This is a genomic window from Tateyamaria sp. ANG-S1 (assembly GCF_000814025.1).
Lineage (GTDB): Bacteria > Pseudomonadota > Alphaproteobacteria > Rhodobacterales > Rhodobacteraceae > Tateyamaria.
Genome location: NZ_JWLL01000003.1, coordinates 619549 through 676630, shown reverse-complemented (window position 1 = coordinate 676630; position 57082 = coordinate 619549). Strand labels below are relative to the sequence as shown.

Genomic DNA, 57082 nt, shown 5'->3' with positions numbered 1-57082 from the left:
GGTTGGCGTGATCATCGGGTCGCGCAGGAATTCCCAGGTGTTTTGGGTCACGGTTGCGGCGGGTTTGATCATTTTGAATACTCTTGACGTTAAAAGGTCATAGGCCGCGCCTTGGCCAGCGCGTCGAATTGCATGAGCGTGTCGATGAGGGCTGGCATCTGGTCGAGGTAAATCATGTTGGGCCCGTCCGACGGTGCGGTGTCGGGATCGGGATGCGTTTCGATGAAGACCGCGCCGACGCCGATGGCGACAGCGGCCCGCGCCATCACAGGTGCGAATTCGCGCTGCCCGCCCGATGATCCGCCCTTGCCCCCCGGTTGCTGGACCGAGTGCGTCGCGTCCATCACGACCGGATAGCCCGTCTGGGCCATCTGCGGCAGTGACCGCATGTCGGCCACAAGCGTGTTGTAGCCAAAGGATGTGCCCCGTTCGGTCAAAAGGATGCGGGTGTTGCCGGTGCTTTCCACCTTGGTCACGATGTTGGGCATTTCCCAGGGGGCGAGGAATTGCCCCTTTTTGATATTTACGACCGCGCCGGTGTTGCCCGCGGCCAGCAGCATGTCGGTCTGGCGGCAGAGAAAGGCGGGGATTTGCAAGATGTCGGCCACCTCGGCCACGGGGGCACATTGGGCTTCGGTGTGCACATCCGTCAGGACCGGAACGCCGATGGCGTCCTTGACCGACTGCAGGGCCTTGAGCCCTTCGTCGAGGCCAAGCCCGCGTCCGCCGGTGAGCGAGGTGCGGTTTGCTTTGTCGTAGCTTGCCTTGAAGATGTATTGCGCGCCTGCGGCTTCGCAGACCTCTTTCATGCGGCCCGCGATCTCTTGGCCAAGATCGACGCTTTCGAGGGCGCATGGCCCAGCGATGACTGTCAGGGGCCGGTCATTGCCGATGGTCAGACCGGCGACGTCAACGTGTTTCATATCAGCTTGTCACTTGTTCTCTGAGGATCGACGCAGTGAGCGAGATCATCAGGTAGATGCCTGCAAAGACGAGGAAAGCCAAGATCGTGTTTTCGAATGCGCGGGGATAGGTCGGTTCTTCGGGTGCGATGGGTTCAACTGCGACAGTGAGGTAGCGCACCTGCCGCGAGGCTTCGACGCGCGCCTGTTCCATCTGTTGCAGCGCCGATTGCAGCATCAAGTCGCGCGAGGCGAGGTCGGCCTGGGCGATCTGGATGCGGGCGGCCAGTTCGGCCAATGAGTTTGCGCCCTGGCTGACATCGGTCATCTTGTTGTTGAGGCTGGCAAGTTGGGTCTTGAGGATGTCCAGTGTGCCGCGCGCGCCATCTACCCGGCTTTGGTTGGGCCTTGTGTTGTTCAGCAGGCTGGCAAGCTCGATCTCTTTTTCGATGATCTGGGTTTCAACGGTGCTGATCTGCGTGCGGAGCGACGCGATCACGCCTTCGGGGTCGAGCGTGGACCCCTCGATCTGGAGGCGGACGAGGTTTTCCTGAGCGGCGCGGCGTTCTTCTTCTGCCCTTTCAAACCCTTCCCGGGCGTCCCGCATCTGGTCGTCCCGCTTTTGAAACGAGAGGTTGTTCACCCGCTGTTCGGCGTAATCGATCAGCTGGTTCGAGAATTCGGCCGACATTTGTGGATCGGCGGCGGCCACCTCCATCCGGATCATGCCTTCGGTCGGGTCGTAGCCGATTTTGACGTTTTTCTTGTATGTCTTGTAGGCTTCTTCGTTGGTGGGGCTGTCACTGAGGCGCTGGATCGGGTCGATCCAGTCCTGGGTGAAATGCGACTTGAAGCCGATATCGCGGTCCAGCCGCAGCATCGCGTCCTTGGATTGCAAGAAGCCCTGCACCGCGATGCTGTCGGCGTTGGTTGCGAACTGCGTGGGCAGGAGGCCGCCAAGGGGGCCTGCGCCGCCGGACCCTTCGTTCTGGATGATCAGGAATTCGGACTTGGTCGCGTACATGGGTGTCGCGATCTGGTAGAAATAGTAACCCGCCAGAAAAGTCGGCAGGATCACGAAGAAGGCGAGCCGGACCAGCAGGAGGCCCATTTTTTTCTGGCGGCGGCGCGTGATGTCGCGCTGGATGTTCTGGATTTCCTGGCTGCGCCGCTCGGCGGGGCTGAGCTCTGTCGAAGGGAGCTGTTGGCGGGCAACCTCGACCGTTTGCGGCAGTTGGGCGCGGCCCGATCCCGCGCCGCCGGTGGTGGCGGGCAGGTTGGCAAAGGCGTCGGGCGCGCCGCCTTCGTGCTGTTCGGCGCCCGCTTGTGGCACCACGAGTTCCAGCATGTTGGCGCGCTGGAACGGGTCGATCCCCTTGGCGCGCAAGAGGCGCACGGCGTCGAAATCAGAGGTGGGCGCGAGCCCGTGCTTTTGTGCCACGCGCCGGGCCATGCGCAACTGGCGACCTGTCAGCCCTTCCTGCCGGATCGCGTCGATGGTGTTTTCGCTTTGAACCTGCTGAGACGAGGCGACTTCGCCCGTTTTGGCTTCGGGCGTTTGCGGCGTGGCGGTCGCGGCCTGCGGGGGGGGCGCCGGTTGTTCCGGTGCCTCTGTAGCCTGAGCGCGCGCGGTGGCTGACGCTGCTGTGCCGGGCGTGGGCACGGTCCGCTTGATGCGGAATTTTCTAGCTTTGGGTTTCGTAGTCATAGAGCCGTTTCGCCTCTTCGAGCGTGTCGAACATATGCAGTTTCCCGTCGAGCAGGACCGCAGCAGAGCGCGCGAATTTTTCGAGCGTCTGGGCCTGGTGCGACACGATGATGATGGTGGTGGTGCGCAGCCGTTCCTGCAGCACTTCACCCGCTTTGCGGTTAAAATCGACATCCGTGGACGAGGGCATCCCCTCGTCAATCAGGTAGATGTCAAAGTCGAGCGCCAGCATGAGCGCAAAGGAAAACCGCGCCCGCATGCCCGACGAATAGGTGCCCAGCGGCTGGTCGAAGTATTCGCCCAGATTGCAGAGCCAGCGGCAGAAGCTTTCGACATAGTCGGGGTCGAGCCCATAGAGCCGTGCGATGTAGCGGGAGTTTTCCAGTGCCGAGATCTTGGGCAGGACACCGCCCATGAAGCCCAGCGGAAACGAGATGTTGCAGCCGCGCCTGATCTCGCCCTCATCCGGTTTTTCCAGCCCGGCCATCATGTTGATCAGCGTGGTCTTGCCTGTCCCGTTTGGGGCGAGCACACCAAAGGAGTTGCCCAATTCCACCCGGAAAGACACACGGTCAAGGATCACCTTGCGCTGTGTGCCCGTCCAGAAGGACTTGGATACGTTTTCGAACTCCAGCATCCCAGGTTGCTCCGCGGCGTCTGCTCTGCCTCCGCACCTTGAGGTGGGCGACCCGGCCCCCTTTTACCAGAGGCGTCTTAACGGTCTAATCACCGACTTTGGCGATATTATGTCCAAAGTGCTGTCAAATGTATAGGTTTTGCCGGCGACTGTCGCTGCGGAATAAACAGTTTTGCACCCCCGCCACGCACTTGTGACGGGGGTGTGAGGTATCAGATGTCTTGCTTCTGAACGCGGGTGAGCCGCCCGGCCGCAATGGCGATGGCCGCCGCGATGAAGCTGAAGAGCGCGCCCATTTTCGCCGCGTCCTGTACCGGACCCGCGCTGAAGGCCGCGGAGGCAAAGAACAGCGATACGGTAAAGCCGATGGCAGCCACGCAGCCGATCACGACAAGGTCGATGATCCGCATTCCTTCGGGGATACCGAGGCCCAAGGGCCGTGCTGCCAGCCAACCGAAGATCAGGATGCCCACGGGCTTACCGATAAGCAGACCTGCCAGCACCAGCCAGGTGGCGTCGCCAATTGAACTAAACTCGACCCCTGCGTTCAGGAGGCCGAAGAAGAACAGCACAACCTCGACCGGTGATTTGAGGGCATGTTCGATCTGGTTGAGCAGGTCGGTCAGGTATTTCTCTGCTTCCGAGAAGATACCAAAGGCCCGGTCCGCGTGGGGGATCGCAGGCACGATGGGCAGAAGGCCCAGCGACGGGTGCAGGCCCGACGCCATGAAACCGTACCAGCTGAAGCAGCCCGCGATGGCGTAGGGCCAGAAGCCAAGTGTCTTGCGCATCCAGGTCGAATTCGGGCGGTCCTGCTTGTGCTGGTCCATGCGTCGTGGCAGCCAGTTGAAGATCACAAACACGGCCACGGCGGCAAAGACCGACAATAGCAGCCATTCCAGCGCCAGCTCGCCCGAGGGGTAGAAGATCGCCAGGATGATCAGGCCAGCGGCGTCATCCGCGATGGCCAGAAGCAACAGGAAGCGCACGGCCGGGTGGCCAGCGCCAAAGACGATGCGGCCCACGAGGTAGCTGAAGGCGATGTCGGTTGCCGTAGGAATGGCCCAGCCATTGGCAACAGCGCTGTACGTGTCGGAGCCCAGCAGCAGGGCGAGGCCGAGGTAGACGCTGATCGGTCCGACCATACCGCCCATCGTTGCAAATAAGGGCGTTGCCGCCTTTTTGCCGCGCAGGGACCCGTTCTTGAGCACGACTGCTTCCCACACTTCCTTGGCCGCGATACCGAAGAAGAGCGCCATGGCCATGTCGTTGACGATGTAGTGCGCCGACAGAACCTTGGCCGCGCCACCGGCGTCGTATTTGTCGTAGCCTTCGCCGTAGTGCTTTTTCCAGTAGTCGTAGTCGACCCCGATGAAGTCATTGAACCAGACCGGGAATTCCACAAAATGATGGTAGGAATGCGGGTCGATATTGGCCCAGACCAGGGCGGTCAGCGCGCCGAAGATCAGCAGCAGGGAATAGTTGGTCAGAAAGCTCCAGACGCGATACATATGCGGTCCATCCGTGTCATTGTTCGACGCGCCTTAGCGCAAGTCGCAATGTCGGGGCAACCACCCTTGGGTATGCCGTACTTGGTTTTCAAGGGATGTGCTGTATTTGTGCGATCATTTGCCACGCTATGCCGGTCAGGACGGAGCCTATGAGCGCAAAGCCTAAGTAGGCCGCGAAAATGCGTGGTTTGACAAGTGCCCAGACCGCCAGCGCCGCGGGGATTGAACTGACGCCGCCCGCGATCATAAACGACATTGCCGCGCCGGGTGCCATGCCTTGGTCGAGGAGGTCACCGATCAGGGGGGCGGCCGCGTAGCCATTGAGGTAGGCGGGCATGCCGACCACTGCGCCGAGCAGGATGGTTCCGATGCCGCCGCCGCCGAGGATGTTGGCGATGAAGTCGGCGGGCATGTAGTGGACCATTAGTCCTTCGATCACATAGGCGAGCGTGAGCCATTTGATCAGGAAGACACCGTTTTCAAGTCCTGCATTGCGGAAGATCTGTTTGCGTTCCGGCACCTGCCAGAAGCGCCAGACAGGTGTGGCTGAGAAAGGTGCCTTGACCCCGCAGCAGCCGCCGGCAGCGGGTTTTTCGCGCAGGGGATTGGTGAATATGGGGGTACCGGACAGCAAGAGCGTGCCGAAGCCGCCGAAGAGGCCGAGTGCCACTGCGGCGAGGGTTTTGGCGATGGCGAAGTCGAGTGTGATGGCGCCGGTGGTGATCGCAAACATGGCCGGGTCCATGAGCGGAGAGGCTAGCCAGAAAGCCATGACAGCTGCAAGAGGCGCGCCGACTGCCAGCAGCGCGGCGATGAAGGGGATCACCTCGCACGAACAGAAGGGGGAGAGGCCGCCCAGCAGAGCTGTCATGACGATCATGCGGGCAGGGTTGCCCTGAAACGCCTTGGCCAGCAGGTTTTCGGCGCCTGTGGCCTTGAGGTAGGCGATGGCAAAGACGGCGAAGGCGATGAAGGGCAGGGTGCCAAGAAGTGCGCGGAGGGCGAAGCTTGCGACGTCGTCCACGCGGGGCAGGTCGATGATGGCGACGAACAAGAGGATGAGGCCGGAGGCGAGCCAGACGCGGTCGATCCGTGACCAGAGTGACGGGGCGGCGGAAGTTGAGGTGGTGTCAGCCATGGGCGTCGTCCTTGGGCGGGCTGTCCGCGCAGCATTCGTTCAGCAGAAAGTCGGCCAGATCCTGAACCTCGTCAAAGGCGACAGCGGCGCAGATGATGGACCTACCCTGGCGCGCTTGGGTCACGAGGCCTGCGGAGGCGAGGATTTTGACATGGTGCGTGAGCGTGGAGCCGGTGACGCCCGTGCGCTCGCCCAGCGTGCCGATGCTGAGGCCCTCGGGGCCTGCGCGCACGAGCGTGCGCAGGACGGACAGGCGTTGTTCGGAGCCGAGTGCGGCGAATGCTGCTGCGGCGCGTGTGAGGTCGAGTGGGGAGGGCGAATCCATTTTCATATTTTTAGAATTGTTGAAATGATTGAGTTGGCGCAAGTATTATTTCGAATTTCATCGAAATGATTGCCCAAGTGTCTGATGCGGCTTAGGTCTTTGCCATGGCTTTGACCGATGACATCCGCGCCTGCACCTTGTGTGCCGACCGCTTTGCCGCGACCGAGACGGGGCACAGCCCGCGCCCCGTGGTGTGGTTCAAGCCCGGTGCGCGGATTCTGGTTGCAGGGCAGGCGCCCGGCGCAAGGGTGCATGAGAGCGGCAAGCCGTTTACCGATCCATCGGGCGATCGCTTGCGCGATTGGTTGGGCATGGATGAAGCGACGTTCTATGACCGCGACAAGCTCGCCATCGTGCCTATGGCGTTCTGTTTTCCCGGCTATGACGCCAAGGGGTCGGATCGACCACCGCCCAAGGTTTGTGCGGCGACGTGGCGGGATCGGGTGATGGCGGATGTGGGGGACGTGCCACTTGTTCTGTTAATCGGTGGCTATGCGCAGTCCTGGCATCTGGGCACGCGGAAGTCTGTGCGCGAGACTGTGGCAGGCTGGCGCGACTTTGCGCCTCGGGCCTTTCCCTTGCCACATCCGTCGTGGCGCAATACCGCGTGGCTCAAGAAGAATCCCTGGTTCGAGGATGAGGTGCTGCCCGTGCTGCGCGCGCGGGTTAGGGAGGTTTTGGCGTGACGGAAACGGTTTTGGATCAGGCGCATGCGGCGATGCAGGCGGCACCGGACGACGATCAGGCGCGGCTGCGTTTTTTCGAACGGTTGGGTGATGCCGAGCTGTTTTTGCTGTTGGAGGCAGAGAGCGACGGGGATCAGGCAACGCCACAGGTGTTTGATCCCGGGACCGGGCCGATGGTGTTGGTGTTCGACCGGGAAGAGCGTCTTGCTGCCTTTGTCGGGGCAGAAGCCCCCTATGTCGCGCTATCCGGCCGCGTGATTGCGGGCCTGTTGGCGGAGCAGGGGCTTGGGCTGGGCCTGAATCTGGATGTGGCCCCGTCGTCTTTTTTGCTGGATGCCGACGGTGTGCAGTGGTTGGCGCAGACGCTCGGTCATGCTCCGGATGAGGTTGAGGCGCAGCTTGCGGAAGTGACCGCCCCCGCGGGTTTGCCCGATCTATTGATCACCGCGATTGACACCAAACTGGCAACGGCGACCGGCTTGGCGCAGGCGGCCTATCTGGTGGGCACGACCGATGCCGAGGGCGCGCGCGGCCATTTGCTGGCCTTTGTCGGGGCCGCGCCGGGTGCGGAAGATGCCTTGGCGCGTGCGGCGTCCGAAGCGCTGACCTTTTCCGGGATCGAGGCCGGGGCGATGGATGTCGGCTTTTTCGATGCACGCGATCCGGTGACGGAGCGATTGGCGCGTGTCGGGTTACGTTTTGATCTGCCGCAGCCTGCACCCGCACGTTCGCCCGATCCGGTTGCCCCGGGGATGGACCCGGAGCGCCCCCCGCGGCTGCGCTGAGGCGCGACCTACGATCACGTATTCCCGCGTCTGCTCACATCGGCGCGAGGCGGGCTGAAATTCTGGACCAATCGGTCGTATTATCGCATGATGCGTTGCGAACACATGCAGCGCGCCCCGTTTCACAGAGGATTTCGCAGATGATGAACCGTTTCACTTTGGCCGTCGCGGCGGCTGTAAGCGCCCTGACCCTTGGTACCGCTGCTATGGCCGGTGACCAGTATGTTGACGAGACCGGCTTTGCCGTGTCGGGCTATGATGTCGTTGCCTACTTCGATCTTGAGATGAAACCTGTCGGTCAGACCCAGACGGCCCCTGTCGCGGGCAATGCCGACATCACCGCCGAATACAACGGCGCGACATTCGCGTTCTCGACCGAAGAGAACCGGGACAAGTTCGTCGCCGATCCTGCCCGTTTTGCGCCGCAGTATGACGGGCATTGCGCTTATGGTGTAGCCAAGGGCGGTAAGGTGCCTGCCAACCCGTATCTGTGGCGTATTGTCGATGATAAGTTGTACCTGAACATCACTGAGAACGTTGTGGGCTTCTGGGAAGAAGACATCCCGGGCAACATCACCCTGTCTGAAACGAACTGGGTGAGCATTGAGGAAGACCCCGCATCTGACCGCACGATCCCGCAGTTCACGAGTGCTGCGCCGAAGTCGTGATGTGAACGACGTGCCCGGCACGGACCAAACCGATCATCGGGCAATGGCCCCGGCGCGGATGACGCGCCGGGGCTTTGGGCTTTTAGCGGGTGGGACGATTGTTGGGGGCGCTGTGTTTGCGGCGCGCTGGTACAATTTGTCTGCCGAGGCCGGGGCCGAGGGGACGTTGAGCGTCCCTGACGCACATGCAGCGGCGCTGAGCGGGCGCGTGCTCCTCATTGACATTCGTCGTCCGGATGAATGGCGGCGCACGGGCGTGGGGGAAGGGGCCGTTCCCATCGACATGCGCCGTAAAGATTTCGAGGATGTCTTGCTGACGCATACGGCGGGGCGCACTGATGCGCCTGTTGCGCTGATCTGCGCGCGTGGGGTCCGCTCGCGCGGCTTGAGCCGTCGCCTGACTGCTGCCGGTTTCACGGCGATCATCGACGTGCCTGAGGGTATGTTGGGTTCGGGTGCGGGACCGGGCTGGTTGAAGCGTGGTTTGCCAATTGTTGCGTGGGCACCTGAACCGGGGTGATCCGATTGCGCGCCTGACGGCGCACGACATTTTTGATTTTGGCTTCGGCTTCACCAAGACAAAACCTTTGTCTCTGATCCAGCCCCGCATGATCTTTGGCGTGACAGAACGCTGACACCTTCCCAAGGAAAATAGCCGTATCCCCGCCATGGCGGGATCCCTCGGCGATTTTCCTTGGCAATGCGCCATCGTCCTGTCCCACGTCGATCAAGCGACGCTGGCTCCGAGACAAAGAGGCCGCGGCTGCGCAGGCAGACGCGGCCAGTGGCAAGGGCTGCTTTGGCGAAGTAAAAGCTGCCAGCCACCCCGTGGATCAGATGCCCGCAAGGTTTTCCCAGCTGGGAAACCAGACGCAATCTGTGGTCCGCAAGATACTGACCATCAAAACGAGCTGGTCACCCCGTACCGGATCACGTGATCCGGAAATCGTCTAGTATTACTCCGCCGCTATTTTCGGTGCTTCGATTGTGGCGCGCATTTCGGCGCGGGCGGTGCGGGCGTTGGCCACGATGGCCGGTTCGCGCAGCGTCAGCGGGTTGTCGAGCCGGAGGCCGGACAGACTGATCTGTGCAAGAGGGTAGGCGCTGAAACCCGACAGTGGCACCGCGAAGGCGAGGCTGACCGCGATGGGGATCAGCCACCACGATACCAGACCCATCCCAAGACCCACAAAGAGAAGTCCGCCAATCAGAGATTCGATCCAGTGGAACTGGACTAGGGTCTTTATCGGATAGGCCTGGGCCGTGCGGCTTTGCGGTGTCCAGCCGCCGCGTCCGATCAGGCCGCCGATCACGGCCTTGGTTTGCTGGATCATCATGATGGGGGCATAGGCCACGGAGAGCGCCAGTTCGGTCAGCACAGCGCCTGCAAAGACGCGGCGCCCGCCGAAGAGCCGCACGGCCTTGCCGTTGGCAGCGATGATCAGGGCCGACGTGATCTTGGGCAGAAGCAGCATCGCGTACATCACCACCAGGAAGATTGCGCTGTCGATATGTGTCATGGCCGGGGGCCAGTTCGGGAAGAGCGGGTTCGCCTCGTTGAAGTAGGATATCACGTTGGTTTCTGCGTCGCGGCCCAGAAGCGCCCAGAAGATCAGAAGCACGAACCATGCGGGCGACATCAGGTAGGCGGCGGCCCCCTGGAACAGGTGGAAGCGGCTAACTGGGTGCAGGCCACGGGTTGCCAGCAGGCGCAGGTGCTGGAGGTTTCCGCGGCACCAGCGTCGGTCGCGAATGACGTAGTCGATAAGCGTGCCGGGCGTTTCTTCGAAACTGCCGGAGATGCGGGGCAGGAAGCGCACGCGCCAGCCTGAGCGGCGCAGAAGAGACGCTTCGACAAAGTCGTGGCTGAGGATCAGGTCGGGCCGTCCCGACAGGCTGCGCAGGTAGGGCAGGCCGGCAGAGGAGGCGAAGGCACGGGTGCGGATGATCGCGTTGTGGCCCCAGTAGTTGCCTTCGGTCCGTGCCCAGTGGGCAAGGCCCTCGGCCAGAAGCCAGCCATAGGCGATGTTGGAAAACTGCTGCATCCGGGCAAAGACCGTGTTGGCGCCGATCAGCTGCGGGAAGCTCTGGATCAGTCCAGCCTTGGGGTCGGCCGCCAGTTCGGTCGAGAGCCGGTCGATGGCGCGGCCGGTCATCAGGCTGTCTGCGTCGAGCACCAGCATCGCCTCGTAAGACGCGCCCCAGCCGGTGATCCAGTCGACTAGGTTGCCAACTTTCTTGTCCGTGTTCTGGGCGCGGCGGCGATAGTGGACGGGCAGCGGTGCCCGGGCGCGCAGCGCTTGAAAGGCGTCCCATTCCTGCGCCGCGATGGCGTCATCCGTGGTGTCGCTGAGAATGAAAAGGCTGTAGCTGTGCCCACCCTTTTGCCGCGTCAGATCATTAAGCATGGCGGCTGCATTGCCGAAAACGTCCCAGGGCGTCTCGTTATAGACCGGGACGAGCAGAGCCACGTCCAATGGATCGGCTGAGGCTGGCTTGCGGCTGGGGTCGAGCCGACCGGCAAGCCCCACGCCGACGGTTGAGACCGCAATCGTCACCCAGATGAAAGTCAGGCCGATCAGGGTCAGGAGTACATATTCGAAGCCGGTCATGCCGGACATCGCAAACAGGCCATAGAGACCCCAAAGCACCCCGCCTGTGATGGCGAGCGCGGGCAGGAAGACGGCCATGCGCCAGATTGGGTCCTGACGACCGGTTCCTGCATCCGCACCGACAGGTGCGTTGCTGAAATCCTGTGCCGGCATGGCAAGCGGTGCGCGGGGGGGCATTGAGGTATTCATCATGTCGTCCACCTATATAGCCAGACTTCACTGAGCGCTTGTCCGTCCAGGCGCAGTTGTGCGCGGAATTCGGCCCAAGGGGCGTCACCCGGAGTGAAGGTGAAGGCTAGACGCGGGCCGCCTGTTTCGGGATTGCGCTGAATGATGCCCTCGGTGACATCGCCCGTCGTTGATCGGACGAGCCTGTCGATGCGCGAAAGATCCTTTGGTACGTGCGGCGCATCCTCGAAATCGATGGTGAAGATGCGCCCGCCTTCGGGCCTGCCACCGGCAGCCGTATTCAGGACCCGCAGTGGCATTGCGGCGGTGGGTGCTGGATCTGCACCCCAGTCCAGACGGTAGGTCATGCGGTGGGAATTGCCTGCCGGGATGTCGGCAGCGGGGCGCCAGTAGGCGACAATATTGTCGAAGACTTCGCTGTCTGTCGGGATCTCGACCAGCGCGACAGAGCCGCGACCCCACCCCTCACCCGGTGTGACCCATAGGCCCGGACGCTTATGATAGAGCGCCTCCAGATCATTGAAATCGCTGAATTTCCGCGCTCGTTGCATCAGGCCGAAACCCCGCGGGTTGTTGTCGCTGAAGGCGCTGATTTGAAGGGTGCGCGGGTTGGCCAGCGGGCGCCAGATCACCTCGCCCGCGCCATTGTGGATCATCAACCCGTCATTGTCGTGCACGGCGGGCCGGAAGTCGTCGAACCGCTGCGTGTCCATGTCATCGAACATGAACATGGAGGTCAGTGGTGCGATGCCCAAATGGGTCAGGTCCTGACGGGCGAAAATCTCTGCCTCGACCTCCATGACAAGGGGCTGGCCCGGCATGATTTCGAAACGGTACGCACCGGTGCACGACGGGCTGTCGAGCAGGGCGTGTACGATGATCTGGGCCGCGCCTGTGCCCGGGCGTTCGATCCAGAAGTGGGTGAAGTCAGGAAATTCTTCGCCCATGGGATCACCGGTTTTGAGCGCAAGTCCGCGCGCGGACAGCCCATAGATGTCACCAGTGCCGATTCCCCGGAAATAGCTGGCCCCCTGAAACACCGCGTATTCCTGGAAAATGCCTGGCTGACGCAGCTCCGCCCGCAGGCGCAGACCGGAATAACCCAGCGTGTCATCCACGGGCATGTCGGCGGGGAACTTGTCGGTTGTATCAAAGACGTTCAGGTCAAACTTGATCGGTCGCGCTTGATCGCCTTCGACCACGTAGGTGCGAATGGACTGCGGGTAGTAGAGGCCCGGTGCGAGCACGTCGATCCGCTGGGGGCCGTCCGTGCCTTCCCAAAGCGCGTTGCGCCCGTCGAACCAGATCTTGCGATACTGGTCATAGGTCAGGTTTCGCCATGCTTCGGGGATCAGAGGGCGGGGTTTGTACGCGTGCGTGGCCTTCTGCCGGGCCAGTTCAACCACATCTTGCGGGCTGAAGGCGGTTGCATCGCCCAGTTGCAAACCGGGTTCGTCCTGCGCCCAGGAGGCGCTGGGGGCGGCGGCCAGTGCGGCCAGAGAAGCGAGAAACTCGCGTCGGATCATCAGCGGGTCACCTTTGGTTTCCATGGGGTCGATTTGAACCATCCCGCCAGATAGGCGGTCAGGATCAGAACCCCGCAGCCAAACGCATTGACGGCCAACACGGTTCCCGTGTCCCGGCCCAGCACATCCATGGCGAAACCATTGAAACGGGCCACAAAGATCGAGACAACGAAGACGGCAAGCGATTGTTGGCCGACTTTCAGGATGAGGGTGAGTATTTTCTCCCACACGCGGGCCAGCGCATGTGTGGCCGTGACCCGCAGCCGGTTGCCCTTGTCCCCCGCCAGCACCCAAGCCAGATAGGCGAGCGCGAGAAACTGGGTATAGCGCAGGACACCGAAGTCGGATTTTGAAATCCACTGCCGGTTCTCGGTTCTCCACTCACGTGCCCAGTCGAGCCCAAGGCCGCCGTTTTCCCGAACGCCGATGCTTGAGAAGGGAATGTTTGCAAGCACGATGAAAGTGGCGATGCCGATCAGCAGGGCGTTCACCGGCGGTTTCGGCAACCAACCGCGCATGAATGCAAACCCGGTGAAAAAGACCAGTTGCCACGCGAAGGGGTTCAGAAACCAGCGGCGTTGCCAATCGTCATTGCCGACCCAAGGCTCTGCCGTGAAGTTCAGGTAGGGCAGGCCCGCCGCCTCCATGAACCGGCGCTGGCCCAATATCCACATTGCAATACAGAACGCGGCCACCAGGCCAAGGTGAACGCGCGCAAGTGCGATGACCAGCGGCATCATCGCAAGGATCACCATGTACATGGGCAGGATGTCGAACAGGTTCGGCACCCATTGCAGGGTCATGAAGCTGAACAGGATGTTGGGGTTTTCCCAATGCTCGCTTTCGACAAACAGCATCCACAGGTTCATCTGACCCCAGTAGTTGCGGTCCGTGATCCCAAGGTCGGTGACGTAGACAAGCAGAGCCGCCGTGGCAAAAAAGAGGCCCACATGCGCCCAATAGACCTGCCAGATCCGAAAGCCTACACGGGCCGTGCCAAGCGCGAACCCGGCGCGGTCGAACGTAGCCCCGAATGCAATGGCTGATGCCATGCCCGAGCAGAACACAAACATCTCTGTCGCGTCGGAAAACCCCCAGCGCGCGGGAATCCAGCGTGTTAGGAAGTTGCCCGGTGTGTGGGCAAAGAGGATGATGAACATCGCGATGCCGCGGAAGAAATCCAGACGGATGTCGCGGACACGGACCGGGTTGGCTGTGGCGGCCGCGGCTGGCGCCGGGGCTGCGTTTGTGGGATCGGCAAAAGTCATGGCCGGTGTCTACTTTACCTTACAATCGCGTACCATCCCCGCGTCATTGCGCCGGGATACGCTGGGCATCCTGGATCGCGGCGAGCCGTGTTGCTGCAAAACGGTCGACGGCACCCGCGCGCCGGGCAATCCGGTCTTCGATCAGCGCCTCGGTCGCGGCGTACATGCCTGAGCGCAGTCCAGCGTCGATGGTCATCCGCTCAAACACGTCGCGCTGGGCGTGGCTGCCCCCGATGGTTTGCATCGTGGGCCGCGCGGCAGCGAGATCGCTGAAGGCCGCGTCATAGCGTCCTTCGGCAAAGGCATTGAGGCCAGCCAGAGCAGCTTTGCCCGGATCGGCGACGCGGGCGGGCATTTCGCCCTGGCGCGCCGCATCAATGGCAAAGCGTGCTGTCATGGCGGCCTGCGCATCGTCGCGACCTGCGGCGCCGAGCGCCAATTGATAGTGTAGGTCAGCAAAGACGAGGCAGCCGTCGTCTGTGCGGTTTTGAGCGAAATCAGCCAGTTCGTCCCAGCGGCTGCCAACCTGCGTGCCCTCAAGCTCAAGCCGCATCAGCAGGGACGTGGCGTTTGCGATGTCGCGGTAGTCGTCCGTCTTGTCCGCGCGGATTTGCTGGTCGTAAAGCGCCAGAACGATGTCATTCTCACCCCGGTCGAGGTGCAGGAGCGCCTTGTGCCACCAGACGTGGTAGCGGAAGTTGTTGCAGTGATCCCAGGCTGAAACATTTTTTTCGATCAGGGAGATACCTGCATCGGGTCGCGCCGTCATGTCATAGACGTGGGCTACGGCGTGCAGGCCCCAGGCGTCGTCAGTGGCCAGCTCCAGCCCCTTGAGCCCTGCTGCTTCGGCTGCGGCGTAGTCGCCGGTTTCTTCGAGCGTGAAGGCGTGACAGCCGTGAACGTAACCTTCAAGAGCGTGGCCCTTGTGGGCCTCCAGCACGTTTTCGATGGACGTGCGCATGCCCACGCCGTCGCCCAGGATAAAGCGGATGGCATGGCTGACCTTGGCCGATAGCGTGTCGGTGGGGTGTTCGGCCAGAACACGCTCCATCGCGGCGATGGCACCTGAGGGGCGGCCATCCAGCCATTCGCCTAGCGCGCGCACCCAGAGGCGTTCGCGGGCACTGCCGCCCGAGACTGCAAGCGCTGCCACGGCATCCTTGCCTGCCTGATGTGCGACGTCCCATAGCTCCTTGCGGCCCATCATGAGCGAGAACAGCCCCTTGGCCGCGAAGCCCATGGCAAAGTGGGGTGCACCGGACAGCACTGCACCCAGATGCGTCGGGGTTGCCGTGCCGTGGGCCATGAAAGCGTGGATCATTCCGTTCCACTCTTCAACAAGAGCGGGGTCGTCCAGGCTGACCGGCGCTTGGCAAATATCGTGCATCATTGGGGCGCTACCTCTTACCGTGTGCGTTCGTGTTTTTGGTGTAGACCATCTAGGACCCTTTGACATGTTGTGACGCCTAGACACACGTAACCGTGAAACACCGTAGGCGGTTCCGTGAGCAAAATGTCAGCACATTCGTTAAAAGCAGGCGAAAACCGGCCAAGGCGACTGGATCAGTCAGGATTTTCTTGCGTGTTTTGAGGGGCTAATGTTGCAAGAACCGCTGCCGTATCCTGCCCAAATCGCGGCGGGGCGTGGCGGTATGTGACCGGAGTTGCAGAGAACTTGAGCGGATTCGCCAAGAGCCGGACGTATCCGTCCGCCACATCCTCTCGTTCCACCGCGACAACCGTGCCGCGGGCCTGCGCCTGATCCGAGTTCAACGCCTCTGCCACGTCATGAATTGGCCCGCCGGGCACCTTCACCGCGTGCATTTTGGCAAGCAGTTCATCCTTGGTCATTTTCGCCAGGATCGGCGTCAGGGACGCGGTCAGCGTCACCCGGTTTTCAATGCGGCTCAGGTTGGTCGTATAGCGCGGATCCGCCCCCAGTTCCGGCGCGCCGATGGCGTCGCAGAAGCGAACGAATTGGCTGTCGTTGCCCACGGCGACCAATACGTGGCCGTCGGATGTGGCAAAGGCATCGTACGGCACGATGTTCGGGTGCGCATTGCCGCGCCGTTCGGGCACGTTGCCGGAGACGAGGTAATTGCACCCCTCGTTGATCAGCCACGCCATCTGGGCGTCCACAAGGCTCAGGTCAATATGTTGCCCTTCGCCGGTCTGGTCACGGTGCCGCAGCGCCGCCAGAATCCCGATGGTTGCGTACATCCCGCACATGACATCCGCGATGCCAACGCCGACCTTTGTGGGCGTTCCATTTGGTTCACCCGTCAGCGACATGATCCCGCCGTAGCCCTGCGCCATCAGGTCGTAGCCTGGCTTGTCCCGGTTCGGTCCTGTTTGCCCGAAGCCCGAGATGGAGCAGTACACCAGCCCAGGATGCGCTTTGAGAAGTGTGTCGTGGTCCAGACCATATTTGACCAGTCCGCCGGGTTTGTAATTCTCGATGACCACGTCGGCGCGCGCGGCGAGTTGGCGTACCACGGCCTGCCCCTCGTCGGTTGACAGGTCCACGGCCACGGATTGCTTGTTGCGGTTGGCAGCCATGAAATAGGCCGACAGGTCCGTCGGGTTGCCATCGCGGTCGCGCGCATAGTTCGGACCCCAGCTGCGCGTGTCATCGCCGCCCGTCTTGGGGTTCTCGATCTTGATGACGGTGGCTCCCATGTCGCCCAAAAGCTGTGTGGCGGTCGGCCCGGCCAGGATGCGCGACAGGTCGAGGACAAAGAGGCCATCAAGCGCGCCTTTCGGCTCAGATGCGGCCATCATATGCCCCCCGTTCGATCAAGGCCGCAATAACGGTGAACGTATCGGCGGTTTGTGCTGCGGTCAGGGCGGCCGTCAATTCGGCGCGTGAGGTCACGGTGTGTCCCGCGCCACCAAAGGCCCGGCCCATTGCCGCAAAGTCATGTTTGGCAAAATCAACGCCTGCATTGGTCAGTCGACGCTGCCGTTGCTTCAACTCGATCAGGGCGAGCGACGCATCGACAAACACGACGAAGATGGTTTTCAGCCCAAGTTCAGCGGCTGTCGACAATTCGCCTGCGACCATCAGGAAACCTGCATCGCCCGAAAAACTGACAACGGTCCGGTTCGGGTCAGCCACCTGCGCGCCCATGGCCAGCGGGATGGCGCAGCCCATCGTGCAGAGCGCCGATGACTGCATCAGCCCGCGGGGTTCGTAGCACTCCCACATCTGGCTGAGAAGGATTCGGTGCGCACCACTGTCCGCGGTGGCCAGCACGTCACGCGGCAGTTCCGTCCGGCAGGTGTCGATCACTGCGGCGGGCCCCCAATCGTCATCTGTCGGAAAGGCCTTGGCCAACTCGGCCTTTGCCGTTGCGACCTCATCACCAGCCCATGTGTCGCGCGGTGTGACCCCTTCGGCCATCGCGGCGAGGGTTGTACTGCAGTCACCCACGACATTCATCGTGGCCTGATGCATGTAGTGGTGGTTCGGCTCCGCGGTGATGTCGATCATGGTCTGGATGCCGGGGAAGTAGAAATCGCGCCAGCCGGTGCGCATCTCAATGGGGTCATAGCCCAGTCCGATGATCAGATCGGCGCGCTGTACCAGAGGCAGTAGGATGTTGTCTGCCTTTGGCGACAGGCCCGCACCGACCAATGCGAGAGGGTGGTCCTCAGGCAATAGGCCCTTGGCCTTGTATGTGGTGATGACCGGCACGTTGAAGGTTTCGACAAAGTCCTTGAGCGCCGATGACATGTCCTGCTGGCGCGTGTCGAACCCTTGATTCAGAGCGTCAACGCCGACAATCAAGATAGGCCGGTCTGCCTTGGCGAGAAAGGCGCGCATCTGCGCCAGTGTTGCAGGTGCGGGGACCACAGGCTCGGCCGCTGCGCGCCGCGCCGGAAGTTCAGGCGTGACCGGTGTGACCGCAACGGTGATCGGCACGTCGATGTGGACGGGTCCGGGCCGACCTTCCAGCGCGATGCCCACCGCTTTGTCAGCGATCACGTGGGCTGCACCGGTGTTCAAGGTGAACGTTGCCTTGGTGATAGGCCGGAAGACTTGTGTCTGATCCAGGACCTGGTGCGTGTAGGTTTGCGCCTCGTCTGCATCTACGCAGCCCGCAAGAACGATCAGCGGCACGCGGTCCTGATGGGCGTTTGCGACTGCGTTCACGCCATTCAGCGCGCCGGGGCCCACTGTGGCCACGAGAATTCCGGGCGCGCCGGTCCGGTGCCATGCCCCTTCGGCCATGAACGCAGCCGCGTTTTCGTGCTTGCACAGGATGAACCGGATGCCTGCGCGTTCCAGCGCATCCACAATTGTCAGAACCTCGCCCCCCGGCATGCCAAAGGCGAAACGGCAACCAGCGTCATAGAGCCTGGTCGCCAGAACGTCCGCTGCGCGGGGAGAGGAGGGGGGGATGTCTTTCATCGGTCATCTTCCAAATGTCGGCACCGCGTCTTCCTGTCATGGTCAAGGCTGACGCACAACTCACACCTCCGCCATGGTTTGTTTCACTCAGGGCTTGACCTTCCAGTCACTGGAAGCCTTATGCGTGCGGTATGAGTGATGTTTTGACTTTTGGTGTGTCCGGCCTGAACTGCGCATCGTGCGTTGGGCGGGCCGAGGCGGCGCTGGCTGCGATGCCCGGCGCACGGGATGCGCGTGTGAACCTGGCTGATCACAGCGCGCGCGTGTCGGGCGTTGCGGCGTCGGATGTGATGCGGGTGATGGGCGATGCAGGCTATCCGGCAGAACTGCACCGCGTTGAGCTTGCTGTGCCTGGGATGTCCTGCGCCTCTTGCGTTGGGCGGATCGAGGCAGCGGTGCGGTCCGTTCCGGGGGTTGTGCGCGCCGATGCGCGGCTGCCAACCAAGACGGTCGTCATTGAAATGCTTGGACCCGACGCGCCGGTGCACGCGGCGTTGCGCGGTGCTGGCTATCCTGCGGACACCTCTGAAAAGGTGCGCCAGATAGACAGCAGCGATGAGGTGTCGGCCCTGTTTCGCCGATTTGTTTTCGCGGGTCTTCTGACCCTGCCCATCTTTCTGGTTGAAATGGGGGGGCATGCCTATCCGCCTCTGCATCACTGGGTGATGCGCACCATTGGCACGACAAACAGCCATCTGTTTCAACTGCTGCTGACAGGCATTGTCTTGGCCGGACCTGGTGCTGGGTTTTTCCGGCGCGGGTTTCCAAATCTGCTCAAGGCGCGTCCAGACATGGACGCGCTTGTGGCCTTGGGCGCGGGTGCTGCATTCTGGTTCTCGGCTTTCTCGGTCCTTGCGCCCGGTGTCCTGCCGCCAGCCGGTGTGTATTTCGAAGCTGCCGCCGTCATCGTCACTTTGATCCTGATGGGGCGTTGGCTGGAAGCGCGCGCGAAGGGGCGCACCGGTGATGCCGTGCGCCGTCTTTTGTCGTTGCGCCCCGAACAGGCTGAGCGTGTTGTCGATGGGGGGACGGAGCATGTCCCGCTCACGAACGTGGTGGTCGGTGATATGCTGCGCTTGCGTCCCGGCGGTCGCGTTCCTGTCGATGGTGTGGTCGTGGATGGCTATAGCCACATCGACGAAAGCATGCTGACGGGTGAGCCTGTGCCGGTTCTAAAGCAGCCCTGCGATCAGATAACCGGCGGAACGGTTGCGACGACGGGCAGCCTGACACTGCGCGCGACCCATGTGGGCGAGGATACGGTCCTTGCGCGCATCACGGCACTGACCCGCGATGCGCAGGCCGCACGGCTGCCGGTCGAGGCTTTGGTCAATCGCATCACGGCGTGGTTCGTGCCGACAGTCCTTGTGATTGCGACATTAACCTTTGTAACGTGGTGGGCGTTGTCTGGGCTCGCTCCAGCTGTTGTGGCGGCTGTGTCTGTTCTGATCATTGCATGCCCGTGCGCCATGGGGCTTGCCACGCCCATGTCGGTTATGGTGGGCACAGGACGGGCCGCAGAGCTGGGGGTTCTGTTTCACAAGGGTGATGCCTTGCAGCTCTTGCAGGACGCAAAGGCGATTGCCTTTGACAAGACGGGCACTCTGACGGTTGGCGCGCCAAAGCTGCATGACGTCGCTGTTGCGGAGGGGTGGCACTCGGAGCAGGTTCTGACCCTGGCCGCAGGCGTCGAAAGCCTGTCCGAGCACCCGCTTGCGCGCGCGGTGGTCAGCGCGGCGTCCGGTACGCCGACGCAAGTCGACAGTTTTGATGCCGCGCTGGGGGCAGGTGCGGTGGCTTTCGTAAATCAGCAGCGTGTTGTTGTTGGCAATGCTGGCATGCTGGCCCGCGAAGTGGTCGCTGTCGACCCTCACTTGATGGCGATGGCAGATACCTGGGCGCAAACGGGTGCGACCGTTGTACATGTCGCTGTCGAGGGCACGCATGTTGCCGCCCTTTGCATCCGGGACACAGTACGAGACGGCGCAAGATCGGCTATTGCGGCCCTCACTGCACAGGGACATGTCGTTGCGATGATTTCGGGCGACACGGAGGCAGCGGCGCAACACGTCGCGCGTGAACTTGGCATTGAAACAGTGGTTGCAGGTGTGAAGCCGGACCAAAAGGTTCAGGCAATTGAAGACCTGCGCAGGCAACATGGCAGCGTGACCTTTGTTGGGGATGGGTTGAACGATGCCCCTGCGTTGGCCTCTGCGGATGTGGGCCTTGCGGTAAATGGGGCCACGGACGCGGCGATTGAGGCGGCCGATGTGGTGCTGATGTCTCCTGAGCCTGCGGCGGTGTTGCGCGCCCTGCGCATGAGTGCCGCGACGCTGCGCAACATCTGGCAAAACCTGGGCTGGGCATTTGTCTACAACACTGCCCTGATTCCGGTGGCCGCTGGCATTCTAGTGCCATTTGGTGGTCCGCAGCTATCACCTGCACTCGCAGCGCTGGCGATGGCGCTCTCATCCGTTTTTGTCGTCACCAACGCGCTGCGCTTGTGCACCAAGGGGGCCGCATGAATATCTCGCAAGCCGCTGCGGCAACGGACCTGCCCGCCAAAACGATCCGCTACTACGAGGATATCGGTTTGATCACTCCCGACCGCGGGGACAATGGGTATCGTTCTTTTTCAGACACGCATATCCATCAACTGACATTTCTCGCCCGCGCACGGGCGCTTGGATTTTCGGTCGAGGATTGCAGATCCCTGCTGGAGTTATGGGAAGACCGGGACCGCGCCAGCGCCGATGTCCGCAAGATCGCGCAGGAACACCTGAGTGCCATTGAAACCAAGATCGCGGACCTTACGGCCATGCGCGACACGTTGGGCCATCTGGTCAAAACCTGCGCAGGTGATAACAGACCAGACTGTCCCATCCTGAACAGCCTGTCTTCTTCTGACTGAAAATACCACGGGGGAGGCCGCAGGCCGGGGGCAGCGCCCCCCTGAAATATGTCGTCGCCGTCAGGCGGCCGGTGGATCAGCGGCGGCGGTCGCGGCGTGACGACATGGGCTGGAACGCAACACCCACATGCGCTTCGCAATAGGGTTTGCCCTGTTGCACCGGCAGACCGCAGAACCAGAAATTGTCCGTCGCCGGGTCGCCAACGGGCCATTTGCAGGTCCGCTCGGTCAACTCCATCAGGCTGATCTTCTTAGCCTTCTTCTCCACCTCGTTGACCTTGGCCAGCGCCTCAGGGCTGATCTCGTTGGCCGACGGCTGCGGGGGCAGGGGTTGGCCTGCGGGGATGATCTGCTTGCGGGCGGGAACGGCGGCTTTTGTCTCGGGGACGGGCACAGGTTTGACTGCCGGTTCCGTCTTGGGCTGCGGTTTCGGCTCGGCCTTGGCCTTGGGCGCTGCTTTCGGCTTTGCATCCGCCTTTGCCGTCGTCGCACCGCCGCCGCCGGCGCGGTTCGACAGGCCAAGCCGGTGCACCTTGCCAATGACCGCGTTGCGGGTCACGCCGCCAAGCTCCTTGGCGATCTGGCTGGCCGACTGGCCCTCGCCCCACATTTTCTTCAAGAGTTCAACGCGTTCGTCGGTCCAGGACATCAGCAGCTTTCCGATTTAAAAAGCGGCCTCACGCGGGGCCGCCTTTGTGTCTCATTGAGTGTTAGCATCCCATTCTAGTCACGTGCGTCGAAGTTACAAGGGAGGACCTTTTTCTTCTGGCGTGGTGCGTCGTCCCTCCCGGATCGCCAAGAGCAGCGCGCCTGCAATAATGATCCCGGCACCCAGAATGGTAATGCCATCCGGGATCACGCCGTAAAACGCGATGTCGTAGAGGGCTGCGAAAATCAGCGTGGCGTAGCTAAAGGGCGCAACAAAGCTTGCATCAGCGCGCGCCATGCCGTTCACAAAGCAGGCCTGCGCTGCCGCCATCGCGCATCCGACCCCCGCCATCAACGCCCATTGCGCCGCGCTGGGCGGGACCCAGACAAAGGAGACGGCGAAACCTGCGATGCACAGCCCGATCGCATTGTTGACCAACAGGATCGAGAATGGTCCCTCACGCCTGGTCAGTTTCTTGATGAAGCTCAACTCGAGCCCCAGCGCCATGGCCGCGCCCAAGGCCAGCAATGCTGCAGGTTGGAAACTTTCAGGTGTTGGCCGCAGCAGGATCATGGCACCCACAAGGGCGATGGCGGCTGCCAGCCAACGCCACTTGCCCACGCGCTCACCCAACAGCGGGATCGCAAGGATCATACCGAACACCGGATTGAGGAAGGAAATGGCCGTCGCGTCCGCGAGTGGGATATAGGCCACGGATGCGAACATGAGGGTGACACCTGCCCAGCCGCTTGTGGTCCGCGCCAGATGTAGACCCAGGTGGGGCCTTTGCAGGTTTGGTCGCAGCACGAGTGCGACGCTGCTAACGGTCAGGAAGGCGAACAGGAAGCGCCCAAAGCTGATTTGGAAAGGGTGGAGCGCCGTTCCAAATTGTTCTGTGCCCAAAGCCTTCGCAAACAGAGTCGTCGCGGCAATGAAAGCGCAGGCGCAGACAATCAAAATCGTCGCGAGGGCGGGGTTCTGGGCCTTGGGCGCAAACATGCGAGATGGGTGCGCTTCTACGGCAGCAAGCGCAAGTGCGTTTTTGCTGGTAAGAGTGTGCTGTCTGCCGTAAGACCGCCGCATGATCAGTTTGACCACCCTCCGACGAGCCGTGCGACGCAGCTAAGACCTGCGACTGATCCATTGTGCCGTCTTGGCACGCCCCCACTCTCAAAATTGTTGACCCCGACCTTTGCCTCATGCACCAACGTGCTCTGACGCATTGGCTTTCAAAAAGGATGATCCGCATGATCACGTCCGTTCTGCCAACCTACAACCGCGCTCCTTTGACCTTTGTCAAAGGCGAGGGCGCCTGGCTGATCGAGGCAGATGGCCGACGTTTTCTTGACCTTGGGGCCGGGATTGCGGTGAACGCTTTGGGTCATGCGCACCCCGCGTTAACCGCGGCTTTGACGGAGCAGGCGGGTGCGCTGTGGCACACCTCCAACCTCTATCACATCCCACAGCAGCAGGCGCTTGCGGACAAGCTGGTTGATGCAACCTTTGCCGACACTGTATTTTTTACGAACTCCGGCACCGAAGCCTGCGAGCTGGCTGTGAAGATGGCACGCAAATATTGGTACGACAAAGCGCATCCGGAAAAGGTCGACATCATCACCTTCTCCGGCAGCTTCCATGGCCGGTCCTCGGCCGGGATCGCGGCTGCCGGATCGGAAAAGATGACCAAGGGCTTTGGCCCGCTCTTGCCGGGTTTCACGCATCTGACATTCGGTGACCATGACGCCATCGCATCCGCCATCACCGATGAAACCGCCGCCATCCTGATCGAACCGGTGCAGGGCGAGGGCGGGATCATTCCCGTGCCCGATCAGTGCCTCAAAGGTCTGCGCGACCTCTGCGATGAAAAGGGCATCCTGCTGATCCTGGACGAGGTGCAGTGCGGCGTAGGCCGGACCGGCAAGCTTTTTGCTCATGAATGGGCCGGGATCGAACCGGACATCATGATGGTCGCCAAGGGCATCGGTGGCGGTTTCCCCCTCGGGGCCGTTCTGGCGACCGAAGAGGCAGCGAGCGGCATGACCGCAGGCACGCACGGTTCCACCTATGGCGGTAACCCTTTGGGCTGCGCCGTGGCATGCGCCGTGTTGGACATTGTGAGCGACCCGGCCTTCCTCGACGACGTCAACCGAAAGGCGGGATTGCTGCGCCAAAAGCTGGAAGGACTGATCGCTGCCCATCCGGACGTCTTTGAAAAGGTCCGCGGTTCCGGCCTGATGATGGGCATCAAGTGCAAGGCAGCCTGCGGGGACGTCGTTTCTGCAGGCTACGCGCACAATGTCATCACCGTACCGGCGGCAGATAACACGATCCGGCTGTTGCCGCCATTGAACATCACCGATGAAGAGATCGGAGAGGCCATCACGCGCCTCGATGCAGCGGCGCAGGCCGTTGCCGCCTGATCTTCCCTGTTTCAGAAAAATCCCGGGGGTCCGGGGGCTGGCCCTCGGCGCTCTCCAATCAAGAGTTACAGAATGACCCATTTCCTGGACATCCACACAACCGATCAACCCGAACTGCGCAAAATCATCGACAGCGCCCATGCCATGAAAACCGCGCGCGCCGGTCGGCCGAAGGGAGCACTGGACGATGACCAGCCGCTGGCCGGGCACATGGTCGCGCTGATCTTTGAAAAACCATCCACACGAACCCGAGTTTCCTTTGACGTGGGCGTGCGTCAGATGGGCGGGCAGACCATGGTGCTGTCGGGCAGCGATATGCAGCTTGGTCACGGCGAAACAATTGCGGACACAGCCCGCGTGCTCAGCCGCTATGTCGACCTCATCATGATCCGCACGTTTGAGGAGGCAACGCTGCTGGAGATGGCGGAATATGCTTCGGTGCCTGTCATCAACGGGCTGACCAATCGGACCCATCCATGCCAGATCATGGCCGACGTTATGACCTTTGAAGAGCATCGTGGGCCCATCAAGGGCAAGAAGGTGGTGTGGTCGGGCGACGGCAATAACGTCTTTGCCAGCTTCGCACATGCCGCGAAGCAGTTCGACTTTGATCTGACATTCACCGGCCCTGAGCCGCTGGACCCGGAACCCGCGCTTGATGGCCTCTACACGACCGAGCGGGATCCGCACATTGCAGTGCAGGGCGCTGATCTGGTTGTCACGGACACCTGGGTCAGCATGCACGACCCGCAATCGGCGCGCGAGCGGCGGCACAACCAGCTGCGCGGCTACCAGGTCAACGCCGACCTGATGGCCAAGGCCAAGCCGGACAGCCTGTTCATGCACTGCCTGCCAGCCCACCGCGATGACGAGGCGACGTCGGAGGTGATGGATGGGCCGCACTCCGTTATCTTCGACGAGGCCGAGAACCGTCTGCACGCACAAAAGGCGATCATGCGTTGGTGTCTGGGTACCTGACGCGGTGACCAAGCCACGCATAGCGGTCGCAGGGGCTGGCAGCATTGGCTGCTACGTGGGTGGTTTGCTTGCCCTTGCGGGACATGACGTGCGTTTCCTTGCGCGGTCGCGTGTGATCGCCGCATGCGCCGACGATGGGCTGCGGTTGACGGACTTTGACGGGCACGATGTGCGTTTGCCCGCACCGCGCATGGTGGACGCACCCGCTGATGCCTTTGACGACGCAGAGGTGGTCCTCGTCTGTGTGAAATCCGGTGACACCGCTGCGATGGCGACAGAGATTGCGCGGCACGCACCCAGTGCTCAGGTCATAAGCTTGCAGAACGGCGTTGAAAACGCTGGTATTTTGCGGGCTGCGCTGCCTGCTGCAGATGTGCGCGCGGCAATGGTTCCTTTCAACGTCATGGCGGAAGGTCCGGCGCATTATCATCGGGCAACGTCCGGCGACATTTTGGTCGAAGCTGGGCCGCTACCCGACTTCTCAACCCGGACGCTGAACTGGTGCCCTGTTGAGGACATTGAAGCCGTGCAGTGGGGCAAGCTCCTGATCAACCTCGGCAATGCGATCAACGCCTTGTCTGATCGTCCCTTGCTCACGCAACTGCAGGACCGTAGCTGGCGCCGTTTGATGGCGGATCAGATGGCCGAAGCCTTACGCATCCTGGCCGTTGCCGGAATCGCGCCGGCCAAGACAACAGCCGCCCCGCCGCGTCTCATCCCGCATATCCTGCGCCTGCCCACACCGATTTTTCGTCGGATCGCGGCGCAGATGCTGACCATTGATGTCCATGCCAGATCCTCAATGTGGGAGGATTTGAAGCGGGGGCGACACACCGAAATTGACGCCTTGCAAGGGGCGATCATTGCCCTTGCGGATCGTCACGGGAAACAGGCACCTCTGAACGCGCGTATGTGCAGTTTGATCCGGCAGGCCGAGGCGGCCGGGACTGGTCCGCCGGGCCTGACACCGCAGCAAATCCGGGGTTGAAGGCCGTTGCCCAATCACTGGCGTGGTTTTGCGCGCAGTGTCGGGTTTGCTTCGGTTGGATCTTCGGGCCATGGATGCTTGGGATAGCGCCCGCGCATATCCTTGCGCACATCAGCATAGGACGTCGCCCAGAAACCGGGCAGATCCGAGGTCACTTGAACCGGGCGCTGCGCGGGGGACAGTAGGGTGATTTGCAGCGGCGCCTTGCCAACCATCGGATGTCGCGTAACGCCAAACATCTCTTGCAGGCGGACCGAAACACCTGGCACCGCATCGTCGTAGTCGATTGGCACGCGGCGGCCCAGCGGGGTTTCGAAGTGACCCGGCACGGACTTGTCCAGCCGTTGCATATTGTTCCAACCGAGATGCGATTGAAGCGCTGGCAGAATATCGAAGCCTTTCCAGTCCGCAGCGCTTCGAACGCCAGACAGATGTGGCAACAGCCAGTCATCCAAAGTCTGCATCAACGTCTCTGGGCTGGTGTCGGGAAAGTCATCGGCCATCAGGGCAGCGCGGGCCAAGAGCCGTTGCGCGCCTTTCGACGGCAGCAATCCGAGCTGTCGCACTCCATCGAGCATCGCGCGTGCGATCGCGTCGTCTGGAGCGTCGTGCCATGGGCGATTGTCGAGGACGAGCGCGCCGAATTGCCGTTGGGTGCGCGCCAGAACCGCGCCGTCGCGCTTGGACCAGTGGCAGGTGTCGCTCCAGGCGATTTGGTCGGGAAAGAGGTCTTCCAACTCCGACAGTGACAGCGCTGCGGCTTGCCTGATCTTTGCTTCACGCGGGTTGCCGTCTAGGTCTGTTGCGACGATGAGGGTTTGGCCCGCCAGCCCATCTGCGTCCGGCAGGATCGCTCCCTTGCCGCCGGACAGCACGTAGCGGGGTGCATCCCCCGGGCGCCGTTTTCCGATGCGGTCCGGATAGGCGAGCGCTGCCATCGCTGCGGCGCTTATCTGCGTCCGGTCATTGTGGCCTTTGGCCAGCCGCGTCGCCTCGTCACGAATGCGGGCTACGGCACCGTGATGCACAGCACCGCCAAAATCCGTGGGTTTTTTGATGGCCCGCAAACGCAGGTTTAGGTCGACGCCTAGACCACGTAGAGGATCTCGATCTGCCAGCAGGGCTGCTATCGGAGCGGCCTGTCTGCCCGCCTTCACCAGCATATGCGCCAGGCGCGGATGCAGGGGTTGGCGCGCCAGCAAACGCCCGTGATCCGTAATTCTGCCTTGGCTGTCCAGTGCACCCAGCATGTGCAACAGATTTCGGGCCTCGGCCAAACGGCCCTCGTGCGGTGCCGTGACAAAACGCAAATCGGTCTCGCGTGCACCCCAGATGGCAAGCTCCAGAGCGAAGGTAGATAGATCGCCTGCCGTGATTTCCGGCGGCGGAAAGGCGGCAAGTGCGCCATCTTCGCCCTTGGTCCACAGCTTGTATGCGACCCCAGGCGCAACCCGCCCGGCGCGGCCCGCCCGCTGCGTCGCCTCGGCCCGTGTCACTCGTTCGGTGATCAATCGGGACATGCCGGACGAGGGATCGAACTGCGCCCGCCGTGCCCGCCCGCCGTCCACAACAATGCGGATATCCGGAATGGTGAGAGAGGTTTCCGCAATGGACGTCGCCAAAACGATCTTGCGTTCATCGGACGGGGTCACGGCCGCGCGCTGGGCCTTGAAGTCCATGGCGCCATAGAGCGGTTGCACGTTTGGCAAGTCTGACAGCAGCGCGGCCGTGCGTTTGATCTCGCCTTCACCCGGCAGGAATGCCAGCAGGCTGCGGGGCTCGGTTTTGTAGGCGCTGCGGATCAGGTCTGCCATCGCCGCCTCAAAGCGCTGCGCCTTGTGCACCGGAGCGTCGAGCCAGCGTGGCTCAACCGGAAAACTGCGCCCCTCGGATGTGAGGATGGGCGCCTGCATCACTTCGGCCACGGGCGCTGCATCGAGTGTGGCCGACATGGCCAGCAGGATCAGGTCGTCGCGCAGTGCCTCGGCCACTTCGAGGCACAGGGCCAACCCGAGATCGGCATTGAGTGAGCGTTCGTGGAATTCGTCAAAGATGACCGCACCGACACCGGGCAGATCGGGCGCATCTTGGAGCATGCGGGTCAGAATGCCCTCGGTGACCACTTCGATCCGTGTGGCCTTGCTGACGGCGCTTTGGCCGCGGATGCGGTAGCCGACTGTTTGCCCAGTTTTTTCACCCAAGGTTTGCGCCATGCGCTCCGCCGCGTTGCGTGCGGCAAGGCGGCGGGGTTCGAGCATCAGGATACGGCCCTGCGTCAGACCTGCCTCCAGCATTGCAAGAGGCACGCGCGTTGTCTTGCCCGCTCCGGGCGGTGCTTGCAGAACGGCGCGGCCCTGCGTGCGCAAGGTGTCCACTAGGTCGGGCAGGATGTCGTCGATGGGCAAGCGGCTCATGTCGGTCTTATGGCGCAATGGACAGGGTGCGCCAACACTGGACATTTTGGGGATGCGCCCGCAGAAAGCCGCCATGGATATTAAGGACCTGTCCCAACGCATCTCGCAAGGTGAACGCCGTGCCCTTGCCCGTGGTATTACCCTGGTCGAGAGCGGTCGCGCGGACCATCGCGCACAGGCGGCCGAGGTTCTCGCAGCGCTACCGCGCGAGCGGCAAGCTTTGCGCATCGGATTGTCCGGCACGCCGGGCGTTGGCAAGTCGACCTTTATCGAAGCCTTTGGCATGACATTGGTGCAGGCCGGTTTGCGAGTGGCCGTTCTGGCCGTCGATCCATCCTCGGCCCGGTCGGGCGGGTCTATCCTTGGGGACAAGACGCGGATGGACCGGCTTAGCCGCGAAGCCGGTGCGTTCATTCGTCCGTCACCCAGCCAGACGCATCTTGGCGGCGTCGCGCGGCGGACGCGAGAGGCGGTTGCTTTGTGTGAGGGCGCTGGTTTCGACGTTGTGCTGATCGAGACGGTTGGGGTTGGTCAGTCTGAAACCGTCGTGGCGCAAATGTCCGACCTGTTTCTACTGCTCTTGGCACCTGCGGGCGGCGACGAGTTGCAGGGCGTCAAGCGCGGGATCATGGAAATGGCGGACATGATCCTGATCAACAAGGCCGATGGCGACTTGAAGCCCGCGGCGACACGGACCTGCGCCGACTATGCCGGAGCCTTGCGCCTGCTGCGCAAACGGCCGCAAGACCCGGATGGCTACCCCAAGGCAATGATGGTTTCTGCGCTGGTCGAAGAGGGGCTGGAGGCCGCGTGGGCCGATATGCAGGCTCTTGTCGAATGGCGACGCGACGCTGGGTTTTTTGAGGCGACCCGTGCAGCACAGGCGCGGTACTGGTTTGAAGAGGATGTGCGGTCGGCCTTGCTGTCGAAGCTGGATGGCAGTCGTGCAAAACGGACCATGGAACGGCTTGGCACACAGGTGGCAGAGGGTGCCGTGTCACCGTCAGTCGCAGCGGCGCGGATGCTGGAAGCACTGGATGCCAATTTCGACCCGGTTCGGGTTGACCCGGTGCCCGATTCCCCCTAAAGCCACCAAACGAATTTCGATGGCGCCGCCCACCCTGCGCGGTGCCTATGTCGTTTCGGGGCCCGCAACACGGTTCAAACGGCAAAGCGGAGAAGAGGATAAACCCATGTCGCGCGTATGCGAACTGACCGGTAAAGGCCCGATGACTGGCAACAATGTCAGCCACGCCAACAACAAGACCCGTCGGCGTTTCCTGCCGAACCTGAACGACGTGACGCTGCAGTCCGAAACGCTGGGCCGTGGCGTCAAGCTGCGTATCTCGGCGGCAGCCCTGCGCTCGGTCGACCACCGCGGTGGTCTGGACGCTTTCCTGGCGAAAGCCAAGGACGTTGAGCTGTCCGACCGCGCCCTGAAGGTCAAGAAAGAGATCGCAAAGGCGCAAGCCGCGACGGCCTGATCCTTTTCTGGTCAATGTGAGTGCCCCGTCTGCCCTGCAGGCGGGGTTTTCTTCTGTGTGGTGGTGCTCTGTCTTGTTCGTGCGCAGGCCATTGTGCCGCAGTTGAGACGGCGTTTCATGCTCGTTAGATAAAGAACATGACGCGCAGCTTTTACGCCATTCTGCTCAGCCTTGTGTTGGTGGTGACCAGCCACAGCGCGGCGATCGCGCGTGGGTCAGCGACCGCTGTTGATCACATCGTGATTTGTTCGGGCACCACGGTTACGATGGTGTTCATAGATGCAGAGGGGCAACCCACCGAGACCCCGCACCTGTGCCCCGACTGCGTGCTCCACCTGCTGGCAGCCGTCCTGCCATTCCAGGACCCGGCCGCCCCCCTATTGCGCAGTGCGACGGCGGTGGCCTGGTTGTCTGCGCCTGCACGTGCCGGTGCGCCCTGGCGACATAGATCCGCGCGTGCGCCTCCTGTTTTGATCTGACACCACCTCATCCAACACGATCCCATTCAGAAACAGGAGGACATCATGTCCTTTCGCACGACCTTGGCTGCGACGTTTGCAGCAACTCTCTTTTCCATTCCCGCGTTTGCCGACGGTATCATGGTGATGGACCCGTACGCTCGGGCCGCCAGCCCCTCGGCAAAGTCCGGAGCAGCCTTCATGATGATCCATAACGAGACCGGCCAGGATGATACCCTTATTGCCGCGCGCTCTGACGCAGCGGCTCGCGTCGAATTGCACACCCATATTGATGCCGGTGATGGCGTTATGCAGATGGTTGAAGTCGAAGAAGGCTTTCCGATTGCAGCAGGCGATATGCATCACATGAAACGCGGTGGGGATCACGTCATGCTGATGGGACTGACTGGTCCACTGGAACAGGGTGCCAGCATCGACGTCACGCTTGTCTTTGAAAACGCGGGCGAAGTGGTGTTCACCATTCCGGTCGATAACGAGCGTAAGCCTCCGGCAGATGCGCATGGGCACGGCGGGCATGGCGATCACGACCACTAGGCCGTGCGCTGCAGTATCAGTGGTAAGGCGGATCCTGATCCGCCTTACTGCGACAACACCTCGCTGACCCAAGCCGGAACAGTTTGGGACGCCATACCTGGGCGGATGTCATCGAACAGGCCGACATTCTCTCCGGGGTCGAGGTTCATCTCGATGGTGTGGGCGCCCGCGTGACGCGCCAATTGAACGAACCCCGCCGCAGGGTATACGTTCCCGGATGTCCCGATCGCCACAAACACGTCCGCTCGCGCCAGCGCTTTTTCGATGCGGTCCATTTCATAGGGCATTTCGCCGAACCAAACGATGTCCGGCCGGGCAGACGGCGCGCCGCAGTGCGGGCATGACTGCCCAACCGTCATTTCCAAAGGGGCCGACCAGCGATGCTCGCACCTGCCGCAGAGTGCCGAGTTCAAGGCACCGTGCATATGGATCACAGTCTTGCTGCCGCCCTTTTCATGAAGGGCATCGACGTTTTGCGTGACAAGCGTCACCGATCCGCTGTGTTCTGATTGCAAACGCGCCAGTGCCTCATGCGCGGCGTTCGGCGTCGCCTCGGCCGCTTGAGTGCGCCGCGCATTGTAGAAATCGACTACCAATTGGGGATTGCGCGCGAACCCTTCGGGCGTTGCGACATCCTCGATACGGTGCTGCGCCCAAAGTCCCCCTTCGTCGCGGAACGTGCCCAGCCCGCTTTCAGCGGAAATGCCGGCACCTGTCAGGATCACAATGGATGGGGCGGACATGTGAGTCTCCTTGTTTGCTGGGGCGGTCAACCGTCGAGAAGCCGCAGTTCGCCTGCAAGCCAAGGCAGCTGGCCAAGGGCAGGGTCCATCATGTGGGTTTTGATCAGCCTGCGCATGGTGTTGGCCACGTCAGTCGGGACATCGCCTGCCCAGTCCGCGCTCGCATATAATGAAATCGTGCGCGAGAAGGGTTTGAAGGGCAGGGGAAAGGCGTCGACCTGATCATGGAAGCGTCCTGCGCGCATGTATCCCAGCGGCGTTGTCACCGCCCAGCCGATGCGGCGCGCAACCATTGCCATGAGTGCGAGGTGACTGCCGATCTCGAACCGGTCGGCGAAGGTGAGTTTCTGCCGTGCCAAGTGTGCCTCGATCTGGCGTGAAATAAGCTGTTCGCGTTCATAGCGCAGGAAGGGCAGGTCCGGCAGGATGGCCATCGGGTCGTTGTTGCGCACCACGCCGCGCGGCGCCACGAGGATGAAGGGATCGCGTGCCAGCGGATACTCCAGCACGCCATCGCGCATCGTGCCGTCACTGGCTGAGATGGCGATGTGCAGGCTTTTGTCGGCGATGGCTTGCAGGATTTCGTGGCTTGGCGCCGTTGCCAGCGTGAACTTACAGCGGGTCAGACTGTCAGCCAGAATGGTCACCAACCGCGGGGTCAGGTCATTTTCAAAATCGTCGATGACACCGATGGACAGCGCCGACAGATGGGCCAGGTCCATGACCGTCAGTTCCGATTGCGCCAGTCGCAGTTGTGACAATGCTGCCTCTGCCCGAGCGAGGAAGCTTGTCCCCGCCGGCGTCAGGCGCATGGGGCGTTTTCCGTGATCGACAAGGTCTGTTGCCAACGCAGTTTCGAGGTTGCGCAGCTGCTGGCTGACCGCAGGTTGGCTCAGGCCGGTCACCGCCGCTGCCTGAGCGACAGACCCCGTTGCAGCCAAAGCCTCGAAAACCTCGAGGCCGCGTAAAGTGACACCTTTGCTCAGCATGTGGGACCTCGTAGCAGTTTCGTAATCGTTGAAGGTCCGACGGTGGTATTGGTCAAGGAAAATCGCCCTTTTGAGTGCGCTAATTTTCAAAAACTGAAAGGAACACGACCTGTCTTGCGTCGCAAGTCATGCCTGAGGCACAAAACAGCATGAAAATCGCAACCGCTTCTTACCCGCTCGACGTGCTGCCCAACTGGGCGGCTTATGAGGACAAGCTCACATCCTGGGTTGCAGAAGCGGCGCAGGCTGGTGCGGACTTGCTTGTGTTTCCGGAATACGGCGCGATGGAGCTTGCGACGTTGGCGGGGCTCGACATCGCGGGTGATCTTGAGGCGTCCTTGTTTGCCGTGGCCGAGCGCCTTGCAGATGCAGACGCTGTGCACGCCCATCTCGCCAGGCAGTTCGGTGTCCATATCCTTGCGGCGTCGGGGCCAGCGATGACCGATTTGCCCGAACATGTTATCCGCCCGGTCAATCGCGCCCGGCTTTTTGCGCCGTCGGGGGCAATGGTGCAGCAAGACAAGCAAATCATGACCCGGTTCGAGGCCGAGGTTTGGAATGTCGTTCCGGGTGGTCCCCTGCGCGTGTTTGACACTGCGTTAGGCAAGATCGGGGTTCTCATATGCTATGACAGCGAGTTTCCTTTGCTTGGGCGGTCTTTGGCCGACGCGGATATCCTGCTTGTTCCATCGGTCACCGAAGCCTTGTCGGGCTATTCCCGCGTGCGGATCGGGGCACAAGCCCGTGCGCTTGAAAATCAGTGTGTGACGGTCATGTCGTCCGTCGTCGGAGAGGCCCCGTGGTCCGAGGCCGTTGACGTATCTGTCGGTGCGGGCGGAGTTTTCGGACCACCAGACAAGAGTTTCCCCGAAACAGGTATCATCGCCGAGGGTGCTTTGAATGCGCCCGGGTGGGTGTATGGCGAGGTTGACATATCAGCCATAGCTGAGGTGCGGGCCGATGGTGTCGTGCTCAATCGTCGCGATTGGGCGCTTCAGAGCGGTCGTGCCGATCCGGTCACAGTCGTGACACTGGCCTGATTAGCCCTTGAACTATGGGGCGCGGAGGCGCATTTAGTGGCGCGTCCGCAAATTGGCGGGCCGTGTAACGAAGGAGAGACCATGGCCAAGGAAGATACGCTCGAATTTCCCGGTGTCGTGAAGGAACTCCTGCCCAATGCGACGTTTCGGGTCGAGCTTGAGAATGGCCATGAGATCATCGCACACACGGCAGGAAAAATGCGCAAGAACCGTATCCGTGTTCTGGCAGGCGACAAGGTGCAGGTCGAGATGACCCCCTACGATCTGACCAAGGGTCGGATCAACTACCGCTTCAAATAACCCACATTCGTGGCGTTCATTCTGGGATCCGGTAGCCCGAGACGGCTGGAGCTGCTCGGGCAACTTGGCATTGTGCCGGATGCCGTCCGGCCGCCCGACATTGACGAGGACCCGCACAAGGGTGAACTGCCGCGCGCGTACTGCTCAAGGATCGCGCGCGAAAAGGTCGCTGCGGTTGAGGCCGATGCAGGCGATGTCATCCTGTGCGCGGATACAACCGTTGCGCTGGGACGTCGCATCTTGGGCAAGCCAGAGGATGAATCCGAGGCAAGGTCGTTCTTGTCGCTGCTCTCGGGCCGTCGTCACCGCGTGATCACTGCCGTTTCTGTGCGAAAGGCTAAACACGTTTGGGAGCGGGACGTCGTCAGCACGGTGCGTATGAAGCAGTTGTCCCAAGCCGATATCGACGGCTACCTAGCTACCGAGGACTGGCGTGGAAAAGCGGGCGGATATGCGATCCAGGGGCCCGCTGGCGCCCTGATCCCTTGGATATCGGGATCGTTCACCGGCATCGTCGGACTGCCACTTGCAGAAACCGCTGGCCTTCTCCAAGCCGCCGGTATGAAGGTGTGGGCATGAAAGGTCGCCAAATCCTTCTGGACCACATCGACGGGCGCGAAGCGGCAGCGCTCATGGTCGACGGTCATCTCGATGATTTGCTGATCGACGCTGATGCCCCCCGTCCCGGGACGATTTATCGCGCAGTTACCGATCGCCCCGTCAAAGGGCAGGGCGGCATATTCCTTAAAACGCCCGATGGATCCGCATATTTGCGAGGCGTCAAAGGGATTGGGCAGGGCGAAGAGCTTCGAGTGCAAGTCACAGGTTACGCGGAGCCCGGAAAGGCGATCCCGGTCACGCACAAGATCCTTTTCAAAAGCAGGTATGCTATCGTTACCCCGGATGCACCTGGGTTAAACCTGTCACGCAGCATTCGAGACGATGATGTCCGGGATGCTCTGTTGGCCCTTGCGCATGACGGCATGGATGGCAGTCCGATGGGATTGATCCTGCGCTCTGCCTCTGCCGAGGCTGATCTTGAAGACGTTGCGGAAGATATCACAGCCATGCGCGATTTGGCAGAGGCGGTGATGGGTGACACTGGGCAGGCCCCCGAAACCCTTTCCGAAGGGGACGGCCCGCATACATTGGCGTGGCGGGATTGGGTGGCTCCGGCCCAGGTGGTGACAGAACCTGGTTGTTTTGAAGCACAGGGCGTTCTTGACGCTGTGGATGCAGCTCGCGGTGCGTATGTTGCGCTGGGCGGCGATGCCAGCATGATGGTAGAAGCGACGCGGGCACTTGTTGCCGTGGACGTGAACACCGGTTCCGATGGTTCCTTTGCTGCTGGTACAAGGGCAAACTTAGCCTGCGCGCGTATGCTGCTATCCGCCTTGCGTGTGCGCGGTCTTGGCGGCCAGATCACCATTGACTTGGCCCCGATGCCCAAGAAAGAGCGTAAGACGTTTGAGGCCGTTTTGAGGGCGGCCCTGCGTCAGGACGACATCGACACAGTGATGGCGGGCTGGACCCCCCTTGGCCACTTCGAGCTGCAGCGCAAGCGCGCGCGTATCCCGCTGTCACAGGTGCTGCCATGAGCTGCCCGATTTGTAACGCTGATACGGTCCTGACCTACCGTCCGTTTTGCTCCCGCCGGTGCGCGGATACAGATCTCGCGCGATGGATGAACGGCGCGTACGCCGTGCCGTCAGAGCGGGAAGATGACCTGGATGTCCCTGACGATGAGGCTCCGCCAACACATTAAATATTGAGTGTGATTTTGCTATGGACAGCACCCAACGATGCGCTTATCACGCCTCCACCCGAAACGAGATGTTTCACCCGTGCCCGGGTAGCTCAGGGGTAGAGCAGTGGATTGAAAATCCTCGTGTCGGTGGTTCGATTCCGCCCCCGGGCACCATTTAAATTTAGCAAAAACAGTTACTTGCCGGGTTTCTGCGTTGCAGCTAAAATCGCTGAAAACGCCAAAATACCCTATCACAATGTTAGCACAGTCTCAAAAATACCTGTTAGCACAGTATGTTGTGAGCGCCGCGCCGTGCACCTAGCACAGTTCTAGCACAGCACGGTAGCAACACTCCTTGCCGTGCTTATGGTGCTTTGGGAGTGATGATGTGAGGTTAGTGTGTTGAAATTGTTGATTTAAACATGTGGTTTTCAGAGGTCTTTGCACAAGCCGCCGGTCAAGATGAATTTCTTTCGTCACGAAAGTTCGGTTCAGAATTTTCCCGAGGAAAGTCTCTAAGAACTCTTACCCAGTTTGGTTGGAGGAAAAAGCTGATTTAATCAGGTTTTTTCGCCTCTACGATCAACGTGGCCTACATACGATCCAATATTGGTCTGGAAGCCGCTAGAGCTTCCAGATCTTTAGGTTCACTCTGGCTTAACGGTGTAATCCAGATCGACTGCCTCCGGCCCTGTTGCGGGTCCGATCAACTGGCGCATCTGATCACGGAAACGCTCCACCATTGGGCGTTTCAGCATCCAACGATGGAAGTCCCCTGGTGACGTGTTGTGGTGTTGAACTGATCCGTAGTCTCCTGGCGCAGCGATATCCATCCGGACAGGGAACTGAAGCCACGTCCCTTGGAATTCTTCGGACAGCATCCAGTTCAAGTAGAGTTTTGCAGCCGCTTTGTTTTTGGCCTGCGTCGGTATTCCTGCGGTCTGGAACCAGGTCAGGAAGTAATCCTCTTCTGGAAGCATGAACTCGGTGTTTAGCCCAGGGAAGTTCTCAAACGCCCAGAAGGTTGTGAAGCTTGCAGCGTACCAGCCATTATTGACGGCGTGGTGGCAAGGGCAAAGAACGTGAACTGGCGGCGATGCCTGAGACCCTCACGTTTCTCAATCTGCTGAAATCACTGTTCTACGTGGCCACCGGCGTGATGCCAAAGGATGACGATCCAGTGTTCTTCACCCACGAAGGTAAACGCATCCGAAGCTTCAAAGGCGGTCTCGCCAAACTGCTGGCTGCTGCTGACCTACGCGTGGCCCGAAATGGCAAAACCCGCGACAGCTTCAGCTTCCGCCACTTCTACATCACCCAGCAAATCCGAGAAGGTGTTGGGCATCACTTGCTTGGGCGCAATGTTGGCACCTCATCCAAGATGATCGACGCCTACTACAGCAAGATCAGGCCAACCGATGAAATTGCTCAACTGATACCTGATTGGTCAAAGAAGCGTTTGCTACAGTACAAGCGGAAGTGAACGTTCCCGCATTGAGGGCTGGAACCAGACATTCGCTGCTCTAGCAACCTGTTCGAAGCTTCCGGCCAATAGCTGACATTCGCTTTGGCGTTTCGCTCCAATTCTGACACAGGACTTCAAAGATCTCCCTCGTACTAGCAGCCTAGTTGCCTTTCAGAGCCAGAAATTGGCTGACGACCTCGGTGAAATAATGACGACTGAAGCGACGCATGCGGATGTAAAGAGGAATCGTAAGTAGAACGAAAACCATGAGTGCTAGCGACAGTTGCTCAGTACCGCCCAAAATCAGGACAAGCCCAACCGTCATGATAGTACCCGCGACCATGCCGCGGCACATACCGTAAGTTCGATTGAATGCGTCGATTCTCTGAGTTCTTTTGTCGGCTTGTAGTGCTGCATACACTTCCTTTCGAGTCCCTTGCCATGAGCTGGAATTCAACTCATCTTGGTCCATAATGCCCTCTGAGCGCAGCACCGAAATAAATCGCTTCCAGCGATCAACGTCAATCGGCCGCTTCTTTTCGTTCAACACAAGTGCGTCTTTTCCCAAACCAAGCATGTCTTCAATTGTCTCGATCCAGTTTCCGATGAGCTGCACGACATGGCCGACGACAAATGAAACAATTAGGAAGATACCCAATGTTCCAAGTTCTACGCCTTCACTGTTGATCACAGAAGCAACCTCAGGAACTAAGAGAGAAACAGCTAGCGTTGGCAATGCACCGGGTATAATCACACCCACGTATTCATAGGCATCGAAACTCATTGATGTACCTCCAACGAAATGGGATTGGAGCCACTGTCACCGACAATAACCATAGCTGGGGGACGTTGCTCAGCCATAAGCTCTTCTCTTAGCATTACCAGTTGAGCGGCATCCGTCAGACTGGGCGTCGTTCGTGCCCCGCGTGGATGGGAATGCCATTCGCCAACATATGTTAGTTGATGCATCGTTCGCGCTCTTGCCTCAGCAATGCTATCGATGGATCCTTGAACACCCCGTTCAAACGACGACGGTGAACCAGAACTATCAGGTGGCGCTTCCAACCCCATCGAAATATCAATCCGTTTCCGCGAGTGATCAACGACTCCTAATAGGATGCCTCCAGTTTCGTTGGGCAAATGGGCATCGCGAAAGTTTTGAAGTTTCCGAGCAACCGCATCTGTCAAACAGATTTTCCAACCGTTCGCATCTACAGACATACTCCCGATGGTCGGAGTTACGCGATGCATATTGGTCCCGCCGTCTGCGTTGATGCTGGCAATCGTGATGCTTGGCTCGGAAGAAGGCATATTATTTCCGAGCACGCTTGCGGCGATGCTTGATAGCATTGCTGCTTTTGAGGCAGGAATTCTACTGGTGACTGAGCGACATTGTCCGCCGGAAACTACTGCTTGGTCCCCTGGTCGCAAATGGTCAAAAAGCGATTGGTTCTGACAGATTTCTGCGTAGTAGAGTGCCTCCAAATTAGCGAGATCAAGCGTTCTTGCAGCGTCCTCTTGGAGAACCACAACTGCGCTTCCGGAGGGATTGAAAAACGCGGAGATTGCACGACTTCGCTTGGATATCGCACTTAGGGTCCGACTAGCACCGAGCGAGGCGGTGAGGTCAAGGATGCGATCTGATGTCGCTAGCGTTTCGTTTAGCTTTTCGGACTGACGTGCCGACAAGAGTTTTTCACATATCGTCTCGATAACGAGGTCTGTGCGGATCGCGCGTAGATCGTCAGATAGCATCGCGGTCTTTGAATTTCCTAACGCAGATCCGCGCAACACGTGGCGTGCAAGATTGTGGGGCGCAAAGACGTCATCATCCACGATAGTCAGCTTTTCGAACGCGCCTTCGCGGACAAGTGATGTAATGCATTGCGAACCGATGGACCCTGCTCCCAACACGACCACATTTTTCCCGATTTCTTCGCGCCACTGTTCGTCATGACCCGCGTAGATTGATGCAACTTCTCCTTCGAACGAAAAGCTGAGGTTGGCCGACATCAATCGAATACCTTCGAGTAGTTGCTCGTCTATTTCTCCAACCGGCAAGCAACGCCCAAAGCTGTGAGCGACGCCTTCCGGCGTTTTGAACAAGAGGCCTGTCGCTACGCCGATCTCGCCCAGCGAAGCTTCTGTTCCGAGAAACATCGGTTCAACACTGTCTTGGCTTTCGTTGACTACGACAAACTGTATGAGCATCCGATACCCATAAAGCCGCTCGAGGGCATGCCCGGGGGTGTTCAAAATCTCGTTTAGTCTTCTGCGCAGCAATTCGAGTAGGTCTTCTTGACCTCCGGCCAGCATGGATCGAAGGTGCCCGAGATGTGTCGGACGGTGCCACATTGCGCCGCTGTTTTGTGCTCTGACTCCCAGTGTAAACCCAACGAACTCCCCTGCAGAGTTTCCGGTAGGATCGGTTGTATCGGCGGCTTCATAAGCTTCTGCGACAAGATAGTTGTCGCTTTCGCCCAAGGCCTTTAACCGCACAAACACTGGTGGTCCTTTTGGATCGCAAAACTGCGTTTGAAGCGTTGAGCACATCACAATGGTCTGTTCGGCCGGCAGAAAAATTGTGTGTGGTAACTGGAGAGCATCATCCACTTTGCCGGTGTCAACACGTCCGAACCAGGAGATGGCCCGTCTGATGATTTCGGCGCCGCTATAGTCTGCTTTCGCATCATCCCATGGGCGATCATCTAAGCAGATTGTCATACTTCCTGGGAGAACAGACTCTATGGGCAAGCCGTATGAGTGGGGCGTTAGTGGAAATTCCTTTCTGAGCGGTACGACCGCGGGCTCGTCGTTTATGAACGCTACCGCCAAACGCTCTTCGGGCAGAACTCCATATTTTGGTTCTTGCGAGATGCAGGTCGTCAAGTTCAAAACAATGACCTCGATGCGGCGATCTATTCTGCGAAGTTCTTCTACTGTGGCCGCATGTCCACCGTGATTTTGGACAAAATCAAAAAGGGATTTGGCTAGGTCTATATCGAGGTCATCCGGCGAGATCGCGTCGCCCCCAACTTCAAAAAAAGGTCCCTCTTGGCTGACTTCGCTCACTGTACCATTCATTGTTCATCCGGCTCGCATAGGGACGAAGTGCTGATTTGAGATGAGAAAGTAGATGTGATGCTGTGCCATGCAGGAACGGTAACTGCGCAATTGCTGGCCGAAACACTATTTGCTTGGCGGTCCGTCAGTCTTCACCGCGTTCCTGATTTTTCACGACCCAAGATTCTAGCTCGAGGAAAACTTGATTAAATCAAGTTTTCAGAGGACCTCCGCCGCGCTGCGCTTTTGCTCATCCGACACATCGATGTAGCGTTGCGTGGTGGTCAGCTGTTTGTGCCCAGCCAGCTCCATGATCACCTTGGGCGAAATGCCAGCATGTGCCATGCGGGTGATGAACCAGCGCCGCCCGCTGTGTGAGGACGCATCATCGATGCCAGCGGCATCAAACACACGGGCAAAGGCCTGGACCATGCTGTTGGGTGTGAAGTGTCCACCCTTCTGGGACTCGATCACAGGCCGGTCAGGTGCCCTCCAGCGATCCAGCTGCGCCCAGTAGGTGGAAAGCTCCTTCTGCAGCTTGGGCCGGCTTCGACTACGCGGCCCATGCGGCGCAAACGACGAATTCCTCCTCGCCGCTACCGCTCAGAACCTCCGCAAACTGGCAAAGACCTTTCCTGCACCGCAGCAAGCGCGAAAAGCCTGACCAGAAAGGCGCTCGCACCTTGTTTAGGGTGCCACTTTCTGAACCAGCAACACGTTGTTTTTCCACAGAATCGGCCGTCGTCGGTGCGCCAGCGCAATAACTTTTTAAGACTGCAGCACTGTCATCGAAGCTGGTTGTGAACCATAATGTGGGTGTTTGAATCCTATTCAATGCAGGGATGGGTGCCAGCTGTACCAGTCTTACAATTTTGTAAGGTTGGGGTAAGGGCACTGTAAGCTTGGTGCCACAGCTTACTTTGGATTGTGAGGCGTTCTGAGTAGTGACGGCATGAGATGCCAACATCAGCGGTGCAAAATCTACAAACTAATGCAAGCACGCTTCGGCTACGAAACGGAACTGCGCTTACCGAGCTGCCAAATGTCTAGAACTTCTTTGATTTCGCTGACTGTGTTTGTTTTTGCGCATGTTGCCCTGGTTGCCCCATTTGTGCCATTGGCGAACATGCTTCCTGCAAGCCTCGGGGCGCTGTCGATGAGTTCGATGGCGCTCACGCTGATCCTTGCGGCCCGTTGGCGGATCGTTGACCGACTTATGGGAGGGCCGGACAAATCCTACGGCGCGCATCGCTGGCTCGGGTTCTTCGCCCTTTTTGGAGCTCTGGGGCATTGGGCGACTGCCGAAACCTATGGGGCTGGCGCTGTGCCTGTGCTGGCTGGAAGCGGCGAGAGCGTTGGATGGTTTGCGGCGATGGGGCTGGTGGTCTTGACCTGCGCAGCCATGGTGCGTGTAATCCCGTATCACCTTTGGAAGGCGAGCCATATGCTGATGGGCCCCATTTTCCTGTTAGCAGCCTATCATACGTTCTTTGTGGCCAGCCCACTTGCGGTGGGATTTGCGCCTTGGACCTTGATGGCGGTGGTCTCCGCAATCGGCCTACTGGCGTGGGGCCAAACCCTGCTGCGCAAGCGAGAAATAACGCGCCTTGTCACCGTTGAAAAAGCAACGCCCTTTGAGGGTGGGGTCGATGTGACTTTTCGCGCGCAAGAGCCTCTGCCCACATTCCGGCCGGGACAGTTCGCGACCATTGCCCGAAATATCGCGCGGGCTGAGACGCATCCTTTCACCATTGCAGGAGGGACGGAGACAACACGTCGCTTCGTGATCCGCGCGGCAGGCGATTGGACAGATGATTTTATTAGCACCGTTTCGGAAGGCGACACATTCCGTATCGGGCGGGGCGTCGGGCGTTTTCTGCCGCAGGTGCACGCAAACCGGACGGAACAGCTTTGGGTGGCAGGTGGCGTGGGGATCACGCCGTTCCTGGCCGCGTTGGAACGAATGGCGCCCGACAATAATGCCCGTGTGATCCTGATCTATTGCATCAGATCGCGCGAGTCCTCGGGCGCGATTGCAGACGTGGAACGCCACGCCACTCGGTTGCCGCAGGTTGACTTGTTTGTTCTGAGCGACACCACCGGAGACAGGCTGACACCAACGCGCATGACAGAGATTATGCGATCCATGAACGCGGACGCGCAAGTGTACTTGTGTGGCCCCGAAGGTTTGAAGTCTTTGGTCACAACGGCTTGGCAAACACTTGGGAAGACGGGCAAGGTTCACAGCGAGCGCTTTGATTTCAGAGGGGCGTATGGATTGATGGACCTGATCTATATCGGCAAGCCCGCGTTGGAGATGGGGCGGTCGTTGCTGACAGGTGAAAGGGAGTTGCCGCATGCGCCTTCTGGTCCTCGAAGATGATCCAAAGCTTGGGCCTTGGGTGACACAAGGCCTGCGCGAGGAAGGCCATGTGGTGGACCTGTTCACCGATGGCAAAGACGCGCTGTTTGCCGCGATGGACCAAAGCTATGATGTGCTGGTGCTGGATCGCATGGTGCCGGGCCTCGATGGGCTGTCGGTGCTCAAGGCACTACGGCAGGCCAAGGTAACCGTACCAGCCATGTTCCTCACTGCGCTCAACGAGGTGGATGATCGCGTGACGGGTTTGCGTGCAGGTGGCGACGACTATCTGGCCAAACCCTTTGCATTTGCGGAGTTTCTGGCACGGGTTGAGGGCTTAGCGCGCAGGCCAGGTACTCCAGAAGATCAGGCATCAGAACTCATCGCAGGCGATATCACCATGGACTTGCACAAACGCACCTGCTTTCGGCAGGGACAGGCTGTGGACCTGAACCCCAAGGAGTTTCAACTGCTGGAGGTATTTCTGCGGTCAAAGGGGCGCGTCCAAACTCGGACAATGCTGCTCGAGCGGGTCTGGGACATGAGCTTTGATCCCACAACCAGTGTTGTCGAAACGCATATCAGTCGGCTTCGGGGCAAAATAGAAAAGCCGTTTGGGGATACAGTGATCCGCAACATCCGCGGCTCTGGCTATGTTTTTGAAGAGGCTTAGCGGCCTGTACAGGCTTTCGGCCTTCCGGCAGGCCTTGATCCTGCTGGCGCTGTTTTCGGCGATTTCGGTGATCGCCTGGGGTGGGACCTACTGGTTGATCTGGAGCGAAATGGGCCGGGTGGTCGATACGCGTCTGACCGAACGGATGGAGCTTGCCGTCAGCGCCTTGGCGGCGGGTGAACCGCTGCCAAGGCCGGAGGACGGCGAGAGCATTCAACTGACGGAGGACACCTCTAGACTGGGTTTCTGGACAGACCCGCTGCAAGGGGCAGAAACCCGTTACTTCCAGCAGCAGACCCCCCACGGCATTGTTCTGGTCGGCGAAAATACCGAGCGCTACGAGGAAATGCGGCACATCGTGTCGACCGGTATGCAACTCAGCCTTGTTGGAAGCCTGATTGCAGCTGGAATCGCTGCCGTTTTGATGGCCGGGCGGGCGCAGCGGAGGCTGAATGTCATCACCAAAGGTCTCGTGGATGTTGCCCAAGGTCAGCTTGATAGACGTATTTCACTCAACGGCGATGATGATCTGAGCCTGGTTGCGGGTCGTATCAATCTGACGACCGCAAGGTTGGAACAGGCCATCGCTGACATGCGGGTGCAATCTTCCAATATCGCGCATGACCTTCGAACGCCTTTGGCCCGCCTTCGTGCCGAGGTCGAGACCTCACTGAATGCGCTGATCGACAAAGACCGCGCGGTGACCGAGGATGATCTTGGTGCAGCGCTGGAACAGATTGACCAGATCAATGAGACCTTTGATGCGTTGCTACGGCTCAGCCGGATCGAAAGCGGGGCTGGACGGTCCGGGTTCACGCCAGTGCTATTGGCGGAATTGATTGATCGGGTTCAGGACACCTATGCCCCTGTTGTTGAGACGGCGGGGCAGCATCTGAAGATCGACGCGGAGGACCCTGCATCCGTGCATGGCGATTCTGACTTGTTGATGCAGCTTGTCGCCAATCTGGTTCAGAATGCGCTGCGCTACGGCGCGCTCGGTCAGACGATCACCTTGCGATGCCACAAAACGTTGCTTTCTGTGTACGATGAAGGTCCAGGCATCCCTTTTGAGGAACGTGAGCGCGTTCTGCAACCTCTGTACCAACGCCAGACGCACCGCCAAGGCGACGGGTTCGGATTGGGCCTGTCGCTCGTGCGCGCGATTGCGGAGCTGCATGGCGCTGAGTTGTCACTCGCGGATGGGCCCAATGGTCATGGGCTCACCGCGACGGTCCGATTTCAAGCAAATGGCCAAGATGTAAGCTCCACGTAAGCCACGTGTGAAGTTGCACGCCGACATTCCCGCCAAACTTGGCAGGAGCGGACGACATGCGGCCTTTCGAAATCCTCTCGTTGCGGCAAAGCCTTTGGGCGGCCGCGCTTGTCCTTCTTGTGGGCGCGACACTCTATCCCAGCGACATGGACGGCCACTACGCGCAGTCCAAGAACGGTGAGGATAGCCGGGTTGTCACAAGTGTTGAGGCCTACGGAAGGCACATCAACACACTCATCCCAATCGGCACTGCGCTTGTTCTGCGGGACATAAAGGGTTTGGCGCAAATTGGGGCTGTTCTTTTCGCAGGAACGGCCGCCACGCACATCCCAAAGCGGCTCTTGAACGATGTCGAAATCAACGGAACCCGGCTTGGCCAGCGGCCCAATGGTGGCCAGCACAACATGCCGTCCGGGCATTCCGCGCTTGCCAGTGCGGGAGCATGGATTGCAGTTCGGCGTTACCTCAAGCTCTTTGGTGTGATCGTCTGGCCAGTGCTGTTTCTGACGATGTACGCACGTTATATGCTGGATGCCCATACGGTCTCAGCCACAATTGCCGGGGCCATTATCGGCATCCTTGTTGCGGATCTATTTATGCGGCCCTGTTTCCGGCTACGCCGCATTCTTGCGACGCGCCCAAGCACCTTGCGGAGACGGAACGAATTTGCCGGGAAAGCACCGGTGTCTGCCTAATGGGTAGCCCAGCCGTTTGCTGACAGATTTGTAAGTCTGTGGACATCTTCATGTGACTTGGAGCGCCAATATCACGATCCGAAAGCCCATAGCTAAGGATGGATCCCATGCTTTACACCCGTAATGTTGTCTCAGCGACTGCCATAAGCCTACTCATCATGCCTGCGTTTGCGCAGTCGGGCGAGGGAACGAACCTGACGATCGACGAAGCCGTCGCGATCGCGTTGAAAGCACAGCCAGGAACGGTGGCAGAGGCCGAGCTTGATCAGTTCGATGGACGGTCCGTGGTCGACATTGAGATTGTCAACGAGGCTGGCGAAGAGGTTGAATTCAAGGTCGATATCGAAACAGGTGAGATACTGGACCAGTGGACGGATGATGACCCAAGCGATGATCCAACCGGAGCAGCTGAGGAAGCCGAGGTCACACACAAAGCCGGAACCGCACACACGGGGCCGCACTTGGAATGGAGCATCCCGCTGAGCTGGGCTCTCAGCGCGGCCACGGCGGCGGAGGAAAAATGCACCGAACTGGGATTTGCCGTGACAGTCACAGTCGTCGATCAACGTGCCCAACCCCGCGTGACGCTTATGAAAGAAGGTGCGTTCCCGCACACAATCGAAACCAGCAGCCGGAAGGCCATCACAGCGGCGTCGCGGCGCGAAGCAACATCCGTGATCGAGGCTGAAAACGTACACGAGCCAACACTTGGTGCTGTTTTCAACCAGATTGGCCTGATCACATTGTCGGGCGGCATCCCCATTTTGTACGAAGATGAGGTGATCGGCGGCATCGGGATCGCGGGATCACCGGGCGAAGATGAGACCGGCAAAGAATATGATGACATTTGCGGCGAAGCAGGGATCGCGGCGATTTCCGAACTCTTGGACTGATCGTACGTCGTTTTCAGCGGGCTCTGCGCGATCGCACGACGTTGCCCAAACAACCGTCGTGTGATCACTCTCCAAAAATCGGGATGCCTCATGCCTCGCCTTATATTGGCTGCCGTTCTTCTGTGCCTGACGCTGGCGCAAGCAGGTGCTCAGGAGCATATCGGAATGCTCCCAGAGCTACGTAGTGCAACGCCTGCGACCGAAGTTTTGCAGCTGCCCATCCCGTTGACCGAAGAAGCCATCGCGCAATTCATGTCTCAGATGAGCGACACGCAAGTGCGGTCGCTTTTACGCGACGAGCTGAATGCCAAAGTATCGCCGCCTTCAGAGGCGCTAGATCCGGGCGCGCAAACAGAGACGCTCGCTTACCATGCGACTATCGGGGCTGCTCGTGCCGCAGTTCGCCCGGCGCAAGAGTTTGGCGCGATGATCACGGCTCAGACGCAGTCTGTTGCCAGTTTCACAGCGCGGTTCGGTGATGACGGTTGGATGCTTTTGCTGTCCATCCTCGGCCTGGCGGCTGCTATCGGCTACGGGCTCGAAAAGCTCTTTTGTGTGCTTATCCTACGCTGGTTTCCTCAGCCCACGGGGCAAATATCGACAGGAATCAAAGCGTCGCTGGTATTTCTTACGCAACGCCTAGCGCGCGAAACCAGCGGGGTTGCCATCTTTGTGGCAGTATCAGCTGTCATTGTCGATGCGCTAATGCCGGATGGGCTGGAAGAATACGGGTTTGCCGCACTTCTGACCCTGCTGCTTGCGCCGCGCATCGCCTACACGTTCCTGCGTTTTCTATTGACCCCAAACGTCCCCCAGCATCGTCTGGTCTTCGCCGACAATACCACCGCGAAATTTCTAACCCGGCATTCCGTGGGCATGGCCGTGCTGATCGGCGCTATGCAATTCGTATCCCAGTTCAACGCTCTGAACTCGGCGCCAGAGCAAGCGACCCTTACCGTGTTCTGGTTCGACCTTGCACTGCGCGCATATTTCGTCTGGATCGTAATTCGCTGCTGGACGGGCTTGGTTCTAATGATGCGGGGTGCGAGTGAAGAGGTTGGCGTTTGGGAGGACCGCATCGCCCGCATCTTTCCGTTACTCGCAATTTTCGGCGTCTTCGGCACGTGGTGGTTGATCAACATCATCGCGAGCTATGACGCGCTTGCGCTTCTTGCAGAGCGGCCCGACATCACGACCGTGGGTTTGCTCGTGGCGGCACCGGCCTTTGACACCTTAATCCGAGCCTTGAGCAGCCACTTGATGCCACCCATGAGCGGCGAGGGTCCGATCGCTGAAAACGCGTATAACGAGACGAGTCGTGCCTATAAACGGATCGGACGGATTCTCGTCTTCGGGGCAATTCTGCTGCAACTTGCTGATATCTGGGACATAAGCGCCGAAACGTTCATCAGCTCTGGGGCTATCGGCCTGCTGCTCCAAGGTTTCTTTACCGTCAGCTTTACACTGGTTTTGGGTTATCTGACATGGGAAGTCGTGTCCTTGCTGATTTACCGCAAACTGGCTGAGGAGATGACGCTTTCCGGCTGGAACCCCGAGGAAGACGACTTGGGCGACGGTGGCGGGACTGGCGGCACACGCCTGACCACGATCTTGCCACTGCTCCTCAAATGCGCCCGCGCAGCAATCCTGATCCTCTTTGGCTTGCTGACCCTAAGCGAACTGGGGGTTAACATCACGCCCCTCTTGGCCGGTGCGAGCATATTAGGTCTCGCGGTCGGCTTCGGTTCGCAGAAACTGGTGACGGATGTCGTTTCGGGCGTTTTCTTTCTACTCGATGACGCCTTCCGGGTGGGAGAATACCTGGACATTGGCGGAACAATGGGAACAGTCGAGAAAATATCAATCCGGTCCTTGCGTCTTCGTCACCATCGCGGGCTTTTGCACACGATCCCCTATAGCGAAGTGCCGAAAATCACGAATTACTCCCGGGATTGGGTGATCATGAAACTGAAGTTCACCGTCCCTCACGGCACTGACACGGAAAAAGTGCGCAAATTGTTCAAGCAGATCGGCCAGGACCTTCTAGAACATCCGGAATTGGGCAAGGACTTTATCCAGCCGTTCAAGTCCCAGGGTGTTTTCGCATTCGATGACGTTGGGATTGTTATTCGTGGCAAGTTCATGGCGAAGCCCGGCGGGCAATTCATGATCAGAAAGGAAGTCCATAACCGGGTGAAGGCCGCCTTCGAAGAGAACGGCATCGACTTCGCACGCCGCGAGGTGCGCGTTGCGATCCCGGGCCTTGGCGCGTCGGACGAGATCAGTGGTGAAGACAAAGCCCATATCGCTGCTGCTGCAGGCGAAGCCACGACAGCACAAACACCCGTCACATCGCAGCGTAACATTGCAGGCGATGTTTTGGACTGAGATTATTTCCTGCATGGCAAAATGACGTCGGACGAAAGATCGTTTTGAACTGTGTCACAAATCACGGTCGGCAATGACAACACGGGCCAACCAATCGAAAAGCAGTTATAAGCCCACCACTAGGGCTAGCGGATGCTTTGTTCACAAAGATTTACATACAACAGGTTGGGTTACTAACGATCACTGAGGTGACACTGGCTTCAGTTTTGCAAACGCAGCGAATATTCGGAATGCGGGTTGCAATCGCAGCATCATTGCATTGAGTCGGATGTCGGCTTTGGGCCGTCCTCGACGTCGAGATCCACGCCTGCCATCGCGATGCTACGTTGCGCACGAACAACGGCTCTTATTCTCTCACTTTACGACTGAGGAGTATCAGTCCCTTGAAAGCTTTGCGCTTCATCAAGCAGCCAGTTTCGGAAGGAAGCAATTTTCGGGTCATCTCGGCGATCTTTTTGCGTTAGAAGAAAATAAGCAAAAACGAGTGGTGTACTCAGTTCAGAATGGAAAGGTTGAACGAGACGACCGGATTCCAGATGATCTGCTGCCATCCGGTCGCCTATAAGGGCCACACCTTCCCCGTCTAGTGCGGCGCGCACGGCCATTTCCTCTTTAGTGAAACGGGGTCCCTTGAATGGGTCCACATCAGTTGCGCCCGCCGCAAGAAGCCACGTACGCCAACTTCCTTCGGCTTCCTTCCATTCGACGTGCAGCAACGTATGGTCCTTCAGATCTCCAGGTGATCCTAGGGAGGGGCCTTTGGACAGAACGCTCGGGCTGCACACCGGGATCGCCCGCATCGCGAACAATCGGTCACTCTGCACACCCGAATAACCGCCCATGCCATAACGAATTGCGACATCTGCTTCGCCCGCTGTGATGTCCACCAACCGATCTGTACCGTCAAGGCGCACCTCGATGTCCGGGTGTTTGCGCCGGAACCGATCCAAACGCGGCACCAGCCAAAGTGAGCCGAAGCCGGGACTGACGCTGATCGTCAACAGGTGATCGTCTTTTCTGACCTGCATCTTGGCCGTCGCAGCGGCCAGGTGATCAAACCCTTCTGTTATCAACGGAAGGGCGGCCTCACCTCCTTCCGTCAAACGCAGAGCGCGTGTCAGCCGGTGAAACAGCGTTGCACCTAGCCAGTCTTCCAGCGTTTTGATCTGATGGCTGACTGCCCCAGGCGTGACGCCTAGCTCGTCCGCTGCTTTGGCAAAACTCAAATGGCGCGCTGCGGCCTCGAAGGCCTGTAAGGCACGGAGCGGAGGAAGGGTGCGGCGCGTCATACAGATCAATAAAACTAATGTATCAGGTGAAATCAAATCCTTTGTAGGAACTGCTATGCCGCGGTTAGAGGTTAGGAGTTTCTATGCTAGGGTTAGAATTTCTCACCCTTCTATCGGTGAGGTCATGTCACTATGAGTTCTGAGAACGAGTATCGGTCAAAAGGTCGATCCGACTATGCGGTTGGGGTTATTCTGCTAATCGCGTCGGCGGTCACATTCAGCACCACCGGGATTTTCACAAAGGGTGTCGAAGCCGCTGCCTGGGCCGTGATCTTCTGGCGCGGTGTCTTTGCAGCCACCGCTACGACGGCGTGGGTCGCGAGGCGCAGTGCGCTGCGGCAAGAGTTCCTTGGCATGGGTCGGGCAGGTTTTGCTGTCGGCGTCGTCGGGGCGATTGGTACCGCCGCGCTGATCCCGGCCTTCAAACTTACCACCGTTGCGAACGTTGCGCTGATCTACGCCTCCGCACCATTCATTGCCGCCCTGATGGCGTGGGTTGCGCTTCAAGAGCGGGTGTCACCGCGCACTGCGCTCGGCGCGGCGGGGTCACTTGCAGGTGTCGGCATCATCGTCGCGGGCTCATTGGGGGATGTGAGCCTGGCAGGAGATGGGTTGGCGCTGGTCATGACCTTGGTCATGGCGACAATCATGGTCATCTACCGCGCGAGGCCGAGTACACCGAGTGCTGGACCATCGGTCCTGCAATCCCTGTTTCTGGTGCCACTCGCCTTCATCTTCGGTTCACCTTTGCAGATTGATCCGGTCGAAATCGCAATCCTCGCTGCTTTCGGTGTCATGCACGCAATCGCGTCCGTCACACTGGCCGAGGGGGCAAAACGCGTTCCGTCTGGTCAAACAGCCCTACTAGGTGCTTTGGAAACGCCGCTCGCGCCGATTCTTGCATTCCTGATACTGTCGGAAATACCTCCGACTGCGACGACTATTGGGGGTGCGATTGTGTTGGTTGCGGTCCTGTTCTCTATCAAAAGCGAGGCCGCACCAGTCGCGGAACTGAGAGATGAGGGAACACGCTCATGAGTATCGAAATCTGGCTGACATATCTCGCGACGATGTTTGTCTTCATGGTAACGCCCGGCCCCAGTCATTTGCTCATGCTCTCCAACAGCATGACACATGGCTTCAAGCGATCACTTGCAACAGCAGCTGGTGACCTGACCGCGAATGCGTTGCAAATGGCGGCAGCCGGTCTGGGCCTCGCTGCAATCCTGGTGGCTTCGCAACATGCCCTTACGGTCGTGAAGTGGCTTGGTGTCGCGTATTTGGTGTGGATGGGTCTTCGCATGTGGCGGCAGGCAAGCCATGCCAGTTCCAAGGCTGGAGCCGCGCCATCTGCTTCCGTGAAAGCACTATGGTGTCAGGGGTTTTTGACTTCTGCTGCAAATCCAAAGGCCGTCGTATTCTTCGCTGCACTCTTTCCACAGTTCATTGAGCCCAGCCAGCTCTTCTGGCCGCAGTTTCTGATTCTGTCGGTTACATATCTGATTGTGGATGGTACCTTTTTGTCTGGCTATGGAATTGGAGCCAGTTGGATCGCGTCGAGACTTAAGAAAAACGCTTCGGCGGTGGTCCACCGGATCGGCAGCGCGTTTTTGATCGGTGCCGCTCTGATGCTTGGTCTTAAAACTCTGCGGGACACGGCATAGCCATAGACATTACTCATCCGAGTGGAAACAAGCGGACGTCTGAAGCATCTTGTGCAATGCTCGCTTTGTCCGGATAGTGTTGAAGAAGTTGGTGTTTGAGCGTCTGGGGGTTGCGATAAAATCTGCCGTAGCTTTGCTGTGATGCTATTGGTTCTGGTTGCAGAACCAGTTTTGCGAGCCTCCTGAGGCTCTGGGCGGTTGCTGCAAGCTGGAACTGTTCATATGCGCCTTTGGGTCCTCGTAGTCGCATCATCGGCACGCCGATGTATCGCTTCAGATGAGCGAAGAGCATCTCGACTTTCCGCCTTTGAATGAACAAGGTCATGGAGGCGTCCGTTTTTCGGATATCGCGGGCAAAATCTCTGGCCGCTTCGTGGACTGACCGCACGACGCGCCGCCCCGGATTACCCGGGCAGCATTGTGGCTTCAGCGGGCAGGCATCACAGTCGTGTTTTCAGGCGCGGTATCGGATGAACCCGTCTGTGCCGCCATTGGGCTTTCGCGGTTTGGAGAAGTTCCGGCGATGTGTTCGCAGATCCTTGCCCGCTGGGCATGTGTAGCTGTCGGTCGCGGGGTCATAGACAAAGTCCTCACGAGAGAATGTACCGTCCGTCCGTTTCAATTTATCCCAGACTGGAATGTGCGGAGCGATGCCTCGATTTTCCACCGACCAGCCCAGCATCTCCGCCGATTCGTAACCTGTGTCGCCAACCAACTTGTCTGGCGTCATGCCAAAACGATCGCAAGTGTTGCATCTGACCCCCTAAATTACCCCTGATTGGCCTCCTCGTTGCAGTTTATGATGTCCCAAAAGGATACAGGCATCATGAACTCTCAAAACTTGGGTGAGCTCGCAAGTGATCAGAAAATCCAAAAAGTCCTCCACGCTTTCGGCTATTCAATCCCCATCGGGAAAGATGGTCGCAGACTTTGGCCCACAAAGTTCAAGCGTTCCATGGGGCAGCGTATGAAGTTGGGGGAGCTATCGATCAGTGACGTGCAGAAGACTTGTCAGATCTCAGACAAGACAGCTTACAGTTGGCGCAAAGGTGGCTCTCGAAAGTCGTCGAACAAGCCACAAAAAGCACAACAGCCCGCTACCTCTTTCGCTGAAATCAAGGTCGAGCCTAGTAAGCCAGCTTCGCCGACTCAGACGCATCAGATTGTTTTCAGACGCGCTGGGTGTGAAGTCCTATTGCCACCAAGTTACCCTATTGATCAACTGGTCCAGTTGATCAGGGCGCTTGAAGGTCGGCCGTGATTTCTCCGGCAGGCAACTTCAAATTCTACGTGGCTACCAAGCCCGTTGATTTTGCAAAGGCATGGATGGCCGTGCCGCCATTGTCATGAACGAGTTTCAGCTTGATCCCTTCAACGGTGCCATCTTCATATTTCGTTCTAAGCGGGCGGATCGCCTGAAGCTAATCGTGTGGGACGGAACCGGACTCGTGATGACCTAAAGCGGATCGAGGGAAAGGGCTTCGAATGGGGGTGGTTCTATCTCAGCACGGTCCTCGACAATCACAGCCGCTACATAGTCTCCTGGAAGCTCTGCACGAACATGCGGGCTGAAGATGTGACCGACACGCTGGACTTGGCGTTGCAGGCGTCAGGTTGTGATTAGGTCCACGTCGTTCACAAGCCACGCCTGCTCAGTGACAAGGAATCCAGCTATGTCTCTGGCGACCTGGCGGAATGGCTGAAAGATAAAGGCATGAAGCATTCTCGCGGTGCGCTTTATCACCCGCAAACCCAAGGGAAGATTGAACGATGGCACCAAACCATCAAGAACCGCATCTTGCGGGAAAACTATTTCCTGCAGGGCGATCTCGAAGCTCAGGTCGAAGCCTTCGTCGACCACTATAACCATCAGCGCTACCACGAGAGCCTCAACAACGTCACACCCGCCGATGCCTACTTCGGGTGGACAAAGCCATTCTAAAGCAAAGGGACAGGATCAAACGGACGACACTCGAAATGCGAAGCTTGCCTCATCGCCAGCACGCCGCATAATCGCACCGACAAGATGAGCCAAACACTCTCTCTCAGATTAAGACGCTTTTGCTTCCAAAAAACTGACGATGGACAATACCTGAGATTCAGAGCCTGATCGCCGATCACGCGGCGCGTGCGGTTGCCGCAGCAGTTAGTCTCACTCTCGATGCGATGTCCGTTCGAAACCTACCCCACAACGCGCCCCATCGCGTCGCGCTCCAGTTCGACGGTGCCTCTCCGCCCAACTCCAGGAAGATCCGACTGTCGAGAAGGATCAAAGCCTCATCTGTTTCAAAGTCCCTGATCCGATCGATGTTACCATTCCCGAGCTCTGTCGAGAAACGGAATGAGTTACTTCCCAGTCCACCCGTAAGCGCGTCGGCCGCAAGCCCGCCATCCAGCAGGTCGCTGCCGCGGCCTCCGACCAGAACATCGGAACCGGCGTCCCCCGGTTCGGCAGGCGCGGGCGGGAATTCGACCGAGACGTTCAGCGTGTATGTCGACCCTTCTGGTACGGCTTCTGTCCAACCGCCGTCCTGGGACTCCTCTGTCCAGCTTCCTTGAACGATGTAGTAGGTGCCGGTTTCCTCGGCCACAAAGACGGTGCTGGAGTCGCGTATCGAAGTTGAACCCGGATCACCGCCCTCATCGTCGTTCTCGGCAACGACATTGCCATTGCTGTCCAGAAGGCGGATCCAGCTGTCATGGACGTTTGGATCTTCAATGTCATCCACGTCGATGGAAAGGACGGTGCCCGCCGCAAGGTTGATGCTGTAGTAACCCGCTTGGCCGTTCCCGGTCGCGTTGACTGTGGTGTGGAGAACAGTTGTCGAGTCAAAGATGTTTTCATCTTCCTCAAGCGAGAAATTGTCCGAGATGTCGAACGCCGTCGCAATCGAGTTGTTGGTCGCATCCCCATCGAGCGTGGTGTAGCCTGAGCCCATACCCGGTGTTGGCAGTGAGCCATCCTGATAGGCGAAATCCCCAAGTATGGTGTCATCTTCGGCTCCGCCGCGCAGGGTGTCATCACCTCCCTGTCCAGTCAGAACGTTGCTGGCCTGGTCCCCGTGGATGGCATCGTCAAAGCCGGAGCCGGACAGGTTTTCGATAGAGATAAAGGTGTCTCCTTCGGGCGCCTCGTGGCCCAGGTTCAACAGAACCCCACTGCTCGCATTGAAGTAGTCGGCTGTATCGCTTCCGGCACCGCCATCCAGCACATCGTTGCCGTCGCCGCCCGTAAGCGTGTCATCACCGGCACCGCCAGAAAGCTCATTCGCCTGGTCGTCGCCAATCAGCCAGTCATCGTGGAACGAGCCGTCGACATTTTCGAAGCCGACGAGAATGTCGTTTTTGATTGCAGTGCCGCGACCCACGATCTGAACGGGTCCCGTGGCATCGCCGCCTGTGGCCATGCCGTTGGCAAGGTCGACCGTGACGCCGCTTGAACTGTTTCTGTAGACAACCGTGTCTATGCCCTCACCACCGTCTAGGTAGTCCTGACCTGACCCGCCGATGATGACGTCATCACCGCCTTCACCGTACAGAATGTCGCCATCGTTTCCGCCATCCAGTGTGTCATTGCCATCCCGGCCGTTAAAGACATCGCCGCCCCCCTGACCGATGAAGTGGTTGTCTGCGGAGGTTCCGATGAAACGGTCGATCCGGTCGTCGGATCCGATCAGGCCCTCGATGTCATAGAAGGTGTCGCCTGATGCCGTGCCACCGTTGGCAAAGTTGGTTTCAAGATTGACGATAAGCTGGAACGGGCTTTCACGGCTGAAGTCTACCGTATCGCTGCCTGCGCCTCCCCTGAAAACATCGACGCCCGCCTGACCGCTGAGCACGTCGTCGCCATCGCCGCCGTCGAGCAGGTCGTCGCCCTGACCGCCCAGAATAGTGTCGTTGCCATCACCACCATAAAGCGCGTCGTCGCCATCGTCACTTTCGGTCTGATCTTCGAGATCCTCGATGTCGATGGTGTTGTTGATGTCGCGGCTCTCAAGGGAATCTGTGCCACCGATGATGATGTCATCGCCGCCCAGGCCAAAGATTGTGTTGTCGCCAGCACCGCCGTCTATTGTCTCGTCCGTGTCGTCGCCGAATATGATGTTGCTTCGGGTGTTGTCGCCGGATGCGGGAGGCGTGTCGCCATCATCCTCTTCCAGTGCGGCGATTGTGCTGTCGGCGTAGATGATGTTTTCGACGTTTTCGATGTCTCCAATGTCCAGATCCCGAGACATCACGATAACTGTGTCGTTGCCGCCATCCGCTTCCTCGCGCACGATGTCGTCAAGCGAGTCCACGAAATAGGTGTCGTTGCCGTCACCACCGGCCATGCGGTCATCGCCGCCGCGGCCATCCAGCACGTTGTCACCGTCATTCCCGATCAGCACGTCGTCATATTGGCTGCCGATCCCATTCTCGATGTAGTATTCGGTGTCGTCCTCGTTGTGGCCTGCAAAGATGGATACATTGTTGTTGTGACCGTTCACGTTGGAAAGCTGCCCGGCGCGCATGTCCAGGATCGTGCCAGCGATCGAACCGGAAAAGTCCATCGTGTCGTTTCCGCCGGTGTCGTGGATGACAAAGCCAATATCGCGCTGCATCCCCGAGGAAGTGAGCTCGTAGCCATATTTGTCGCTGTTGAACCCATAGACATCATCGCCGGTGTTCAGGTTGATCGTCTGATAGGTCCGCTCGCCTTCTTCATTGACGGTCGAGAAATAGGTGCGGATGACGGCCTCGATATCGCCCATCAGGGGGGTCGCCGCAGACCAGCGTGTGTCCTCACCCACATCGATCCCGTCAAAATAGGACATGACGCTGTATTGCTGCCGGTCATAGATCCAGGTGGCGTTGTTCAGGTAGTTGATCTGAACGCCGCCGGGGCCGCTGTAATTGTAAAGACCAGGGTGGTTCAGCCCGAACTCATGTCCGTATTCATGAATGAACGTGTCAAAGACATAGCCACCGATGTCGGTCAGATTGGGTTCGGTATCATGGAACCGCTGGCCGACACTGATGTAGCGGTCGGATGAAAAAGCGCTGCCGTCAAACCGTTCGCCAATCTCCGGGCTGACGACTTCCATCCAGTCCGTATCCGGGTCATAGGGTGTGTCCTCCACGATCTCGAATTGGAACGGCGTGACAGAGGCCCACATCTCAAGCGCGCCAATCGCCGCTTCCAGATAGCCGGGGTAGTTGCTAAGTTCGGAGACGTTGACGCGAAGCGGCTCCGCCGCAATCTCAGGTGTCAGGCTGCGCGGCAATGCGCCCA

At 59.5% G+C, this 57082-nt stretch carries 52 protein-coding genes, 1 tRNA gene and 2 pseudogenes (2 of these 55 running past the window's edge); 29 read left to right on the top strand and 26 right to left on the bottom strand.

Translation table 11 applies throughout. The features are described from left to right. The 7 genes from RA29_RS05165 to RA29_RS05135 form a co-directional block, all read right to left on the bottom strand. Nucleotides 1-72, bottom strand: partial view of a phosphomannomutase/phosphoglucomutase gene (locus tag RA29_RS05165; protein ID WP_039683471.1) — the beginning only. It extends 1425 nt beyond the left edge of the window; 72 of the gene's 1497 nt are visible here — the first part of the coding sequence; its start codon is at nucleotides 70-72; the stop codon falls past the left edge of the window. Nucleotides 73-89: 17 nt separating this feature from the next. Further along, on the bottom strand, nucleotides 90-923 hold the full coding sequence (kdsA, locus tag RA29_RS05160) for a 3-deoxy-8-phosphooctulonate synthase (RefSeq protein WP_039683469.1): 834 nt from the start codon (nucleotides 921-923) through the stop codon (nucleotides 90-92). 1 nt (nucleotide 924) lies between these two features. Next, nucleotides 925-2610: a capsule biosynthesis protein gene (locus RA29_RS05155; protein ID WP_039683468.1), complete on the bottom strand. Its 1686-nt coding sequence runs from the start codon at nucleotides 2608-2610 to the stop codon at nucleotides 925-927. Further along, a complete protein-coding gene (locus tag RA29_RS05150) occupies nucleotides 2588-3247 on the bottom strand; it encodes an ATP-binding cassette domain-containing protein (RefSeq protein ID WP_039683466.1) in 660 nt (219 codons plus the stop codon). Before RA29_RS05150 ends, RA29_RS05155 begins: the two co-directional genes overlap by 23 nt. Nucleotides 3248-3459: 212 nt before the next feature. After that, nucleotides 3460-4758, bottom strand: a complete 1299-nt coding sequence (locus RA29_RS05145) for a Na+/H+ antiporter NhaA (RefSeq protein ID WP_039683464.1) — start codon at nucleotides 4756-4758, stop codon at nucleotides 3460-3462. Between the two features lie 88 nt (nucleotides 4759-4846). Further along, nucleotides 4847-5896: a permease gene (locus tag RA29_RS05140; protein ID WP_039683462.1), complete on the bottom strand. Its 1050-nt coding sequence runs from the start codon at nucleotides 5894-5896 to the stop codon at nucleotides 4847-4849. Then, the gene (locus tag RA29_RS05135; RefSeq protein ID WP_039683460.1) at nucleotides 5889-6227 is read right to left on the bottom strand and encodes a helix-turn-helix transcriptional regulator; all 339 of its coding nucleotides are present in this window, start codon (nucleotides 6225-6227) and stop codon (nucleotides 5889-5891) included. The genes RA29_RS05140 and RA29_RS05135 overlap by 8 nt, the downstream gene beginning before the upstream one ends. Before the next feature lie 98 nt (nucleotides 6228-6325). Here RA29_RS05135 and RA29_RS05130 point away from each other — a divergent pair, with 98 nt between their 5' ends. The 4 genes from RA29_RS05130 to RA29_RS05115 all read left to right on the top strand — a co-directional run bounded on the left by RA29_RS05130 (nucleotide 6326) and on the right by RA29_RS05115 (nucleotide 8880). Then, on the top strand, nucleotides 6326-6907 hold the full coding sequence (locus tag RA29_RS05130; RefSeq protein WP_039683458.1) for a uracil-DNA glycosylase family protein: 582 nt from the start codon (nucleotides 6326-6328) through the stop codon (nucleotides 6905-6907). Beyond that, complete coding sequence (locus tag RA29_RS05125) at nucleotides 6904-7692, top strand: SseB family protein (RefSeq protein WP_039683456.1); 789 nt, start codon at nucleotides 6904-6906, stop codon at nucleotides 7690-7692. The genes RA29_RS05130 and RA29_RS05125 overlap by 4 nt, the downstream gene beginning before the upstream one ends. A gap of 143 nt (nucleotides 7693-7835) precedes the next feature. After that, on the top strand, nucleotides 7836-8360 hold the full coding sequence (locus tag RA29_RS05120) for a YHS domain-containing (seleno)protein (protein ID WP_039684016.1): 525 nt from the start codon (nucleotides 7836-7838) through the stop codon (nucleotides 8358-8360). Nucleotide 8361: 1 nt separating this feature from the next. Continuing rightward, a complete protein-coding gene (locus tag RA29_RS05115; protein WP_241462549.1) occupies nucleotides 8362-8880 on the top strand; it encodes a rhodanese-like domain-containing protein in 519 nt (172 codons plus the stop codon). 436 nt (nucleotides 8881-9316) lie between these two features. Here RA29_RS05115 and mdoH read toward each other — a convergent pair whose 3' ends face one another. From mdoH to RA29_RS05085, 6 genes are all read right to left on the bottom strand, one after another. Next, nucleotides 9317-11164, bottom strand: a complete 1848-nt coding sequence (gene mdoH / locus RA29_RS05110; protein ID WP_152612933.1) for a glucans biosynthesis glucosyltransferase MdoH — start codon at nucleotides 11162-11164, stop codon at nucleotides 9317-9319. Further along, the gene (locus RA29_RS05105; protein ID WP_039684010.1) at nucleotides 11161-12687 is read right to left on the bottom strand and encodes a glucan biosynthesis protein G; all 1527 of its coding nucleotides are present in this window, start codon (nucleotides 12685-12687) and stop codon (nucleotides 11161-11163) included. The genes mdoH and RA29_RS05105 overlap by 4 nt, the downstream gene beginning before the upstream one ends. Next, the gene (locus RA29_RS05100) at nucleotides 12687-13955 is read right to left on the bottom strand and encodes an OpgC domain-containing protein (protein ID WP_039683454.1); all 1269 of its coding nucleotides are present in this window, start codon (nucleotides 13953-13955) and stop codon (nucleotides 12687-12689) included. Before RA29_RS05100 ends, RA29_RS05105 begins: the two co-directional genes overlap by 1 nt. 43 nt (nucleotides 13956-13998) lie before the next feature. Beyond that, complete coding sequence (locus tag RA29_RS05095; protein ID WP_039683452.1) at nucleotides 13999-15345, bottom strand: tetratricopeptide repeat protein; 1347 nt, start codon at nucleotides 15343-15345, stop codon at nucleotides 13999-14001. 173 nt (nucleotides 15346-15518) lie between these two features. Beyond that, nucleotides 15519-16736 carry a CoA transferase gene (locus RA29_RS05090; protein ID WP_039683451.1) on the bottom strand — a complete coding sequence of 406 codons (1218 nt, stop codon included), beginning with the start codon at nucleotides 16734-16736 and terminating at the stop codon, nucleotides 15519-15521. Further along, a complete protein-coding gene (locus tag RA29_RS05085; protein WP_039683448.1) occupies nucleotides 16720-18369 on the bottom strand; it encodes a thiamine pyrophosphate-binding protein in 1650 nt (549 codons plus the stop codon). The genes RA29_RS05090 and RA29_RS05085 overlap by 17 nt, the downstream gene beginning before the upstream one ends. Before the next feature lie 131 nt (nucleotides 18370-18500). Between RA29_RS05085 and RA29_RS05080 the strand changes: the two genes are divergently transcribed. Then, on the top strand, nucleotides 18501-20894 hold the full coding sequence (locus RA29_RS05080; RefSeq protein ID WP_039683446.1) for a heavy metal translocating P-type ATPase: 2394 nt from the start codon (nucleotides 18501-18503) through the stop codon (nucleotides 20892-20894). Beyond that, nucleotides 20891-21280 carry a Cu(I)-responsive transcriptional regulator gene (cueR, locus tag RA29_RS05075; protein ID WP_039683443.1) on the top strand — a complete coding sequence of 130 codons (390 nt, stop codon included), beginning with the start codon at nucleotides 20891-20893 and terminating at the stop codon, nucleotides 21278-21280. Before RA29_RS05080 ends, cueR begins: the two co-directional genes overlap by 4 nt. Nucleotides 21281-21356: 76 nt before the next feature. Here cueR and RA29_RS05070 read toward each other — a convergent pair whose 3' ends face one another. Both RA29_RS05070 and RA29_RS05065 read right to left on the bottom strand, forming a co-directional pair. Then, on the bottom strand, nucleotides 21357-21929 hold the full coding sequence (locus tag RA29_RS05070; protein WP_039683441.1) for a GcrA family cell cycle regulator: 573 nt from the start codon (nucleotides 21927-21929) through the stop codon (nucleotides 21357-21359). A gap of 93 nt (nucleotides 21930-22022) precedes the next feature. After that, nucleotides 22023-22928 carry a DMT family transporter gene (locus tag RA29_RS05065; RefSeq protein WP_039683439.1) on the bottom strand — a complete coding sequence of 302 codons (906 nt, stop codon included), beginning with the start codon at nucleotides 22926-22928 and terminating at the stop codon, nucleotides 22023-22025. 248 nt (nucleotides 22929-23176) lie between these two features. On the opposite strand from RA29_RS05065, the gene RA29_RS05060 reads away from it, so the two are divergent. The 3 genes from RA29_RS05060 (at nucleotide 23177) to RA29_RS05050 (ending at nucleotide 26315) form a co-directional block, all read left to right on the top strand. After that, on the top strand, nucleotides 23177-24349 hold the full coding sequence (locus RA29_RS05060; protein ID WP_039684008.1) for an aspartate aminotransferase family protein: 1173 nt from the start codon (nucleotides 23177-23179) through the stop codon (nucleotides 24347-24349). Between the two features lie 72 nt (nucleotides 24350-24421). Further along, the gene (gene argF / locus RA29_RS05055) at nucleotides 24422-25327 is read left to right on the top strand and encodes an ornithine carbamoyltransferase (RefSeq protein ID WP_039683437.1); all 906 of its coding nucleotides are present in this window, start codon (nucleotides 24422-24424) and stop codon (nucleotides 25325-25327) included. Between the two features lie 4 nt (nucleotides 25328-25331). Next, on the top strand, nucleotides 25332-26315 hold the full coding sequence (locus RA29_RS05050) for a 2-dehydropantoate 2-reductase (protein ID WP_039683436.1): 984 nt from the start codon (nucleotides 25332-25334) through the stop codon (nucleotides 26313-26315). 14 nt (nucleotides 26316-26329) lie between these two features. Here the strand turns inward: RA29_RS05050 and hrpB are convergent, their stop codons facing one another. Next, nucleotides 26330-28729 (bottom strand): ATP-dependent helicase HrpB, encoded by a 2400-nt coding sequence (hrpB, locus tag RA29_RS05045; RefSeq protein WP_039683434.1) that lies wholly within the window; start codon nucleotides 28727-28729, stop codon nucleotides 26330-26332. A gap of 73 nt (nucleotides 28730-28802) precedes the next feature. Between hrpB and meaB the strand changes: the two genes are divergently transcribed. The 4 genes from meaB to RA29_RS05025 all read left to right on the top strand — a co-directional run bounded on the left by meaB (nucleotide 28803) and on the right by RA29_RS05025 (nucleotide 31226). Beyond that, nucleotides 28803-29816, top strand: a complete 1014-nt coding sequence (meaB, locus tag RA29_RS05040) for a methylmalonyl Co-A mutase-associated GTPase MeaB (protein ID WP_039684006.1) — start codon at nucleotides 28803-28805, stop codon at nucleotides 29814-29816. A 106-nt stretch (nucleotides 29817-29922) separates the two neighbouring features. Continuing rightward, a complete protein-coding gene (gene rpmB / locus RA29_RS05035) occupies nucleotides 29923-30213 on the top strand; it encodes a 50S ribosomal protein L28 (RefSeq protein ID WP_039684004.1) in 291 nt (96 codons plus the stop codon). 137 nt (nucleotides 30214-30350) lie between these two features. Beyond that, on the top strand, nucleotides 30351-30692 hold the full coding sequence (locus tag RA29_RS21740; RefSeq protein ID WP_052249470.1) for a DUF2946 family protein: 342 nt from the start codon (nucleotides 30351-30353) through the stop codon (nucleotides 30690-30692). A 45-nt stretch (nucleotides 30693-30737) separates the two neighbouring features. Continuing rightward, nucleotides 30738-31226 (top strand): copper chaperone PCu(A)C, encoded by a 489-nt coding sequence (locus RA29_RS05025; protein WP_039683431.1) that lies wholly within the window; start codon nucleotides 30738-30740, stop codon nucleotides 31224-31226. 44 nt (nucleotides 31227-31270) lie between these two features. Here the strand turns inward: RA29_RS05025 and RA29_RS05020 are convergent, their stop codons facing one another. Together RA29_RS05020 and RA29_RS05015 are read right to left on the bottom strand one after the other, a co-directional pair. Next, nucleotides 31271-31969: an NAD-dependent deacylase gene (locus tag RA29_RS05020; RefSeq protein ID WP_039683427.1), complete on the bottom strand. Its 699-nt coding sequence runs from the start codon at nucleotides 31967-31969 to the stop codon at nucleotides 31271-31273. A 26-nt stretch (nucleotides 31970-31995) separates the two neighbouring features. Next, entirely contained in the window at nucleotides 31996-32958 is a 963-nt protein-coding gene (locus tag RA29_RS05015; RefSeq protein ID WP_039683426.1) for a LysR family transcriptional regulator, read from the bottom strand. A 149-nt stretch (nucleotides 32959-33107) separates the two neighbouring features. Here RA29_RS05015 and RA29_RS05010 point away from each other — a divergent pair, with 149 nt between their 5' ends. The 6 genes from RA29_RS05010 (at nucleotide 33108) to RA29_RS04990 (ending at nucleotide 36219) form a co-directional block, all read left to right on the top strand. Continuing rightward, entirely contained in the window at nucleotides 33108-33998 is an 891-nt protein-coding gene (locus RA29_RS05010; protein ID WP_039684000.1) for a carbon-nitrogen hydrolase family protein, read from the top strand. 81 nt (nucleotides 33999-34079) lie between these two features. After that, the gene (gene infA, locus RA29_RS05005) at nucleotides 34080-34298 is read left to right on the top strand and encodes a translation initiation factor IF-1 (RefSeq protein WP_005978431.1); all 219 of its coding nucleotides are present in this window, start codon (nucleotides 34080-34082) and stop codon (nucleotides 34296-34298) included. A 9-nt stretch (nucleotides 34299-34307) separates the two neighbouring features. Next, the gene (locus RA29_RS05000) at nucleotides 34308-34877 is read left to right on the top strand and encodes a Maf family protein (protein ID WP_039683423.1); all 570 of its coding nucleotides are present in this window, start codon (nucleotides 34308-34310) and stop codon (nucleotides 34875-34877) included. Then, the gene (locus tag RA29_RS04995) at nucleotides 34874-35896 is read left to right on the top strand and encodes a ribonuclease E/G (RefSeq protein ID WP_039683421.1); all 1023 of its coding nucleotides are present in this window, start codon (nucleotides 34874-34876) and stop codon (nucleotides 35894-35896) included. The genes RA29_RS05000 and RA29_RS04995 overlap by 4 nt, the downstream gene beginning before the upstream one ends. Beyond that, the gene (gene yacG, locus RA29_RS22340) at nucleotides 35893-36063 is read left to right on the top strand and encodes a DNA gyrase inhibitor YacG (protein WP_082029436.1); all 171 of its coding nucleotides are present in this window, start codon (nucleotides 35893-35895) and stop codon (nucleotides 36061-36063) included. Before RA29_RS04995 ends, yacG begins: the two co-directional genes overlap by 4 nt. An 81-nt stretch (nucleotides 36064-36144) precedes the next feature. Then, nucleotides 36145-36219 (top strand) — tRNA-Phe (locus RA29_RS04990). A 473-nt stretch (nucleotides 36220-36692) separates the two neighbouring features. Here the strand turns inward: RA29_RS04990 and RA29_RS04985 are convergent. After that, nucleotides 36693-37025, bottom strand: coding sequence for a hypothetical protein (locus RA29_RS04985; protein ID WP_193743466.1), 333 nt, complete (start codon nucleotides 37023-37025; stop codon nucleotides 36693-36695). Between the two features lie 116 nt (nucleotides 37026-37141). On the opposite strand from RA29_RS04985, the gene RA29_RS04980 reads away from it, so the two are divergent. Further along, the gene (locus RA29_RS04980; RefSeq protein ID WP_039683419.1) at nucleotides 37142-37528 is read left to right on the top strand and encodes a hypothetical protein; all 387 of its coding nucleotides are present in this window, start codon (nucleotides 37142-37144) and stop codon (nucleotides 37526-37528) included. A gap of 142 nt (nucleotides 37529-37670) precedes the next feature. On the opposite strand, the gene RA29_RS04975 is transcribed toward RA29_RS04980, so the two are convergent. From RA29_RS04975 to RA29_RS04965, 3 genes are all read right to left on the bottom strand, one after another. Beyond that, nucleotides 37671-38294, bottom strand: coding sequence for a hypothetical protein (locus tag RA29_RS04975; protein WP_039683418.1), 624 nt, complete (start codon nucleotides 38292-38294; stop codon nucleotides 37671-37673). Continuing rightward, nucleotides 38291-40582 (bottom strand): ThiF family adenylyltransferase, encoded by a 2292-nt coding sequence (locus RA29_RS04970; protein WP_193743465.1) that lies wholly within the window; start codon nucleotides 40580-40582, stop codon nucleotides 38291-38293. Before RA29_RS04970 ends, RA29_RS04975 begins: the two co-directional genes overlap by 4 nt. Before the next feature lie 210 nt (nucleotides 40583-40792). Next, nucleotides 40793-41077: a site-specific integrase gene (locus tag RA29_RS04965; protein WP_039683415.1), complete on the bottom strand. Its 285-nt coding sequence runs from the start codon at nucleotides 41075-41077 to the stop codon at nucleotides 40793-40795. Nucleotides 41078-41525: 448 nt separating this feature from the next. Here RA29_RS04965 and RA29_RS04960 point away from each other — a divergent pair, with 448 nt between their 5' ends. The 6 genes from RA29_RS04960 (at nucleotide 41526) to RA29_RS04935 (ending at nucleotide 48857) form a co-directional block, all read left to right on the top strand. Beyond that, complete coding sequence (locus tag RA29_RS04960; protein ID WP_082029433.1) at nucleotides 41526-42956, top strand: ferric reductase-like transmembrane domain-containing protein; 1431 nt, start codon at nucleotides 41526-41528, stop codon at nucleotides 42954-42956. After that, on the top strand, nucleotides 42931-43608 hold the full coding sequence (locus RA29_RS04955) for a response regulator transcription factor (protein ID WP_039683411.1): 678 nt from the start codon (nucleotides 42931-42933) through the stop codon (nucleotides 43606-43608). Before RA29_RS04960 ends, RA29_RS04955 begins: the two co-directional genes overlap by 26 nt. Next, nucleotides 43589-44881: a HAMP domain-containing sensor histidine kinase gene (locus RA29_RS04950; RefSeq protein ID WP_082029432.1), complete on the top strand. Its 1293-nt coding sequence runs from the start codon at nucleotides 43589-43591 to the stop codon at nucleotides 44879-44881. The genes RA29_RS04955 and RA29_RS04950 overlap by 20 nt, the downstream gene beginning before the upstream one ends. Nucleotides 44882-44937: 56 nt before the next feature. Next, entirely contained in the window at nucleotides 44938-45576 is a 639-nt protein-coding gene (locus RA29_RS21735) for a phosphatase PAP2 family protein (RefSeq protein WP_052249468.1), read from the top strand. A 107-nt stretch (nucleotides 45577-45683) separates the two neighbouring features. Further along, nucleotides 45684-46469 (top strand): heme-binding protein, encoded by a 786-nt coding sequence (locus RA29_RS04940; protein WP_193743463.1) that lies wholly within the window; start codon nucleotides 45684-45686, stop codon nucleotides 46467-46469. 489 nt (nucleotides 46470-46958) lie between these two features. Continuing rightward, entirely contained in the window at nucleotides 46959-48857 is a 1899-nt protein-coding gene (locus tag RA29_RS04935) for a mechanosensitive ion channel family protein (RefSeq protein WP_193743462.1), read from the top strand. A gap of 359 nt (nucleotides 48858-49216) precedes the next feature. On the opposite strand, the gene gcvA is transcribed toward RA29_RS04935, so the two are convergent. Beyond that, complete coding sequence (gene gcvA / locus RA29_RS04930) at nucleotides 49217-50146, bottom strand: transcriptional regulator GcvA (protein ID WP_039683407.1); 930 nt, start codon at nucleotides 50144-50146, stop codon at nucleotides 49217-49219. A gap of 132 nt (nucleotides 50147-50278) precedes the next feature. Between gcvA and RA29_RS04925 the strand changes: the two genes are divergently transcribed. Beyond that, a complete protein-coding gene (locus RA29_RS04925) occupies nucleotides 50279-51184 on the top strand; it encodes a DMT family transporter (protein WP_052249466.1) in 906 nt (301 codons plus the stop codon). After that, nucleotides 51181-51810, top strand: a complete 630-nt coding sequence (locus RA29_RS04920) for a LysE family transporter (RefSeq protein ID WP_039683405.1) — start codon at nucleotides 51181-51183, stop codon at nucleotides 51808-51810. The genes RA29_RS04925 and RA29_RS04920 overlap by 4 nt, the downstream gene beginning before the upstream one ends. A 13-nt stretch (nucleotides 51811-51823) precedes the next feature. Here RA29_RS04920 and RA29_RS22765 read toward each other — a convergent pair. Then, nucleotides 51824-52249: pseudogene (locus tag RA29_RS22765) on the bottom strand (transposase); the annotation flags it as partial. A gap of 15 nt (nucleotides 52250-52264) precedes the next feature. Then, nucleotides 52265-52540, bottom strand: a complete 276-nt coding sequence (locus RA29_RS22760) for a hypothetical protein (protein WP_052249464.1) — start codon at nucleotides 52538-52540, stop codon at nucleotides 52265-52267. A gap of 756 nt (nucleotides 52541-53296) precedes the next feature. Here RA29_RS22760 and RA29_RS22325 point away from each other — a divergent pair. Continuing rightward, a pseudogene (locus RA29_RS22325) lies at nucleotides 53297-53823 on the top strand (DDE-type integrase/transposase/recombinase); the annotation flags it as partial. Between the two features lie 104 nt (nucleotides 53824-53927). Here RA29_RS22325 and RA29_RS23745 read toward each other — a convergent pair. Beyond that, nucleotides 53928-57082, bottom strand: the 3' portion of a protein-coding gene (locus RA29_RS23745) for a M10 family metallopeptidase C-terminal domain-containing protein (RefSeq protein ID WP_275041497.1). It continues 367 nt past the right edge of the window; the window shows 3155 of its 3522 coding nt (coding positions 368-3522); its start codon lies off the right edge, out of view — the gene reads right to left on this strand; the stop codon is at nucleotides 53928-53930.

Coding starts and splice junctions, on each gene's coding strand:
- RA29_RS05120 (WP_039684016.1), top strand. CDS start 7,836: ATGAACCGTTTCACTTTGGCCGTCGCGGCGGCTGTAAGCGCCCTGACC.
- RA29_RS05130 (WP_039683458.1), top strand. CDS start 6,326: ATGGCTTTGACCGATGACATCCGCGCCTGCACCTTGTGTGCCGACCGC.
- infA (WP_005978431.1), top strand. CDS start 34,080: ATGGCCAAGGAAGATACGCTCGAATTTCCCGGTGTCGTGAAGGAACTC.
- RA29_RS05145 (WP_039683464.1), bottom strand. CDS start 4,758: ATGTATCGCGTCTGGAGCTTTCTGACCAACTATTCCCTGCTGCTGATC.
- RA29_RS05010 (WP_039684000.1), top strand. CDS start 33,108: ATGAAAATCGCAACCGCTTCTTACCCGCTCGACGTGCTGCCCAACTGG.
- kdsA (WP_039683469.1), bottom strand. CDS start 923: ATGAAACACGTTGACGTCGCCGGTCTGACCATCGGCAATGACCGGCCC.
- RA29_RS05020 (WP_039683427.1), bottom strand. CDS start 31,969: ATGTCCGCCCCATCCATTGTGATCCTGACAGGTGCCGGCATTTCCGCT.
- RA29_RS04960 (WP_082029433.1), top strand. CDS start 41,526: ATGAGATGCCAACATCAGCGGTGCAAAATCTACAAACTAATGCAAGCA.
- RA29_RS04950 (WP_082029432.1), top strand. CDS start 43,589: ATGTTTTTGAAGAGGCTTAGCGGCCTGTACAGGCTTTCGGCCTTCCGG.
- RA29_RS22760 (WP_052249464.1), bottom strand. CDS start 52,540: ATGACGCCAGACAAGTTGGTTGGCGACACAGGTTACGAATCGGCGGAG.
- RA29_RS05015 (WP_039683426.1), bottom strand. CDS start 32,958: ATGCTGAGCAAAGGTGTCACTTTACGCGGCCTCGAGGTTTTCGAGGCT.
- RA29_RS05060 (WP_039684008.1), top strand. CDS start 23,177: ATGATCACGTCCGTTCTGCCAACCTACAACCGCGCTCCTTTGACCTTT.
- RA29_RS05135 (WP_039683460.1), bottom strand. CDS start 6,227: ATGAAAATGGATTCGCCCTCCCCACTCGACCTCACACGCGCCGCAGCA.
- RA29_RS05155 (WP_039683468.1), bottom strand. CDS start 2,610: ATGACTACGAAACCCAAAGCTAGAAAATTCCGCATCAAGCGGACCGTG.
- mdoH (WP_152612933.1), bottom strand. CDS start 11,164: ATGATGAATACCTCAATGCCCCCCCGCGCACCGCTTGCCATGCCGGCA.
- RA29_RS05070 (WP_039683441.1), bottom strand. CDS start 21,929: ATGTCCTGGACCGACGAACGCGTTGAACTCTTGAAGAAAATGTGGGGC.
- RA29_RS21740 (WP_052249470.1), top strand. CDS start 30,351: ATGACGCGCAGCTTTTACGCCATTCTGCTCAGCCTTGTGTTGGTGGTG.
- yacG (WP_082029436.1), top strand. CDS start 35,893: ATGAGCTGCCCGATTTGTAACGCTGATACGGTCCTGACCTACCGTCCG.
- RA29_RS04940 (WP_193743463.1), top strand. CDS start 45,684: ATGCTTTACACCCGTAATGTTGTCTCAGCGACTGCCATAAGCCTACTC.
- rpmB (WP_039684004.1), top strand. CDS start 29,923: ATGTCGCGCGTATGCGAACTGACCGGTAAAGGCCCGATGACTGGCAAC.
- RA29_RS21735 (WP_052249468.1), top strand. CDS start 44,938: ATGCGGCCTTTCGAAATCCTCTCGTTGCGGCAAAGCCTTTGGGCGGCC.
- RA29_RS05100 (WP_039683454.1), bottom strand. CDS start 13,955: ATGACTTTTGCCGATCCCACAAACGCAGCCCCGGCGCCAGCCGCGGCC.
- RA29_RS05140 (WP_039683462.1), bottom strand. CDS start 5,896: ATGGCTGACACCACCTCAACTTCCGCCGCCCCGTCACTCTGGTCACGG.
- RA29_RS04985 (WP_193743466.1), bottom strand. CDS start 37,025: ATGCTTCCAGAAGAGGATTACTTCCTGACCTGGTTCCAGACCGCAGGA.
- RA29_RS04980 (WP_039683419.1), top strand. CDS start 37,142: ATGCCTGAGACCCTCACGTTTCTCAATCTGCTGAAATCACTGTTCTAC.
- cueR (WP_039683443.1), top strand. CDS start 20,891: ATGAATATCTCGCAAGCCGCTGCGGCAACGGACCTGCCCGCCAAAACG.
- RA29_RS04955 (WP_039683411.1), top strand. CDS start 42,931: ATGCGCCTTCTGGTCCTCGAAGATGATCCAAAGCTTGGGCCTTGGGTG.
- RA29_RS05080 (WP_039683446.1), top strand. CDS start 18,501: ATGAGTGATGTTTTGACTTTTGGTGTGTCCGGCCTGAACTGCGCATCG.
- RA29_RS04995 (WP_039683421.1), top strand. CDS start 34,874: ATGAAAGGTCGCCAAATCCTTCTGGACCACATCGACGGGCGCGAAGCG.
- RA29_RS05105 (WP_039684010.1), bottom strand. CDS start 12,687: ATGATCCGACGCGAGTTTCTCGCTTCTCTGGCCGCACTGGCCGCCGCC.
- hrpB (WP_039683434.1), bottom strand. CDS start 28,729: ATGAGCCGCTTGCCCATCGACGACATCCTGCCCGACCTAGTGGACACC.
- RA29_RS05065 (WP_039683439.1), bottom strand. CDS start 22,928: ATGTTTGCGCCCAAGGCCCAGAACCCCGCCCTCGCGACGATTTTGATT.
- RA29_RS04925 (WP_052249466.1), top strand. CDS start 50,279: ATGAGTTCTGAGAACGAGTATCGGTCAAAAGGTCGATCCGACTATGCG.
- RA29_RS05090 (WP_039683451.1), bottom strand. CDS start 16,736: ATGATGGCCGCATCTGAGCCGAAAGGCGCGCTTGATGGCCTCTTTGTC.
- meaB (WP_039684006.1), top strand. CDS start 28,803: ATGGATATTAAGGACCTGTCCCAACGCATCTCGCAAGGTGAACGCCGT.
- RA29_RS05025 (WP_039683431.1), top strand. CDS start 30,738: ATGTCCTTTCGCACGACCTTGGCTGCGACGTTTGCAGCAACTCTCTTT.
- RA29_RS05150 (WP_039683466.1), bottom strand. CDS start 3,247: ATGCTGGAGTTCGAAAACGTATCCAAGTCCTTCTGGACGGGCACACAG.
- RA29_RS04935 (WP_193743462.1), top strand. CDS start 46,959: ATGCTTTTGCTGTCCATCCTCGGCCTGGCGGCTGCTATCGGCTACGGG.
- argF (WP_039683437.1), top strand. CDS start 24,422: ATGACCCATTTCCTGGACATCCACACAACCGATCAACCCGAACTGCGC.
- gcvA (WP_039683407.1), bottom strand. CDS start 50,146: ATGACGCGCCGCACCCTTCCTCCGCTCCGTGCCTTACAGGCCTTCGAG.
- RA29_RS05095 (WP_039683452.1), bottom strand. CDS start 15,345: ATGATGCACGATATTTGCCAAGCGCCGGTCAGCCTGGACGACCCCGCT.
- RA29_RS04920 (WP_039683405.1), top strand. CDS start 51,181: ATGAGTATCGAAATCTGGCTGACATATCTCGCGACGATGTTTGTCTTC.
- RA29_RS05085 (WP_039683448.1), bottom strand. CDS start 18,369: ATGAAAGACATCCCCCCCTCCTCTCCCCGCGCAGCGGACGTTCTGGCG.
- RA29_RS04975 (WP_039683418.1), bottom strand. CDS start 38,294: ATGAGTTTCGATGCCTATGAATACGTGGGTGTGATTATACCCGGTGCA.